Consider the following 56566-nt stretch of genomic DNA (forward strand, 5'->3'; position numbering starts at 1 on the left):
CCCGGCTACCGACCCCCGCCGCCGAGGAACCCACCTCCCGGCCGCATGCCGCCGCCGCGCAGGCCCGACGGCCCGTCCCCGGAGGGCACCCAGATCATCCGACGCGACGGCCGCCCGTCGGCGCCGCGTCCCGGCCCGAGCGGACCACAGGCCTGGTCGCAGGCGCCCGAGCCCGATGCGTTGTCCCGAGGACCCAACCCGACCCGAAGCTACTCACGTAACGATCAGCAGGGCGTGCAGTACGCGCCACGGCAGACCCCGCAGCCGTACGTCGACGAACCCCCGCGCCGCCAGCCACCGCGCCGTGAACCACCCCGTCGTGAGCCCCCTCGTCGCGGAGCACCGCCACCTCCGGCACGGCCGTCGCCGCCGCGTGCGCGCAGGAAACGACACTGGGGTCGACGGTTCGGCGTGACGTTCCTCGTCCTGCTTCTCGCCCTCGGCGGCCTCGTCTACTACGTCGACAGCTCCCTGACGCGCGTAGACGCACTTCCGGAGTACAGCGGCCGCGTCGGCGACACTCCCGGCACCAACTGGCTGCTCGTGGGATCCGACAGTCGCACCGGGCTCACGCCCGAGCAGGAAACGGCGCTTGCGACGGGTGGCGAGGTAGGGCCGAGCCGCACCGACACGATCATCATGATCCACATCCCCGAGGGAGGCGGACCGTCGACGATGGTCAGCCTGCCGCGAGACTCCTACGTGTCGATCCCCGGTTACGGACAGGACAAGCTGAACGCGTCGTTCGCGTTCGGTGGCCCGCCGCTGCTGGTCCAGACGGTCGAGGAAGCCACGGGCGTCCACATCGACCACTACGCCGAGATCGGATTCGGCGGGTTCGCGGGCATCGTCGACGCCATCGGCGGTGTGGACGTGTGCCTGCAGAACGCCATCTCCGACCCGCTCGCCGGCATCGATCTCCCGGCAGGCTGCCAGGAACTCGCCGGGTCGGAGGCGCTCGGTTTCGTGCGGTCGCGTGCGACGGCCCTCGCCGACCTCGACCGGATGAACAACCAGCGACAGTTCATGTCGGCCCTGTTGGCGAAGGCGACGAGCCCGTCGACCTTCCTCAATCCGCTTCGGCTGTGGCCGCTCGTGAAGGACACCGCGTCGTCGATGAGCGTCGCCGAAGGTGACCACATCTGGAATCTCGCCGGTCTCGCGTGGGCGATGCGCGGTGACCTCGTCACGACCACCGTGCCGGTCGGCGGATTCGAGGATTCCGACGTCGGAAACGTGCTGTTGTGGGACGACGATCGTGCGTCGCAGTTCTTCGACGCGCTGGCACAGGACCGTCAGATTCCGGAGGAGCTTCGCACTTCGGGGCCGTAGGAGTAGCGTTACTTCCATGTCCTCCAACGGCTTTCACGAACTCCTGCGGGAGCAGATCGGCCACGAGTTCACGGCGTCGCAGCAGTACGTCGCCATGGCGGTCTGGTTCGACTGCAACGATCTACCGCAGCTGGCGCGACGGTTCTACGCGCAGGCGACCGAGGAGCGTGGCCATGCGTTGATGATGGTTCGGTACCTCATCGACAGAAAAGTCTCGGTCGTCGTGCCGCCCATCGGCGACGTGGCGTCCGAATTCGCCACGGTCGGCGAGGCCGTCGAACTCGCGTTGCGTCAGGAGGAGACCGTCACCGACCAGATCACCGCATTGGCGCAGTCGGCGCGTGAAGGCGGGGATTACCTCGGTGAGCAATTCGTCCACTGGTTCCTGCAGGAGCAGGTCGAGGAGGTAGCGAGCATCCGCAGCCTCGTACGGATCGTGCACCGAGCCGGTACCGACTTCTTCGACGTGGAGCAATACGTGGCGCGCGAAAGCGTCACGCGGAAGAGCCGCGGCACGAACGCTCCGAAACAGGCAGGAACCGTATGACCTGTTTTCGCTGGTAGAGGTAAAGAATTAGGCGGGTCTTATTTAGGGAACGTTGACCTCAATAAGGCCGAGCTTGGATGACAACGCCCTCTGACCAGCATATTCTCGTCGCCATGAGCGCAGACATCAAGGAAACGACCCACTCGAAATTCCACGCACTTCTTCGCGATCAGGTTCGCAACGAATTCAATGCGTCGCATCAGTACATTGCGACCGCCGTGTATTTCGCGAACGTCGACCTGCCGCAGCTGGCAAAGCACTTCTATGCGCAGGCCGTCGAAGAGCGCAACCACGCGATGATGATCATCCAGTACTTCCTGGACCGCGACATCACCGTCGAGCTCACCGGAGTCGACGCCGCGAAGACCGTCTTCACCGACGCACGCGAGCCGATCGCCCTCGCCCTGGCGCAGGAAGAGACCGTCACCGAACAGATCGTCAACCTCGCGAGCACCGCACGCGAAGAGGGCGACTACCTCGGCGAGCAGTTCATGCAGTGGTTCCTCAAGGAGCAGGTCGAAGAGGTCGCCAGCATGAAGACGCTGCTCAACGTCGCAGATCGCGCCGGCCACAACCTGTTCGATCTCGAGCAGTTCGTCGCCCGCGAGTACAGCAACAACGTGCCCTCCGACACCGGCGCACCGAAGGCTGCCGGCGGCGCGATCTGATGTGCCTCCGGCGCTCGTGAGTGGGAATGTACAGCGGGCTGTACATTCCCACTCACATGCGCGAAGCGCCTAACGCAATGTGACCTGACGAGAACGCAATCCGTCACGTGAGCGTCGCTGCTCCGAGGTCAGCGGCGCATCGTCGGCCAGGGCCTCGGACAGCTTCGCGCCGAATTCGATTGTCGGCGTAGCCCATTCGGTCGGATGCATCTCGGGATCCAGATCGAACACCGGCACGAGCAGACCGTGCGTTCGGAACGATCCCGCATAGCGAGACCCCTCACCCAGCGACAGATCGCCTGCCGCGTGCAGCCGAGCCAGCGCGAGCATCAGATCGTCCTCGCTCTCCGGCCGCACCCACCTCAGATGCGCCTTGTCACCCGCGTCGACCCACCACGCCGCCACCAGGCCCTCGCCTTCCAAGCGTGCCGACGGCATGATCGCCTGGTTGGCGCGTTCGACGGTCGCTGCGACATCGGGTGCAGGAGAGGCGCTTTCGGGAATCCACCAGTTGAAGTCCTGGTGCACGGTGATGTCGAGCTCGCCGACGGAACCCAGAACCTCGCCGATCGGCGCCGTGTTCCCGTCGGGATTCGCTGCTTCGAGCGACTCACCCGCCTCGGCACCCGCAGCCCACCGCAACGCGCTCGACAGATCGGCTGCGACGTTCGGCGAATGCGCCTGAACCTGCAGCGCCGCATAGCCTTTCGTCGCACCATCCTCGTCGCGCGTCAACGCCGCGACCGCACCGGGAAGAACCGTCGCGATCGTCACCGTACGGCCGTCGACCTCGACGGGCGCAGTAGCCGACGGCACGAATTCACGTAGCGCGACGAGATCGCACTCGGCAGCGACACCTTGGAACGGGCGTACCGGCGCGGCAGCCGCGTTCCGACGGTCGGCCTCACGCTGCGCCAGCAGCGCGGCTCGGTTGGTGCCCTGCTTCGGACCACTGTTTCTTTTGCTCTTACCCACGCCCGAAACTTACACGCTATGCCTCCACCCAGGTCATTCCGCAGGCTCCACTCCCGCCTCCAGCCATTCGCGAGTCCGGCCCGGATTGTTCGTCGCGATCCACCCCACACCGAGTTGCCTGCACAGTTCGACGTCGTCCTTCTCGTCGACCGTCCAGCAGTACGTCGCACGTCCCGACGCGGCCGCCCGATCGACGATGCTCGGACGCTCGCGCAACGTGGCAATCGACGGGCCGACGGCGGTCGCACCTACGGTCGTCGCCGCGCCGCCACCGAGGTAGTACGACGCGTCGCCCAGCAGAACCGTCGGAAGCAACGGCGCCGAGCGGCGGATTCGCCAGACGGCGGACGGCGCGAACGACATGATGACCGCACGCGAATGATCCGCGGATGCCGGTTGCGCGAGACCGAAACGATGCAGCTCGGCCAGCACCTTCGCCTCGATCAGGCTGCCGAATCGCACAGGATGCTTGGTCTCGATGAACAGCTTGGTGGGCTTGCTGGTCCAGCTGAGCACCAGCTCGATCAGGTCGGACAGGGTCAACAGTTCCGCCGGCTCGCTGTCGTCGCCGTAGTCGAACGTCTTGAGCGTGTCGTACGACAGTTCGCTTACGATGCCGGTGCCGTTGGAGGTGCGGTCGACGCGGCGGTCGTGCACACAGACGATGTGCCCGTCCCGGGTCAACCTGACGTCGCATTCGAGCCCGTCGGCACCTTCGCGCAGCGCGAGATCGTACGCGGCAAGCGTGTGTTCCTTCTTCTCCGCCGACGCGCCGCGATGGGCGACGACGAACGGTCCACGGCGTCCCGACGTCATGACGCGGTCACCTCGTCGCGCGCGGGTTCGGTCTTACGCGAGGTGTCCACGACCCACCGCGTCGGCGCGGGCCTGTCCGCACCACGCAAGCTGCGACTCTCGACGTCGCGCACGAGCCGCAGAGTGAAAAACGCCATGCCTGCGCCGACGAGGGCCAACAGTGCGGAGAACAGCACGCCGTCGGCCTGTGCTTGCAGGGAATCGCGGGTGCGCCACAGCGCCGCGCCGAGAATCAAGACCCAGTTCACGGTCCAGCTCGCCCACCAGAGACGAACCAGCATTCGCAGCCGATGTCGGTCGCTACGGCCTCGGACGTCGACCAGTTCGGTGAGAAAGACGCCCGGCAGAACCAGCGACACAACCGGAACCAGGCACCCGAGAAAAATCGTCCGGCCGCTGCGTGGATCGCGGGATCCCGCCCGCGCATAGAAGTCACGACGGCGTTTCACGAGCCAGCAGGTCGACGCGACAGCAGCCGCGATACCGATGACGATTGCCGAGACCTCGGCGAACAGAACGAGAGCGTCGGACGTGACGAGTACCGTGCGGTCGATCAGACGCGTCCGGTTGTACAGCAGAATTCCGTAGCGGACGAGCTCGGCCACGAACGCGAGCAGCAGCAGCGCCCCGGTCAGAACGAGCAGTCCCGACGCCGACCGAGCCCACCGGTCCAGCCGGGAGACGTGGTCGTCGGGCCGGGAAACCGGGTGGTCCAGCAGTCCCCAGCGCGGCATCTCGTCGTACCGCGGTGTCGTCCTCGGACGGCGGACCGTGCGACGCGGCGGCCTGGCCCCGCTTCTCGGTGTGCGCGCAACCCACTTGAAGTTGCGAATGCCCTGCGCAGGGGCCTGAGCCGACACCGGTGACAGCAGAACTCCATGGCATCGCGGGCACCACACCGCAGGCGCAGTCCCGACGGGCCACCGTGTGGCACAGCGGGCGCAGACCTGGAATGCGGACACTAGAAGATCTTTGCGTCGTCGGCGCCGTCGTCACGCACGAGAGGCCGGCCCGCGACCTGCCAGCCGACCATGCCGTCGTCGACGTTGACCGCGTCGTATCCGATCTGCTGGAGATACTCGACGACGCGCAGCGAACGGCCGCCCTGCCTGCACACGACGTACAGCTCGGCATCGATGTCGATTTCGCCGATCCGCGACGGAACTTCGGTCATCGGGATGTGCACTGCGCCGGGCGCATGCCCTTGCTGCCATTCGTCGTCCTCGCGGACGTCGAGGAGAACCACCGGTTCGGTCAGTTCGAGAGGCAGTTCGGCGGCGGGCACGGAAGGGCGATCCGGAGCAGACACTCCCCGATCTTGTCACGCAGTCGCCGTGACCTGCCACCCCACAGCCGCGTTATCCACAGTTTCCACAGGACATTCCACAGAAACGGGGAATCCGACGGTTTTCATCCACAGGCGTCGAGCGGCCTCTCTTCTAGGATTCGAAGCATGGCCTCATCGAGTATCGAACTTCGCATCTTCACCGAACCACAGCAGGGGGCGACGTACGACGACCTTCTGCGCGTCGCTCGCACCGCCGAGGACCTCGGCTACGGCGCGTTCTTCCGCTCCGACCACTTCCTGGCCATGAACGCCGAAGGACTGCCCGGTCCGACGGACGCGTGGATCACGCTCGCCGGCATCGCCCGCGAGACCTCGGCGATCCGGTTGGGGACGCTGGTGACGTCGGCGACTTTCCGCTACCCGGGACCGCTGGCGATCAGTGTCGCGCAGGTCGACGCGATGAGCGGCGGCCGCGTCGACCTCGGTCTCGGCGCCGGATGGTTCGAAGAAGAGCACACCGCGTACGGCATCCCGTTCCCACCGCTCGGTGAGCGATTCGATCGGTTGGAAGAGCAGCTCGCCGTCATCACCGGGCTGTGGGAGACGCCCGTCGGCGACACGTTCTCGTACGACGGCAAGCACTATCCCGTCGCCGATTCGCCCGCGCTGCCCAAGCCGGTACAGAGTCCGCGACCTCCGATCCTGATCGGTGGTGGCGGCAAGAAGCGCACGCCTGCGTTGGCAGCGAAGTACGCCGACGAGTTCAACATCCCGTTCGCCTCGCTCGACGACACGGACACGCAGTTCGGCCGCGTTCGCGCCGCGTGCACGACGGCCGGCCGTGATCCCGAATCCCTCGCGTATTCGACGGCGCTCGTGCTGTGCTGCGGAAAGACCGAGGAGGACGTTGCCCGACGCGCGGCCGCCATCGGCCGTGAGGTGCCCGAACTGCGCGAGAACGGTGCCGCGGGTTCGCCTGCCGAGCTGGTCGACAAGATCGGCCGCTACGGCGAGATCGGTGCGTCGCGGGTGTATCTACAGATGCTGGACCTGAGCGACCTGGATCATCTCGAGCTGGTGGCGTCGGAGGTCATGCCGCAGCTTCGCTGACTCGTGAGTGGCAATGCATAGCCCTCTATGCATTGCCACTCACGGGGCGGCGTAGCCGCCCGTTCAACCAGCGGGCGGCGGGCGTCTCGACCCATCGGTAGACGGCTTCGGACACCACTGCGGTGACGGCGACGAACGCGACGACGGCCCCGGTGGGCCCGGTGATCGGGACGACGTTCTCGTAGACTCGGTAGAGAATCAGCGTATGGACCAGGTAGATCGCGTAGCTGCGGGTGCCGATCCAGCGTACGACTTCCCACTGGGCGACGCGGCCGTCGTACCGGGCCAGGACCAGAACCAGTCCGGTCACGACGACGATCGTCCACATGTACTTGTCGCCTGCCCAGTAGGCGTGGATGTCCGTCGCGAGGCGCACCACCTCGGCCTGCGCGATGACGGCGACGACGACCCACCGCCAGCCGATGATCCGCGCCCACCCGAGGTAGATGATCTGCCCGAGGAACAGCGTCGGTAGCGTCGCGGCGATCTTGGACAGCATCGGCACCGACCACGGCTGCGGAATGTAGAAGTTGTAGAGCAGCACGACGACGCACAGGGCCGCGCCCATCAGCGGCACAACCACCGGATACCGGCGCAGCACGCCGCGAACAGCCGAGCAGTAGAGGTAGAACAGCAACTGAACGGTCAGCGTCCACGTGACGCCGAGTACCGCGACCTCGGGCTTCAGGAAGAAGCCACCGAGCACGAAGCTCAGCGCTGCCTCGGAATTGCTGATGCCGTTCTGACCGCTGAACATGCCGTTGATCCCGAGCCGAACCAACACGATCGCCGCGGCGACGCTCACCCACAGCGCGGGGAGCAGCCGCGCGAGCCTGCTGACGGCGAAGTCCCGACGCGACTGCCGCATCGCCGAGCGCGTGACGAGCAAGCCCGTCAGCAGCATGAAGATCGCGACGCCGACGAACGACAGGTGTTGGTTGAGACCGGTCTCCTGCACGAGCGTCGCGTAGACGACGTCGATGACCCACCAGCCTTCGCCGCGGTCGTCGATCAGATAGAACGAGATGTGCGAATAGAGGACCGCGAAGACCGCGATGGTCCGAAGCAGGTCAGCGCCCGCGAGTTCGACCCTGGGGGCGACGACCGAGGGTCGCGCGTCGGCACGCTCGCTCGACCTTCCCACCGGACCCACGCGGGCAATACTAGGTTCCTGTTCACTTACCGGACGAATCCTGACGCCGGGCTGTGATCTTGCCGTGACCTTCCCGGGTGCCGAGACGAGCGCCGAGCCGTGCGTCGCGTGGGCGCGTTTTTATTCCGAGAAATGCGTCTCGGTTACAGGTGTTGCACTAGGGGTAGGAATGATATTGGGTTGAACCTGACGAATGATCAACAGAAGGCGTACGCCTGCAGTTTTGCGTCGCGCCGAAAGAGAAGGGAAACACGTGTCCGAGTACACCCTGCCCGACCTTGACTTCGACTACTCCGCCCTCGAGCCCCACATCTCGGGCGAGATCAACGAACTGCACCACTCCAAGCACCACGCAACCTACGTTGCCGGCGCCAACACCGCCCTCGAGAAGCTTGCCGCTGCACGCGACAACGAGGACCACGGCGCCATCTTCCTGCTCGAGAAGAACCTCGCGTTCCACCTCGGCGGACACGTCAACCACTCCATTTGGTGGAAGAACCTCTCCCCGAACGGTGGCGACAAGCCGACCGGCGAACTCGGCGCTGCGATCGACGATCAGTTCGGTTCGTTCGACAAGTTCCGCGCACAGTTCACCGCCGCAGCCAACGGCCTGCAGGGCTCGGGCTGGGCAGTTCTCGGATGGGACTCGCTCGGCAAGAAGCTGCTCACCTTCCAGCTCTACGATCAGCAGGCCAACGTGCCGCTGGGCATCATCCCGCTGCTGCAGGTCGACATGTGGGAGCACGCCTTCTACTTGCAGTACAAGAACGTCAAGGCCGACTATGTCAAGGCATTCTGGAACGTCGTCAACTGGGCCGACGTCCAGGCTCGCTTCGAGGCAGCGACGTCGAAGACCCCGGGCCTGATCTTCCCGTAAGCGTTCTTCCGTAAGCCTTTTCGCATCGATGGGCCGTGGCAGCCGACAGACGGTTGCCACGGCCCATCGATGCGTTCGGGGGTAGGCCCGAAAAACCGTTAGCACTCACACCATCTTGTGTGCCAGAACGGTTTCGGGCCACAGTTGGTCGTACCCAACGTGGCGTACCGGATTTTTCTGGGCTGATCCCGCGCGAGGAGTGCGACATGAACGACCGTGATCTCATCGGCATCTCCCCCTTCCATGCCGCAGGCATCCTGCAGGGCTTCGTCGTCTCGGGCCGCTGGCCCGACACGACGAAGGAGTGGGCACAGTTCCTCGCGTTGGCCGTGCGCGTCGCGTCCATGCCGGGTCTGCTCGTCACGTCCACCGTGTTCGGCGTTCGAGAAGAGCTTCCCGACGACCCGGCGCCCGGAACCGTCGGACTCGTCGTGTCCGAGGGCACCGTCATCGGTGAGACGGCTGTCACACCCGGTCGCTTCGCGGACCATCAGCCGGCGGCCCTTCTGATGCTGCATCCGCCGTCCGAGACCACTCCGAGCCTCCCCGAATGCGCCGGGGCCGCGTCGGGATGCGTTCTGTTGCCGGGCTTGCCGCATCTGGGCCTCGAACACCGTGCTGCCTGGGTCGAAGCGGAATCCGACGGTACCGTCACGTCGATGGTCAGCAGGGTCGGCCTCGACCCGATCAGCGATCCCGACACCGCTGTTTTGGCCATGCTCCTGGCGTCGTGACCTGGGCCCGAACGCGTAAGTTCGGGATCCCAAACTTATTGTGCCGTTGGACTTTTCACGAACCCCCTCCTAATCTGGACCGCAGCGAAGGGGAGTAGCCCCCAATTGCTGTGTCGACATACTGGCAGCGCGGATCGATGCGCAGCCCGGCACAGTGAACCGTCTCGAGACAGGCGGTGGGCGAGACCTTCGGTCAGAGAAGACGACCGAAGGAGTCTCACCCCGTGCTGTCCGCCCTGTTCCTCAGCTTCGCTGTCATCTTCGTCGCCGAGCTCGGCGACAAGTCCCAGTTGATGGCCATGACGTTCGCGTTGCGCTACAAGTGGTACGTCGTCATCGGCGGAATCACGGCTGCTACCGCCGTCACCCACCTGGTCTCGGTCGCCGTCGGCCACTTCCTCGGCCTGTCGATCCCCACCCACATCGTCTCGATCGTCGCGGGCATCGCGTTCGTGATCTTCGGATTGTGGACGCTGCGAGGCGATTCGCTGTCCGACGAGGAAGGCGAGAAGGCGTCGAAGGTCGGACGCTCGGCATTCATCGCGATCGCATCCGCATTCCTCCTCGCCGAGCTCGGCGACAAGACGATGCTGGCGACGGTCACCCTGGCCGCCGACAACAACTGGTTCGGCGTCTGGATCGGCTCGACGGTCGGCATGGTCGCCGCCGATGCGCTGGCCATCGTCGTCGGAGCCGTCCTCGGTAAACACTTGCCCGAGAACTTCATTCGCATCGGTGCGGCGGTTCTGTTCCTCGTCTTCGGTGTCTCCCTGTTCTTCGACGGCGTCATGCCGGAGACCGCGGCTCCGGCGATCGGTGCAGCCGTCGTGTTCGTGGTCTCGGTCATCGCGTGGATCGCGATCGCCGCCACCCGTCGCCGAAAGAACCGCGACGAGGTGTCGTTCGAACAGCAGAACGTGTTGAACGACAAGTAGTCACCGCCGTACACTCGTCCGCCGAGACGAGGGACGGGGATGCATGACGACCGACCGTGACGGCACGGGTGAGCATTCGTCGTCGGATCGACTGCTTCGCACGTTCGCCCGCTTCATCGCAGCCGGCTATCTGATCTACCTCGTGATGCTGTTTCCGGAAATCGTTCGTACAGCATCGTTCACCGCGTCGTGGTGGACACCCACCAGCACCGTCGCCGTCTTCGGCACCGGGCTGGCCATGGCCGCCGCGTCGGTCGCCCCGGACGCGAAGTGGGTTCGAATCGCGGCTGCCACAGCATCTGTCACGTACCTGGCAGCGGCACTGACGTGGTGGTTCGCATGGAACGGCACCCCGGACATGAACGGTATGCCGCTGGCGACCTTCCCCGGTGTCGCAGGACTCGCAGCCGGGTGCGCGTTTCCTGGCCGGCTCGCGTTCGCCTATCTGGCAGCGGCCGTGTCGTCGGTCCAGATCGGTCAGTACGCACTTCGATCGACTCTCGTCGATGCGCCGTTGTTCGCGGAATTGGTCTTCGCACTCGTCCTGTGCTCGGTGTTCCTCGCCGCAACCATCGGTGCTTTCAGGACGGCCCGCATTCTCGACGCGACCATCGACGCCACCCACCGGCAGGTATCCGCGACGGCAGCCGTCAGCGCACGAGCGGTCGAACGCGAGCGCTTCGACGCTCTGATTCACGACGGCGTGTTGTCCACCCTGCTCGCGGTCGCCAGGCAAGGACGCACCGACGGGGTCGTTCAGCAAGCGAAACGCACTCTCGCGCAATTGGATTCGCTACGCGCACACGCGGTCGTCACCGAATTCGACGCGAGCGAAACCGTCGCCCATCTACGTTCTGCCGCAACGACTGTCGACGAACACATCACCGTCACCGTCACCGTCGGGGCGGCCGACAGCGGACGCTTCTCGGCCGACGCCGTGCGCACGCTCGGCGCGGCCGTGTCGGAGGCCGTCCGGAACAGCGTCCGACACGGCGGCGACGACGCCACCCGCGCGGTCGCCATCCGCGTCAACGACGGACTCCTCGACGTCGTGATACGCGACGACGGTTCCGGATTCGATCCGGCGCACGTGCCGCCGCACCGCCTCGGCATCGCCGTCAGCATCCACGGTCGAATGAAGAGCCTGGCCGGTGGTTCCTCACGGCTCGAATCGGCTCCCGGCGCCGGCACGACCGTTCAGCTGTCATGGACGCCGCAATGAACGAGCACGACGGCGAGGACATCCGTGACCTCATCGGCATCCGGTCGCGCGCCGCGTACTGGTTCGTCGGCTTCTACACACTCGCCGCTGTCACGTGCGCCTTGTCGACGCTCGACGGCGTCGACCCGGTCTGGCCGGTCCTGGTGGCCGCGTGTGTCACCGCGGCCGGCGCGCTGGGCGTCGTCATGACTCCGGGCGACCCGCTACCCCGACTGCCCGCCGTGGCGTTGACGGCCGTCGGCCCGATCACCTGCGCGCTGGTCTTCGCTGCCGTCCCCGTGCCGCTGACCAGTGCGCTTCAGACCTGGCCGCTGGGCATGTCGGTCGTGATGTACACGTTCATGTGCGTGCGCGGCCGGACACCGCTGGCATGGCTCGGTCTTCTGATGTCGGTGGGCATCACCGTGCTGTGGGCCGTGGAGACCGGTCAGGGCGCGCACTACGGGTTGTCCTACAGCTTGATCAACGCTGCCCCGCTACTGATGGCGACGTTCTTCGCGTTCACCATCAGACCGCTCGGACGCTCCATCTTCGAGCTGCGGAGGCAGTCGACCGAGCGCATCGCCGCTCAGGCCGCTGCCGCTGCCGTCCTCGACGAACGCGACGCCCAGCTGGAACGCCTCGATGCGCTGGCACGCCCCCTGCTCGAACGTGCCGTCACCGGGCCGGATCTCGACTCCGAGGAGGCGATGGCGTGCGTCGTCCTCGAAGCGGATCTGCGTGATTCGCTGCGTGCGCGTCGTCTCGTCGACCCCGTCCTGCAGGATTCGGTGCGTGCCGCGCGGCGACGCGGCGTCGGCGTCGTGCTTCTCGACGACCATGCCGACGGGGACCTGCCCGACGAGGTGCGCGCGACCATCGTGACGTCGGCCGCCCGGTACCTCGACGACCTCGAGAGCGGCTCGGCCACCATTCGGCTGCTCCCGCCCGGTCGACCGGTGCTCGCGACGATGCTCGTCGATTCGCCGGAGTCGACCTACCGCGTCGAGTACGCGCACGACGGGTCGTCCCGCATCCCGTAGCCGGTGTGACTCGCAGCTGGACCGATTCGGGATGTGCCGGGCGCCGCACCAATGCTTGGACGTCCCAGTTATGGTGCAGGGCGAGAGCATTACCGGGCACGACCAGCGAAGGGGATTCGTCAGTGGAGATTTCGGGAACAGCAGCTCTGGTCACAGGAGGCGCGTCGGGCCTCGGTGCCGCGACGGCCGCACGACTCGCGGGGGCGGGTGCCACCGTGTTCGGCCTCGATCTGGCGCAGTCCATCGAACGCGCAGGTGACAACGTTCCGGACGGGGTCACGCTGATCCCCGCCGACGTCACCAGCGAAGAAGAGGTCGAGGCAGCCCTCGACACGATCACCGGCGCAGGCGTCCCGCTGCGCATCGTCGTCAACTGCGCAGGTGTCGGCTGGGCCGGCCGCATCCTGTCGAAGAAGGGCCCGCACGACCTCGAGCTCTTCCGCACGGTCATCACCATCAACCTGCTGGGCACGTTCAACGTCATGCGCCTGGCCGCGAACCGCATGCAGTCGCTGCCGACGGTCGACGACTCGGGCCAGCGCGGCGTCGTCGTCAACACCGCCTCCGTCGCGGCGTTCGAGGGTCAGATCGGTCAGATCGCCTACACCGCCTCGAAGGGTGGCGTGCACGCGATGACGATCACCGCGGCGCGTGACCTCGCGCAGGTCGGCATCCGCGTCAACACGATCGCACCCGGCATCGTCGACACCCCGATGCTCGCCGGCGTCACCGAGGAGTACCGTAAGGGCCTCGAAGCAAGCGTGCCGTTCCCGTCGCGCCTCGCTCAGCCCGCCGAATACGCGCAGCTGGTGCAGATGATCGCCGAGCACGACTACCTCAACGGCGAGACCATCCGCATGGACGGCGCGATCCGCATGGCGCCGCGGTAGTTTCCCCAACCCGATCGCATCGATGGACCGTGGCAGCCGATAGACGGTTGCCGCGGTCCATCGATGCCGTGGGGGGCGACGGCAATCCCTCACGCCTGCGCGCGCAACGCCTCCAGCGTCGGGATCTCGGCGTCCGCGCGGTCGGTCATCCACTCGCGCAACACCTTCGTGGCCTGTACGTCGTCCTCGTTGTACACCAGCAACCTCTTGCGCTGCGTGAGGTCCGGTTCCGCGTCGTAGCCGACGGCTTCCCGGTACCACCCCATCGACGCCTCGCCGCCCGCTTCGGGGTCACGCCACGTGAATCCGGCGACGGGAGCGATCTTCTTGAGCCCCTTGCCGTTCGGGCAGATGAACTGATCGCTGACCGCCTGGTAGATGTCGACCCACTGCTCGCTGTCGATGAACTCGCGGATCTCCGCCTCCGTCGGCACGCCGGGGACGTCGCCGAAGCGTCGCGCGGAATCGAGCAACCACTTGTCCTCGGCCTGACGCGAATAGCAGTACGCGGCAAAGGTTTTCCCCTGTGCAGCCGCGTCGGCGCGTACGGTCGTCAGCCACGACCAGAACTCGGCGAACGACCTGCCCTCGTCGACGGTGGGCAGCGGATCCCACGTCACGAACCCGCGATAGACGGGCTCGGGGCCACCCCGCTCGGTCAGCAGCGTGCCCCACAGGTACGCGCCGTGTTCCTGGTAGCTCTCCATGTCGACGTCGACCTCGACGTCCGCGCGATGCACGGTGACGTGCTCGGTCCGACGCAGCAGCGGAACGTCGGCCCGCCATGCCGCCGCAGCGGCCACGGCGTCGTCGAAACTGCCGAACGGCCAGTTCTCGGGCTCGGGGCCGTCCCAGCTCGCGAGCTCGTCGACGGTGTACACGTTCTGCTCGCGCAGCGCCTCGGCCCGTCCGCCCGACGCCACCAGACTGACGTCCCGCGTTGCCTCGAGCTGCGGCAGGCAGTCCGACCACCACGGGCACGCGCGGCATTCACTGACCTTCGACGGCACCGTGACGCTCTCACCCCGCGCGACGGCGAGGCGGTCCGCGAAACGCGAATCGTATTCTGCGAACACCGAATTCAGGTCGTGGACGAGGATGCACTCGGCGCGATATCCGATGGCACCGCCGGTGGCCGTCGGACTCGCGAGGCCCTGCGCGTCGAGCATTCGGTACAGGTGCGCGAGCCTGAGCTGGTCGCGCAGTTGACTGCGCACCTTGCGGGTCTCGTCGACGACGGGTGCCCATTCGGTCAGCGGCGACGTCGTGGCACCACGACCGGGGTCGGTGACCTTGTGATTGACGACGATGATCGGGATGTAGCCCTCGCCGGCCGGATCGAGCATCAGCAACTCACTGCGGCCGCGTCGACCTGCGTCTCGATCGAGGGGCAGCACCGCATTCCAGATCCACGGGGCGCCGCGCCGACACGCGTCCATCGTTCGATTCGCCGACGACGCTGCATCGGGCGCGTCGATGTCGACCCATCCGTCGAGTTGCGCCGACAGCGTCGACCGAATGGCCTCGCGATGCGCCTGCGCTGCCTCACGCCGTTGACGCACACCCGGATTCTCGGGTTCGTCACGCAGCAGGGCCGAATAGGCGGTGTCCAGATACAGTCGATGCCTGCACCGAGTGAGGCACCCGGCATCGATGAGTACCGATGCCTCGGTGCGCGTGGCGCGTCGACTGTTCACGGGCACGAGCCTATGTCCATACACCGACACCGGCTCCGGGCGCCACCCCGCAAGCGTTACGGATAGGCTGTCGTTCGTACGGAAATGCTGACGTAAGGGGCCTCGTCGATGGGTTTGTTCGGTAAGCGCAAGGGTCGTGCCACCCGCAGGGCCGAGGCGAAGGCGCTCAAACACAAGGCCGCCTTGGAAGCGAAGCTCGGCGCGAAGAACGAACGCAAGCAGCTGAAGTCCATCGCGAAGGCGCAGCGCAAGCTGAACGCCGTCGAGGCCAAGTCGCAGAAGAACGTCGAAAAGGCGCAGGTCGCGACGCTGAAGGCGCAGCAGAAGGCGGCGGCGCAGGGCTCGTTCAATGCAGCCCAGGTACGCAAGTACATCGGTATCGCACGCGTCCTCGTCCCGGTTCTGACGCCCATCGCCTATCGCGTGGCGTCGGTCGTTCGCGGCCGTCTGGACGATCGCAAGGCCACCAAACTCGGTGTCAGCCCGTCCGAGCTCGGCGAATTCACCGGCTACGGCGCGAAGCTCAGCGCACGCATCGCCGGCGCCGAGAAATCGCTCGCCCAGGTCACCGCGTCGCACTCCGGCGACGCGGAGACGCGCAAGTTCGCCGACGCCATCAGCCAGCGCCTGAGCGACCTCGGCACCGCGGTCCGCACGTCCGAGCAGATGCCTGCTCCGCGTCGCAAGGCTGCACACCACGCTATCTCCGCCGAGCTCGACGGCATCGAAGCCGACCTGCTCGCGCGTCTCGGCGTTCGCTAGTCCCGTCATGACGTCGACGGCCTCCTCCCTCCGTGGCGGAGCCGTCGGCGCACTCGTCGTGACCACCGCCGTCGCGGCGCACGGGCTCGCAGGCGGCGGCTTTCCTGCCGGGTCGTCGTTCGTGTTCCTGGTGATCGTCGGCATCGGCGTCGGGACGCTCGTCGCCGTACCGAGTCCGAGGCACGGCCGAACCCACGCCGCACTGCTACTCGGTGGGCTCGCACTCGGCCAGCTCGCGGCGCACGTCGCGCTGACGGTCGGCAACGTTCACGAGACGGCGCACGCGCACTCGCTGTTGCCGAGACCGCCGATGCTCGCGTTCCACCTCGTCGCAGCCGTCGTCGGCGGAGCGCTCGTCCATGCCGCCGAGCGTCTCTACGGACCCGTCACGTCGATCGTCCGTGCAGTCCTCGATCCCCCACTCCCCCTTCCCGACGCGTCCGCACCCGGCCGGGTCGGGGCTGCGGCGTATCTGCACGTTCCGCAGCGTCCGTTCACGACGACCATCTCGAGGCGTGGTCCGCCGAAGTAAGTGAACCTCCACTTCACTTCACTTACGTCATCGAGAAGGATTCATCATGAACAGCTTCATTCGTCGTGCCTCGATCGTCGCGGGCGCCACATCGGTCGCCCTCGTCGTCGGCGCGGGCGCTGCGTCGGCCCACGTGTCGGTCGTGGCTCCCGGCGCCGAGCAGGGCGGCTACACCGTCCTCACCTTCCGCGTTCCGACCGAATCGGACACGGCCGCGACCACGTCATTGCGCGTCGAACTTCCGGATCTGAATTCGGCTCGCACACAGCCGATTCCGGGGTGGACGGCCACCGTCGACAAGAACGGCGACGGCCTCGCCACTGCCGTCACGTGGACGGCGCAGCCGGGATCCGAGGTCGGCCCAGGCCAGTTCCAGCAGTTCCTACTGTCCGCAGGCCCGCTGCCCGAGGAAGACACCGTGTCGTTCCCCGCCGTCCAGACCTACGACGACGGCCAGGTCGTCGAGTGGACGGAGGAGACGACCGGCAGCGAGGAACCCGAGCACCCGGCGCCGATGCTCTCCCTGGCCGCCGCGAGCGGCTCCGAGCACGGCGGTCACGGTGCCGCCACCACGTCGGAGACCGGTACCGAAGCGTCGTCGACGTCCTCCTCGGACAACACCGCCCGCTGGATCGCAGGCGTCGCGCTCGTCCTCGGCGCGCTCGGTGCCGCACTCGGCCTCGGCGCAGCCATCAGGGGCCGCCGGTCATGAGGTCGCTGACAGTCACGCTGCTCGCGCTGGCGGCACTGATCCTCGGAGCGCCGGCAGCATCCGCGCATTCGATCGTCACCGGTTCGACACCCGAGGACGGTTCGTCCATCGCCGAGGGTCCCGCGCAGATGTCGATCAGCTTCAACGAGGTCCCGCAGTCGCAGTTCGCGACACTCAACGTCGTCGGCCCCGACGGCAACCTGTGGTCCAAGGGCGACCCGCGCATCGAAGGGCAGAGCATCGTCGTCGACGTCGGCGAACTCGGTCCCGTCGGCGACTACACGCTGGCGTACCGGGTCACGTCCGCCGACGGCCATCCGATCAGCGGAACCCGCACGTTCACGCTGACCACGGAAGGATCGGGCACTCCTGGCGCTCCGGCCGACGCGTCGGCCGAGGCCGATTCCGAGGACGGCGGCAGCAGCATTCCGCTGTGGCCGTTCCTGGTCGTCGGCGGGTTGGTGTTCGTCGGCGCGCTGGTGTTCGCGCTGCGCAAGCCGAAGGGGAACGGCTGACCGTGTTCCGCCGGTGGTGGATCCTCGCCGCCGGCTGTGCCGCGATCGTCGGGGTGGGCGCAGCCTGGTTGCTCGCTCACCCCGAGGGGCCCGACCCGTCGTCGGTGCTGCGTGTTCTCGCGGACTGCCTGGGCGCCACCGCGCTCGGCCTGGCACTGCTGCGGACCGACCTGTTTCCGGTCCGCAGCAGGCCGACGGTCTGGCGGTCGGCGGTCCTCGTCGGCGGCCTGTGGACCGCCGCGGAGGTCGCACTGCTGGTCACCGCTGCCGTCGAATCGTTCGGCGGCGGCATCGGCCGTCTGTCGATCGCGTCGTTCGGTACGTTCCTCACCGACATCACCGTCGGCCAGCTCGGTGTCGTCACGGTGCTGTGCACCACCGCTCTGTTCATCTACGCGCTCGTCGGATATCGCGGGGACCGCGACCTGCCGGCCTTGCCCATCGCCGTGCTCGCCGTCGTCGCACTCGTGGCGCGGCCGATCACCGGCCACATGTCCCAGCAGCTCTTCGGTGCCGTGTTCGTCGCCGTCCACACCGTGGCCGCTGCGGTGTGGCTCGGTGTGCTCGCCGCGATGACGCTGACGCTGCGCGCAAGAGGCGCGTGGGCACTCGCGTTGCCCGTGTACTCGCGCCTGGCCTGGTGGTCGGTGTGGATTCTCGCGGCGAGCGGAACCGTCAACGCGGCGGTGAAACTCGGCGGGCTCGGCGGCCTCGTCGACACCGGCTACGGGCGGGTCGTGCTCGCGAAGACCGTGGTTCTCGTGGTCCTCGTCCTTCTTGCGCGACGCCTCCGCGCCACCTGGTTGGTCTCGGTCGCTGCGCATCGCACATCGCAGGACGAGTCGGTGATTCGCGCCGGCCTGCACATCTGCGTGCTGACCGTCGCGTTCGGACTCGCCGCGGCCTTGGCCACGACCGCCTAGCGTTCACGCGGGCGCTACTTCGAGTTCTCCGCGGGGTTGCCTGCGCGCGACAGGATCGACGCTTCACCATCGGTTCTCGTAGGAGTTTTCTTGTCTTCCTTGCGTCGTCCCCTCGTGGGTGTTTTTGCGTCTCTCGCTGTGATCACCACCCTCGCTGCATGTTCCGAGCCCGCCGAACCCACCTCCGACGCGGCGTCGTCGGAATCCGCAAGCGGAACGTTGACGGTCTACACCTCCGAACCGCAGGCGAAGATCGACGCACTGAACGCCGAGTTCATGGCGGAGAACCCCGACATCGACGTCCAGGTCTACCGTGCAGGAACCGGAGATCTCAACGCGCGCATCGCATCCGAGCGTGAGACCGGCAAGATCGGCGCCGACGTCCTGCTCGCCGCCGACGCTCCGACGTTCGAGGGATACAAGACCGACGAACTGCTGATGCAGTACACCCCCGCCGACGTCGCCGCGCTGAATCCCGACGTCGTCGACCCCGACGGCTACTACGTCGGAACCCGCATCATCCCGACGGTCATCGCTTACAACACCGGTGCCGTCACCGCGCCTCCGACGTCGTGGAAAGAACTGGCCGACCCGAAGTACAAGGGCCAGATCACTCTTCCGAACCCGGACGTGTCCGGCGCAGCCGCGTTCAACACCGCCGTCTGGCTGAGCGAAGAGACGTTGGGTCAGCCGTGGCTCGAAGGTCTCGTCGCGAACCAGCCGGTCGTGGCCGAGAGCAACGGTCCCGTCGGCCAGGCCGTCGCCGCAGGCACGCAGCCCATCGGAATCGTCGTCGACTATCTGGTTCGCGAGTTGGCGGCCAAGGGTTCGCCCATCGCGGCCTCGTATCCGACCGACGGTGTTCCGTACATCTCCCAGCCTGCAGGCATTTTCAGCGACTCGGCGAACCCGGAGGCAGCGAAGAAGTACGTCGACTTCCTCGTCGGTAAGCGCGGACAGGAGATTGCCGTCGAGCAGCAGTACCTGCCGGTTCGCGCCGACGTCGGAACACCCGAAGGCGCACCGGCTCTGGGTGACCTGACCCTCCTGAACCCGGACCTGGCCGAGATCAGCGCATTCCAGCCCGAGGCTGTGAAGAGGTTCAACGAGCTTGTCGGTTAGGACTACGTTCTCGGGCGTCACCGGCCTCCGGATCGCCCTGTGGCTCGTCGTCGCGGCGGTAGTGCTGTTCCCGATCGGGGCGGTCGTCTCGATCGGGTTGGGCGGCAATCATATTCAGGAGTTATTCGACGCCGGAATCGTGGATGCGGCGATCAACAGCGCGGTCTCGTCGTCCGTCTCGGCCGCCCTCGCCGTGCTACTCGCCGTCGTCATGGCACTCGCTCTGGACAGGACGGATCTGCCGGGTCGATCGGTTCTGCGACTGATCCTGTTGAGCCCGTTGCTCATTCCGCCGTTCGTCGGCGCCATCGCATGGGCCGGCCTGCTCGGCCCGAGCGGCAGCGTCAACAAGTGGTGGGAATCGATGTTCTCGTCGCCGCTGTGGAACATCTACGGCGGCGACGGCGTGATATTTCTGTTGACGATTCACTCGTATCCCGTTGCCTACCTGATCGTCTCGGCTGCGGTGAAGCGAATCCCCGCGGAACTCGAACAGGCCGCGCGCATCTCGGGAGCGACGCCGTGGGCCGCGATGCGCGGAGTGACGCTACCGCTGCTACGCCCGGCGGCGGTCGCGTCGTTCACGCTCGTCGCGGTGTCGAACCTCGCCGATTTCGGCATTCCCGCCCTGGTCGGTCTACCCGACCGATACGTGACACTGTCGACGATGGTCTACCGCTTCATCCAGTCCGGCACCGTCGCCAAGCCACTCGAAGTGGTGTCGACGATCGGTATCGCGCTGTTGTTCCTCGCTGTCCTCGCCGTTGCCGTCGACCGTCTGTTGGCGGCGCGCAGTGCACACGGCATCGACGGCCCGACCACGTCGCTGCAGCGTCTTCCGCTGGGCCGAAGCAGAGTCGTCGCGGCCGTGGGCGCGTGGGTGATCGCGGCCGCGATCACGGTGCTCCCGATTCTCGCGCTGGCGACGCAGGCGCTTCTCCCTGCGCCCGGAATTCCGCTGACGTGGGACAACCTGACCCTCGACAACATCACCTCCGCCGTCACCGCGCCGGGAACCCTTGTCGGGATCCAGAATTCGGTGATGCTCGCGGTGTCGGCCGCGGTGATCTGCGGCGTCGTCGGCCTCGCCCTCGGTGTGCTGACGACGCGTACCGCATCACGCGACAACGTCGGCCTCGACCTGGTCGCCATGCTTCCCCAAGCCATTCCGGGGTTGGTCATCGCCGTCGGGTGGCTGATCGTCGGACGGTACACCGGCCTGTTCGACACACGCTGGGTCATTCTGTGCGCCTACGTCATGGCGTTCCTCGCGATCGTCGTCCAAGCGGTGCGTGCACCGTTGACGTCGACGCCGATCGCGCTCGAGGAGGCCGCGCGGTCGTCCGGCGCGACACCGGTACGCGCCTTGTACGACGTGCCGTGGAAGATGGCGATTCCCGCTGCCGTCACCGGAAGCGTTCTCGTGGCGCTGACCGCGGTTCGAGAGCTGACGATGTCCGTCCTGCTCGTCGCACCCGGCACGCAGACCCTCGGCGTCTCCATCTTCAACCTCCAGCAGGCGGGTGACTACAACGCCGCCGCCGCACTGTCCCTACTCGTCGCGTTCGTCGGACTCGCAGGTCTCGGTCTGGTCGCGGGAGCAACCGATCGAAAGAAGCGCGCCTGATGTCCTCGATCACGCTGAACGACGTCCGTTTCGACTATCCCGGTGGCACAGCGGGTTTGCGTGACATCGACCTGACGATCGCCGACGGCGAATTCCTCGCACTGGTCGGGCCGTCGGGATCGGGAAAGACGACGCTGTTGCGTACCATCGCAGGCTTTCTGGAGCCGTCGTCGGGCACCGTGACCATCGGCGGTGACGTCGTCGCCGGACACGGTCGACCGGTGCCACCCGAGGACCGCCGACTCGGCATGGTCTTTCAACAGCATGCATTGTGGCCGCACCGCAGCGTCGGCAAGAACGTGTCGTATCCCTTGGAACTGGACGGGGTTTCACGGGCCGACCGCAGGAAACGCGTCGCCGACGCGTTGTCGCTGGTCGGCCTTCCGGGGCTCGAAGCGCGTGATCCGGCGACACTCTCGGGCGGGCAGCGTCAGCGAGTTGCGTTGGCACGCGCGCTCGTTCGCTCCCCACGGGCACTCCTGCTCGACGAGGCCCTGGCCGCACTCGACGAACCGCTGCGTGACCGCCTGCGTCTCGAGCTCCGGTCTCTCACTCGCGCTGCGGGATTGACGGTCGTGCACGTGACGCACGATCGCAACGAGGCACTGGCGCTCGCCGACCGCGTGGCCGTTCTCGACGGCGGACGCGTCGTACAGATCGGGACGCCCGAGGAGCTGGTCCAGACGCCGGCCACGTCGTTCGTCGCACAATTCCTGTCCGACGCCAACCTGATCGACGGCGTCATCGACGACGGTCGCTTCCACGCCGACGGCCACCCGATCGAGATCGGTGCCGACCTCATCGAGGGCAGGGCTCCGGGTCGCGGGACGTTGGCGGTTCTGCCGTCGGACATTTCTCTGAGCGCCGGATCGCCCCACGACTGCTGCGCGGGGGTCGTCACGTCTTCGCTGTTCGGTCGCGACGCCAGCGACGTCGTCGTCGAGTCGCACGGTGTCACCTTTCGCTGCTCGGTGCGTGGGCGTCGGCCCGCGGTGGGTGACGAGGTCACCATGACCGTGCGACGCGGCATCTTCGATCCGGCTACTGCTTGAGGGTTCGCCCCCTTTCGACATCGATGGACCGTGGCAACCGTCTGACCGTTGCCACGTGACATCGATGCGTCGGTCTGTGCGGTCGATGTGACCCACGAGATAGGTAAAATAGTTGTTTACCTCATCTATCCACATATATGGTTGCGGACAGCAAGTAATTGATCGTGACCGTTGGAGCCCTCATGGCAGTACGAACAACCACAGCCGAGGCGTTGGTCGAGGAGGTTTTCCTCTTCGGACGAGCGTTGAAGAACGCCGTGACCACCGGAGATGAGAGCTCACCCCTGCCGCAGGCATTGACCGGAGTACTGGCCATCCTGGCGACCGAGGGTGAGTGCAGACAGACCGACCTGGCCAACAGGCTCTGCGTCAGCCAGTCCGCCCTCAGCCGGCAGATCGCAGACCTCGTCGACCTCGGATACATCGACCGAACACCCGATCCCGACGACAAACGCGCATCCCGCGTCTGCGTCTCCGACGAAGGCCGGCAGAAGTTGGCCGCCATCTGGGACAGACGAGCCAGACGATTACGGGAGATGTTGAGCGACTGGAGCGAAACCGAGGCAGTCGATGCCCTCGAATCCATTCGCAAACTCAACACCACGTTCAACGACAACGCTCACGACGCAGCACACTTGAAACTGATTGCGAGATAAGAATGACCACCACCGAAGCGCCGCCCAATCTTCAGGCGTCCGAACCGGACGCGATGTCCCACCGCGAAATCCTCGAAGCCCTCACCGGCCTGCTGGCAGCACTGTTCACCGCGCTGCTGAGCACCACGATTGTCGCCACCGCGCTGCCGACGATCATCGGCGACCTGCAGGGATCCCAGACCGCATACGCCTGGGTCATCACCACCGCGCTGCTCGCCAACGCGGCGTCGACCCCTATCTGGGGCAAGCTCGCCGACCTGTTCAACAAGAAAGTCCTCGTCCAGACGGCGATCGTCATCTTCGTCATCGGCTCGGTCATGGCCGGATTCGCGCACAACGTCGCAATTCTGCTGGTGGCGCGCGTCATTCAGGGCATCGGCATGGGCGGTCTGACGGCACTGGTCATCGCCATCATCGGCTCGATCGTCTCCCCGCGTGACCGCGGTCGATACTCCGGCTACACCGGTGCCGTCATGGCAGTGTCCATGTCCGGCGGCCCGATCCTCGGTGGCGTCATCGTCGACAGCCCGCTGGGGTGGCGCTGGTGCTTCTTCGTCTGCGTGCCGCTGGCCGTCATCGCCCTCGGTCTGCTGCAGAAGACGCTGCACATGAAGACCGAACGCAAGGACGACGTCTCCATCGACTGGATGGGTGCGCTGCTCCTCACCGCAGGCGTGTCCGTGCTGCTGGTCTGGGTCTCGTTCGCAGGCAAGGCCGACTACTACGCATGGATGTCGCGTGAATCCGCCATCCTCGTCGGCGTCGGTGTGCTGCTGCTCGTCCTGACCGTCATCGTCGAAGCCAAGGTCAAGTCGCCGATCATCCCGCTGAAGATCGTCACCGAACGCACCACCGGGCTCGCCATCATCGCGTCCATCGCAGTCGGCGTCGGCCTGTTCGGTGCGACGACCTTCCTGGGCCAGTACTTCCAGACCGCCCGCGGCTACTCCCCGACCGAAGCAGGCCTGCTGTCGCTGCCGATGGTGGCCGGAATGCTGGTCGCCACAGTCGGATCCGGACAGCTCATCACCAAGTTCGGTAAGTGGAAGCCCTTCATCGTCATCGGTTCCATCCTGCTGATCGTCGGCTTCATGCTGCTCGGCACGATCGACCACGAGACGAGCCTGTGGGTCGTCGGCGGATTCATCACCATCGTCGGACTCGGCACCGGCATGCTGATGCAGAACCTCGTTCTCGCAGTGCAGAACACGGTCAGCGTGCACAACATCGGTGCCGCGTCGTCGACCGTCGCGTTCTTCCGAACCTTCGGTGGCGCGATCGGCGTCTCCGTCCTCGGATCGCTGCTCGCCACCCGCGTCGGAACGTTGTCGCAGAGCGGCCTTGCCGAACTCGGCATTCAGAGTTCGGGCAGCGGCGGTGGATCGCTCGACCTCGGTGCACTTCCGGCCCCGGTCGCGCTGGTCATCCGTACCGCCTACGGTGACGCCACCGGACGCATCTTCCTCATCGCCGGATTCGTCGCGATCATCACGCTGCTCGCGGTCCTGTTTATCCCGAACCGCCCGCTGCGCAAGACGATCGACATCGCTCAGGCACCGGCAGCCGACGAGGAAGTCGCAGAGATCCCGTCGTTCGGCGAGGCTCGTGAGTACCTTGCGCCCGAGCGCGACATCGTAGGACGCCACGAAGCACCAGCAGGATCGGCACCGTTCGAGGGACTCAGCACCGACGCACGTGATCGACTGCTGAACCTTCTCCTGCCGGAGCCCAAGGACACCCTGCAGGCACTCGACGAAGCCGAGGCCATCCGCGCAGAGGTCGTCGCCCTCCAGCAGGAACTCGACGCGAAGATGCTCGACTTCGACGCAGTCTGCGAACGACTCCGGCGCCTGGGCCTCAGCGAGGACCAGATCGCCCGGGTACTCGGCGACGCTCACATTCCGGATCCGCACCACTTCGTGCACTCGGAACTCAACGGCCACCGGGTCAACTAGTTCCACCCACGACGAAGCCCGCACACCCTCGGTGTGCGGGCTTCGTTGGTTTCACCGTCGCCGCCGCCGCTCTGAAGTGACCGAATGTCACATACGGTCACTCGAAGTGACCGAGGGACGCCCTCGCTAGCACCCGGCCCGCCGATTGACCGAATGACCCCCTCGCTCACTCAGAGTGACCGAAGGACGCCCTCGGTGGTATCCGCCCGCGCCCAAGTGTCCGAAGGTGACATTCGGTCACCCGAGCGCCAGCGACAGGACGCCCCGACACCCCGCCCTACCGACCCGGCAGGTACTTGAGCGCCTTGACGAACGGGGGCATGATCTTCGCCCACAGTTTGGGCGAAAGTCCGCGAGGCCCACCGAGGTTGAGCAGACGCGTCGTCGCGATGGTCTGCGATTCCGTGTACTTGAGCAGACCGTCGGCTCCGTGTCGACGCCCCATGCCGGAGACTCCCATGCCGCCCATCGGAGCAGCCGTCGTACCCCATGCGGGCGCGTAGCCTTCGTCGACGTTCACTGTGCCGGAATGCAATCGAGCAGCGATGGCCTCGCCCTGAGCTTTGGTCTTCGCCCAGACACTGGCATTGAGGCCGTACTCGGTATCGTTGGCCTTCGCGATGGCTTCTTCGACGTCGGCGACCGGATAGATCGACACCAGCGGACCGAACGTCTCGTTGGCCGCGCACTCCGCGTCCTCGGGAACATCGGTCAGCACGGTCGGCTCGAAGAACAGCGGTCCGAGGTCGGGGCGCGCATTACCGCCTGCAATGACCTTGGCACCCTTGACCTTTGCGTCGTCGACGTGCGCCGAGACGGTCTTGACCTGATCCTCGGAGATGAGGCTGCCCATTTCGATGCCGAACTCGTAGCCCGGCCCGACCGTCATGTCTCGTACACGCTGCCCGAACTTCGCGGTGAACTCGTCGGCGATGGACCGCTCGACGTAGATGCGTTCGATCGAGATGCACAGCTGGCCGGAGTTTGAGAAGCAGGCACGCACGGCCGCGTCGGACACCTCTCGGAGATTGGCGCCACGGGCGACGATCATCGCATTCTTGCCTCCGAGCTCGGCGGAGAAACCGATGAGGCGACGCCCCGCTTGCTCTGCGAGATGCTGACCGGTGGCGGTGGATCCGGTGAACATGACGTATTCGGTGTTCTCGACGATGGCGCTTCCGACGACCGATCCCGGGCCGGGCACGACGGCGAACAGGTCACGCGGCAACCCGGCCTTGTACAGCAGTTCGACGCACGCCAGCGCGCAGTACGGGGTCTGCGAATCCGGCTTGAGGACGACGGCGTTGCCCGCCAACAGCGCGGCGATCGCGTCGGACACCGCGAGGGTCATCGGGTAGTTCCACGGCGAGATGACGCCGACGACACCCTTCGGCTGGTAGTGCACGGTGGTCTTGGTCAGCACGGGCAACATGCCGGTGACGCGCTTCGGCGCGAGCAGCTTTGCGGCCGTCCGCGCGTAGTGACGCGACGTCATCGCGATGTCGAGCACTTCTTCCTGAGCCGCGGCGCGCGACTTACCGGTCTCGGCCTGCGCCATGTCCATCAGCTCGTCACGGTGAGCGAGCACCAGGTCGCGGTATCGGTGGAAGATCTCGGCGCGCTCGGAGACCGGACGCTTGGCCCACGCCTTCTGTGCGACGCGTGCGCGAGCGATCGCTGCGTGCACGTCCTCGGCGGTGCCGACCGGGATGGTGGCGAGCTCCTTGCCGGTGAACACCTCCGTGATGGACTTCGTCGCCCGTGCGTCGACGTCGGTGATAGCGGACAGTTCGGCGAGCCGCGAGAAGGTCGCAGCGCTCGGAGCTGGCATTTTGCACCCCTACTGGTGAGTAGTTCTTCGAGTTACAGACAAACTACCCCCTCGGTGGCTCGGATCACAGCGTGCATCTCGAACGGGTGGGCGCCGTGTACCGGTTTCGGTCGTCCGGCGGCGGGATCCCGCGCGGAGCGCAACGAGACTGGAACACCACGCCCACGCCGAACCATGTGGCACCATGGGCCACGGTCTTTCCTAGGCGTCGGGGCGCTCGGAACGAACATGGGTGGGGGATTTCAGTGCGTGCAGCACTCGTTCTCGTCGGCGCAGCAGCTCTACTGATCGCGTCGTCACCGTCGGTCCAGGCCGACCCGATCGGGGATCTCGTCACTCCCCCGCGCGACCCGGCCGCGTATCTGCCGACACCGTTGGGCGATCCGTGGTTCACTCCGCCCGCCGGTTTCGAGGCACAGGCCCCGGGAACCGTGTTGAACACCAGAAGCGTTGCCGTACAACCCGGTACGACGTCGACCCAACTGCTGTTCCGTTCCACCGATTCGAAGAACAACCCCATAGCTGCGGCGACGACGGTCATCGTTCCCGACGCCCCGTGGGCCGGCGGCGGACCGCGTCCGGTCGTCGCGTACAACGAGGCGACGGATTCGCTCGGGAACACGTGCGCTCCGTCGTACACGTTGCCGCGGGGCACCAACAAGGAGATCGATAGGGTTCAGGACCTGCTGGGCCGCGGATATTCGGTCGTCGTCACCGATTATCAAGGCCCGCGGCAGGCGTACTCGGCAGGACTCGTCGCGGGTCACACCGTGCTCGACGGCCTCCGCGCCTCGCACAGCGCAGGCGTTGCAGCCGACGCCCCGATCGGTATCACCGGGTACTCCGGTGGCGCGATCGCGTCGGGATGGGCAGCACAGCTCGCACCGTCGTACGCGCCGGAGTTGAACATCGCGGGCGTCGCGTTCGGTGGCCCTCCGACCGACTACAAGATTCTGCAGCGCTCGCTGAACGGCGGAATCGGGTCGGGACTGTTCGCCGCCGCCTCGTCGGGCTTGGCCCGGGAGTATCCCGAGATGCGGGACCTGACCAACGACAACGGTCGACGCGTCGCGCTGCTCCAGAAGGATCAATGCGTCGACGTCCTGTCCTACAGCGGTCTGCTCCTGCTGGACCAGCAGAATCTGTCCGACGTCCCGAACGTGTTCGACCACCCGGTCAGCAAAGCCGTCGTCGAGGAGAACCGGATGGGGCAGGTCAAGCCGGACGCCCCCGTGTACATCTACCAGGGGTTGCAGGACTTCCTGATTCCCAAGGAAGGCGCGGAAGCCGTCCAGGATCAGTGGTGCACGCTGGGTGCGTCGGTACATCTCGAGGAGATTCCCGGTGACCATGCCGGCGCCGAGACCAGCGGCCGTCCCGGTGCATTCGACTGGTTGTCGCAGCGCTTGGCGGGTGCCACTACCGGCGGATGCGACAGGGTGGTTAGCTAGAAGGACTTGACCCTGACGTTGCGGGAGGTACCACGCTTGTCTTCTGTGAGCGATATGAAGGTGGGCGAGGTGGCCCGGCTCGTCGGGATCAGTGTTCGGACGTTGCACCACTACGACGACATCGGTCTTGTGGTGCCGTCGGGTCGCACCTCGAAGGGCTACCGCAGTTATTCGGCGTCGGATGTCGAACGGCTGCACCAGGTGTTGACCTACCGCGAACTGGGGTTCGTGTTGGACGACATCGCCGCCCTCCTCGACGATCCGTCCATCGACACGATGGCGCACCTGAGGCGTCAGCGAGAGTTGTTGGACGCCAGGATCGATCGCTTGCATCGAATGGCTGCGGCCGTGGACAGGATGATGGAGGCGAAGAAGATGGGAATTCAGTTGACCCCCGAAGAGCAGCGCGAAGTGTTCGGCGACGACTGGCTCGGTGAGGAGTACGCGGGCGAAGCCGAGGAGCGGTGGGGCCAGACGGAGGCGTGGAAGCAGTCGCAGGCCCGCACTGCGTCGTTCACCAAGGAGGACTGGACGCGAGTCAAGGCCGAAACCGATGCTCTGGAAGCCGATTTCGCGGCCGCGATGACGGCCGGTGTTCCGGCGGACTCCGAGCAGGCAGCGGAGTTGGCGGAGCGGCACCGCGCAGGCATCGAGCAGTACTACGACTGCGGATACGAGATGCACGTCTGCCTCGGCGAGATGTACGTCTCCGACGAGCGCTTCACCAAGCATTACGACGACGTCGCACCGGGTCTCGCGCAGTATCTGCGTGACGCGATCGTCGCCAATGCGGCTGGTAAGTGACGGATCGGGCCGAACACGTGCCAGGCCTGTCGGCCGCGGGCGATACTCGTCGCATGAACCTGACAGTGCGTTCGGCCCTGTTGTCCGCAGCGATCGGCAAGGCGAGTGGGTTTCGTAGTTCCGTCGGAATCAGCGTCGGTCTGTTGAGCTGGTTCCGCGGATCGCCGTACGAGCGGTTGGCGGTCGGGGGTTCGGCGGTCGTCACGGCAGGCGAGCTCGTCGCGGACAAGCTGCCGTCGACGCCGTCGCGACTCGATCCGGGCCCGCTCGGTGGCCGAATCCTCGCGGGTGCGGGTGGCGCCTATGCCGTCGCCCGCGCTCTGGGGAACGACCCGGTCCCGGCGGCAGTCATCGGTGGCCTGTCCGCGGTTGCCGGTTCCTATGCAGGTCACGCCTACCGCGGATGGGCGTCGACGACGGTTCCGCCGCTGGCTGCGGCCGTCGCCGAGGATGTTGTTGCGTTGGGGATCGGCGCGGCTGTCCTCGCGCAGGTTCGGGCGTAGAGTTCACCGTGTGAGACCGAACTTCCGGCAGTACGTGGGCTATCAGTTCGGCCGTGTCCTGCCGCCGTCGATGCAGGATTGGGTCCGCGAGGATCTCGTCGGCAACGGCGCGCAGGCTCGCTACATGATCCGGTTCACGTTGCCCGTGATCCCGCTTCTCTGCCTGTTCCTGCTCGTTCCCGGTCCGCTGTGGATCGGGTTGGCGATGATGGCGTTGCTGTTCATTCCGCTCGTCTACTTCGCGATCGCGCTGATGAACGTGTACCGCCGTCACCGCCTGTTGGTGCACGGTCTCGACCCGGAACTGCTCAATGCGGGCACGCAGGCCAGACTGGACCGGACGCGTGAGGAGTACGAGAGGCGGCACGGGCGTCTCGACTAGGCTCCCGTGCATGACTTCCGTCGAATTCAAGGCAACTGCAGACCTGGCCGACGAGATCGGTCCCGAAATCCGTAGCTGCGACACGCAATTCATCCAGTTCGGCAAGCACACCGAGTTCGCCGGTCCGATCACGACGATCAAGTGCTTCCAGGACAACCTGCTGGTCAAGCAGACTCTCGGTGAGCCCGGCAACGGTGGCGTTCTGGTCATCGACGGCGATGCGAGCATTCACACCGCCCTGGTCGGCGACATCATCGCAGGCAAGGGCGTCGCGAACGGGTGGGCGGGCGTGATCGTCAACGGCGCCATCCGCGATTCCGCGATCCTGCGCACCCTGGAGATCGGCGTCAAGGCACTCGGCACCAACCCGCGCAAGAGCACGCAGACCGGCTCGGGCGAGAAGAACGTCCCCGTCGAGATCGGCGGCATCACCTTCAACCCGGGCGAGATCGTCTACAGCGATTCCGACGGGGTCGTCGTCGTCTGATCGTCCGCTACCTGCGAAATTTACCCTCCTGTTGTGCGCTTTCGACTCCGCGAACCGCACAACAGGAGGGTAAATTTGGTTGGGCGGTAGCGTCATACGCGGGGATCGCGGACCCGCGGGACGTCGCGCCACTCGTCGAACAGAAACAGCGCCAACGCAATCACGAGCATCCCGGCGGCGACCCACGCGGCTCGAACATCCAACAGCCGCACCGCGAGTGCGCCGACGATCGCCCCGCCGAGGAACCCGGCGATGACGGTCCCGAAGTTGGCCGCCCGCACCCCGGCGTCCTTGTGACCTGCGACGACGCGTCGAAACACGGCCTGCGAGAAGCTCCGTAGATTGCCCGTCGTCATCGTCGTGCTGAACGCCTGATCCACCAGCACGCGAAAGGTGGTGACCTGCAGGGCTGCGACGAACGAAATCGAAATGGTGACAACGGCATTCGGCGCCGACGCCGGGACGAAACCGACGGCCGCGATCACCAGGATCTCGATGACGAGAACCGCGCGAACCGGTCGTCGCACGATGCGCGCGACGGCCGGCCTCGTCACGGCTTCGGCGGTAAAGACACCGAGAACGAACGCGATCAGCGGCGGGAGATAACCGCGCGCCGAGGCCCAATGACCCGACGCCGCATCGATCCCCAACAGAACGACGTTGGCGGTCTGTGCATTGGCGAACACACCGTCGCGCGTCATGAACGTGTAGACGTCGACGAACCCGCCGACCGCCGCGAGCAACACTCCGAGCCGTACGGACTCGGAGGTCGCCACGGTCGGTCGCGGGCCGTCGGTCATTCGTTCATGCTTGCACAGCTCTTACTTCACGAATGCCAGAAGCGCGTCGTTGACCTCGGCGGCGTGCGTCCACAGCAGACCGTGCGGAGCGCCCTCGACCTCGACGTACTTCGCTTCAGGGAACGCCTTGGTGAACTCGCGTCCGGTGGAGTCGATCGGCAGGATGTTGTCCTTGGTGCCGTGGAGGATGAGCGTCGGCTTTCCGGATTCGCGGACCTTCTGCACGTCGGCGCGGAAGTCCTCGATCCATGACGAGACCACTGCATATGCGGCGACGGGTGCGCTGGAGGCAGCCGTGGCCGTGTTGGCGCGGACGGTCGCTTCGCTGATGCGGCTGCCGAGGTTCTCGTCGAGGTTGTAGAAGTCCTTGTAGAAGTTGTCGAACCACGCGAAACGGTCCTCGCGCGCGGCAGCCTCGATGCCGTCGAACACGGATTGCGGGACGCCTGCCGGGTTGTCGTCGGCCTGCACCAGGTACGGCTCGAGCGACGCGAGGAAGGCGAACTTCGCGACGCGATCGGTGCCGTACTTCGCCGCGTAGCGTGCGAGCTCACCCGTTCCCATCGAGAACCCGACGAGGATGACGTCGCTGAGATCCAGTGTGGTCAGGACTGCGTTCAGGTCGGCCGCGAACGTGTCGTAGTCGTAGCCGACGGTCGGCTTGCTCGACTTGCCGAACCCACGACGGTCGTACGTGATGACGCGATAGCCGGCCGCCAACAGCTCGCGCGACTGACGCTCCCAGGAGTTGCCGTCGAGCGGGTAGCCGTGGATCAGCACGACGGGCTGACCGGTGCCGTGATCCTCGTAGTAGACGTCGATCGGGGTGCTGTTCTCGGTACCTACGTTGATGAAAGCCATCATGCAACACTTCCTCGTGGGTCAGGGTTCCCGCAGGAGAACGGTCGTTCTCTCGCCGTGGACTACACTAGAGAACGTTGGTTCTCTGCGCAAGGAGTTGGTGACGATGGAGACGGACGCCTCACGAGCATCGGTGCTGGCGGCGGCCGACGAGTTGTTCTACGCCCGCGGTGTTCAGGCCGTCGGAATGGACGAACTGCGCGCCGCGGCGGGCATTTCTCTGAAGCGGATGTACACGTTGTTCCCGTCCAAATCCGACATCGTCGCGCGCGTCCTCGAAGGCCGCACCGAGCTGTGGAACGAGCGCATCCTCGCGCAGGCCGCCGAGTACAGCGATCCGCGTGAGAAGTTGCTGTCCATCTTCGACTTTCTCGACACCTGGTTCCGCGAGGACAATTTTCGTGGCTGCGCGTTCATCAACTCGTTCGGCGAGTTGGGTGCCACCATGCCCGCGGTGGCCGACGCGGCACATCGTCACAAGCGCGAATTCGTCTCCTACGTAACCGAATTGGCCGTCGAGGCAGGGTGCCCGGAAAAGCTCGGGTTGCAGATTGCACTGTTGGCCGAGGGGGCGCAGACGACCGCGGCGATTTCCGAATCGCCCGAATCCGCGCTCGCCGCAAAGGAAGCCGCGACGGTTCTGCTCGACGCAGGCACGCGCTGAGGGGCTCGGTGCGGCGGTGCTATCGACGCCGTCCCCGACCGGCACCGGTCTCGGGCTACACCCAGGACACGCATCTCTTCTCCCGAACTTGTCGGACCGCGGTGATAGGAATGGGGCTACAGGGAAAGGAGTCCTCATGCACGACATCGCAGACGTCTGCGAAGGCACGCTCGTCATTCACGCAGTCGGCGACGCGGAATGCACCGACCCAGGCTGCGTGGATCTCGAGTACGTTCGGCACTACCTCGTTCTCGACTGCGCCGAGATCACCGGCGGATGCCAGTGCGTCGGCGAAATCGAGCTGACGCGCGCCTCCTGAACCGGGCGATACGCGTCGAACAGGTGGTCAGGACCAGTTCACGCGTTCTGCGAGCTCGAGCAATTTCCGACGCCTCGTAGCGCTCGTCTCGCCGATGCGTGCGATGCGGCCGTAGAGATGGGCTCGAAAGTCGCCGTGCCCAGAACGGTTCTGCGCCTCCGGGCCCGTCCGTGCGCAGTTGTGCAGTATCGCTCGGAGCTCGTCGTACTCGGATCGCGGCACCGCAGGCCACTCGTTCACGACGAGGCCCGTCAACTGCTGTCGCTTGTGCGAGCGTCGTACGCGGGTTTTGTTCGGATGCAGCATGAATCCCTCGTCACGCACGATGTGTCTGACCACCCAGAGCACCCTGTCGACGTCGCACGTTCCGGAGAACGCCAGGTCGTCGGCATATCTCGTGTACCGCAGGCCCATGGAACGGGCGAGACCGGTGAGCCGGATGTCGAGCATCCGGGCCGCCAGGTTGGCCAGAGCGGGTGACGTCGGGGCGCCCTGCGGCAGGTGACGGGTTCGCAGCAAGGACGCTGTCTCGTACGGAACGCCGGCCAGTTCGCCCGCCGGAGCGCTCGTCGTGCACAGGTACGCAAGATTCCACGCGACCGTCCGCGGGTAGCCGAGGGCGTCGAAAATCGCGACGACTCTCCCGATTCCGATCGACGGGAAGAAGTCCTTCAGATCGGCGGCGAGGACGACGTCCCGGCCGGCGTGCGGGATCCCGAACGTGCGAGGGCTTCGGCCGGTGACGAAGCCGTGTGCCGCACCGTGCGCAGGAACCTGATCGAGTATGCGACGCAAGACTTTTCGCTGAATCTCACGAAGGCGAGGCTTCGGAATTTCGAGCACCCGAGCGCCGGACCGTTTCGAAATCGACGTGGCCCGGTAGTGCCGGAGCGTCGACGACGCCGTCTTCAGTCGTTGTTGCGCGTCGGCGAACCATTCGATCTCGTCGATCGTCAGGTTCAACGATTCCGCGAGGTCGCCCGTCGAGAAGTAGCGGGGAACGTCGAAGCGCCAGGGCTTCGGGCCGGACGTTCTGCGTTCGGGCTCCTCCGACTTCTTGTCGGGCAACCGGGGAAGATCAGCAATGAGCCGGTACAGGGATTCCTCGTCGAACGGCGGTGACGGGTACAGGTCGATCAACCGGTCCGCGAGTCGCAACGCCTTCACCCCCAACACCGGCATGAACGCCTCCTCGAGACGGTCACGCGTCCACGGAACGTCGGATGCGAGCTCGGCCAGAAACGCAGCCATCGGCGTGGTGAACTCGCGTGGGTTCATCCGTGCGGTCCCGGGTGCAGCGGCGACGGGCGACCTGAAACTTTCGTACTCGGCGCCGTCTGGCACGCGGAGCGTGCGGAGCGGCGTCGGACGCAGTGACCGGTTGTTCTCTCACACCCAGGGGTTACCCCTGAGGATGGTCGCGCGGACCAACTCTCGCCCGTGCGCCGCTGCATGGTGTCCAATATGCCATGTGCGCGCGAATGTATAGCGGGCTATACATTCGCGCGCACGGGTGCCGCAGGCGCACACCCCGGATTCAGGATTCCCGTGGGGTCGAGCGCAGCCTTGACCGCCCGCTGCACCTGCATCGACGTCTCGTCGTGCTCGACGGCCAGCCAGCCGGACTTCAGTCTGCCGACACCGTGTTCGCCGGTGATGGTTCCGCCGAGATCGAGCGCGCGCCGAGTGATCGCGTCGAACGCCGACAGTGCCGCGGCTTTGCTCGAGGCGTCGGACTCGTCGTAGATGATCGTCGGATGCAGGTTGCCGTCGCCTGCGTGACCGAACACTCCGATCGTCAGACCCAACTCTGCGGCGAGTCCTTCGATGTAGCCGATGAGATCGGTGATGCGCGAGCACGGGACGGCGACGTCGTCGAGCAACCAGTCACCGAGGCTTTCCAGCGCCGGCAGCGCGAGACGACGCGCTTCGAGCAGCATCGCGGCCTCGGCCTGATCCGAGCTGACGACGACGTCGGACGCACCAAGCCGGTCGCACGTCGATTCGATTGCAGCGAGGACGGATTCGGCGTCGACGTCGTCGCTCTGCACCAGCAGGAGTGCGGCGGTGTCCTCGCCCATACCCATCTTCGTCATCCGGTCGACCGCCTGAACCGTTGTGCGGTCGAGGATTTCGAGCATCGACGGCGTCGAACCGGACGACGCTATCTCGGCCACCGCCAGACCAGCTTTTTCGAGCGTGGGGAACGACGCGACGAGCGTACGGGCCTCGCGAGGCGCAGGCAGCAGCTTGACCGTGATCTCGGTGATGACGCCCAGCGTGCCCTCCGAGCCGACGAGCAGATGCGTCAGGTCGTACCCCGCGACGCCCTTGACCGTGCGCCTTCCGGTGCGCAGAATTCGGCCGTCCGCGAGAACGACCTCGAGCGCGAGCACGAAATCGCCTGTCACACCGTATTTCACGCAGCACATTCCGCCCGCGTTGGTGGCGACGTTGCCGCCGATCGTGCTGAACGCGACGCTGCCCGGGTCCGGCGGATAGAACAGTCCGGCATCGGCTGCCCGCGCACGCAGATCCGCCGTCACGACGCCCGGCTCGACGACGGCCAGTCGGTCGACGGTGTCGATCTCGCGGATTGCGGTCATACGGTGCAGACTCAACACGACGGCACCTGCGGTCGCATTGGCTGCGCCGCTCAGTCCACTTCCTGCACCACGCGGAATCACGGCCACCGAATTACTGTGTGCCGCTGCCAGACACGCGGACACCTCCGCCGTCGTTCGGGGAACCAGAACCGCCGCGGGCGGTGCGCTGTCGGTGAATCGCGACTGATCGTGCGCGTACGACGCCACGATGTCGGGATCGGAGATGACGATCTCCCGCGGCAATGAATCGATGAGGGCTTCTACCGCAGTCATTCCAGCTATCGTAGTCACAGCGCTCGCACCGCCAATCCCCCGTCGACGGGAAGGCAGACCCCGTTGACGTATGCGGCCTCGTCCGACGCCAGGAAGACCGCCGCAGCAGCCACGTCCCACGGCGAACCCATGCGACCCGTCGGGCTCGCGGCGTGACGGGCTTCGATCGTCGCCGGATCCGCCCCACCGAGCTGACCTGCGACGAGCGGGGTGTCGATCAGGCCGGGAAGCACTGCGTTGACGCGTATTCCGCGCGCTGCGTACTCGAGTGCGAGCGAGACCGTCAGCTGGTTGACCGCCGCCTTCGTCGCCGAATAGCTCGGGTACGTGAAGCCGGTGTACCGGATACTCGCGGTCGACGACACGTTGACGATCGAGCCACCGCCCGCGGACAGCATCAGCGGAATCGTGTGCTTGCACGTCAGGAAGACCCCGGTCAGGTTGACCGCGAGCGCTGCATCCCACGTCGCCCGGTCCATGTCGGTGATGTCCCCGACGGTGGTGACACCGACGTTGTTGTGCAACACCGTCGGTGCACCGAATTCGTCGGCGGCCGCAGCGATACACTCCGCCACCTCGGCCTCCTGCGTCACATCCGCACCGAACGCTGCTGCGGTGCAGCCTTCGTCGCGAATCATCTTCGCCGTCAGCTCGGCCTCCTCGGCGCTGCGATCGACGGCGACCACGGTCGCACCCTCGCGAGCGAACGACACCGCAGCGGCACGGCCGTTTCCGACGCCCGATCCGCTCGACCCGGCGCCGAAGACCAGTGCAACCTTGCCCGCCAGACGGCCCGTCACGACCCGATCTCCTCGACCAGAAGCTCGAACGTCACCGCGACGAGGTTCCCGCGCTCGGCGAGTTCTCCGACGTGGACGGCGCCGTGCCGATCCATCACCAGCACCGACAGATGAGTGTCGTCCGGTCCCATGTGGCCCGCGATGGCCACTTCGGTGGCCGGGCCGTCGACGGACACCGGATCGCCGTCGCGCAGAAGTGTTGCGCCGACCAGGCTTCCGAGGCTTCCACGAACCGATGCCCGACGCATGTCCGCGTTCCCCATCACCTCACGCACCGCATCGTGGATCTCGACGCCCGGACGCACCCGGGTCATGACGGCCCGTCGCGTGCCTGCCACCGAGCCGATACGCGACGCCGACGGCGTGAAGACCGGCATCAGCGTCTCGGAATCCTCGCCGCTGGTCAGTGCGACCGAGTCGAATACGTGCAGCACGATCTCCACCGGCGTGGCCCCGACGACGGTGTCGGGCCACAGGTGTCCGCCGCGCAGCTGCCCGTATGCGTCGAACCACGCTGCGTGGCAATGCATGAACCGCTCACCGTCACGACGTCCGACGGATGCGCTACCGCCGATGATCGTCGCAGGCGTCACGGCCTCGTGCGTCTCGCTGTACCACGCCGCACGCGATCCGTCGTGGCACAGATCCGGAATGCAGTACGAGACGCGCGCCAACGGGCCGCCGAGCAGCTCGACCTGCGCGGAATCCGCACCCAGACGCGCTAATTCGTCGTCGATCGCGTCGACCAACCGACGGCCGGGCTCGAGCGAGATTCGTTCGACGGCCGTCGCGCACGACACGGATTCGAGGCGCTGGGGAGCCCGAGGGCCGGGATGCACCAGCGGAGCGAGGAACGTCGAGGTCACGACGCCCCCTCCAGAACCGGTGCGTACGGCCCCCATTCGCGAGCCGCCAGTTCGTCGCGAATGGTGCGCTTGACGATCTTGCCGTACCCCGACTTGGGCAGCGCATCCCAGAACAGCACGTGCCGCGGCAGTTTGTATCGCGCCATCTTCGCTCCGAGCCATGTCGTCAGCTCCTCCGCGGTGACCGACTTGCCCTCGGCGAGAACGCAGATCGCGACGCCGACCTCACCCCACTTCGGGTCGGGGACGCCGAGAACCGCGACCTCGTCGATCGCGCCATGGGTGAGGATCTTCTCCTCGATGTCGCGCGGGTGGATGTTGGAACCGCCCGAGATGTACATGTCCGACGACCGCCCCGTCACGTAGACATAGCCGTCGGCATCCACGACGCCGAGGTCACCGGTGCGAAACCATCCGTCGCGGAACGCATCCGCGTTGGCCTTCGGATTGTTCAGGTACCCGGCGAACACGGCGGGTCCGGCGACGCAGAGCTCACCGATCTCCCCGGAGGGCACTTCGGCACCCGACTCGTCCTGGACGCTCACGAGCATTCCCGTGCGGGGGAATCCGCACGTGCCGGCCGAAAGTCCCTCGGGCACAGGCCGACCGTGCTCTCGACTCGGCAGCACCGTGATGTTGCCCGTGACCTCGGCGAGCCCGTAGTACTGGACCAGCACCTCGCCGAGGATCCGACGCGCACGCTCCTGATCGGCCGTGTACATCGGCGCGCCCGCGTAGATGACGTACTGCAGCGACGAATGGTCGTGCTCCTCGACGGCCCGATGGTCGACCAGAACCTTCAGGATCGTCGGGACGGTGAACATGTTGGTCACCCGTTCACGTTCGACGAGGGACCACACCTCCGCCGGATCAAGACTGACCGAGGACGGCAGAACCGTCGTCGCACCACGCGCGACCTGCGGCAGCATGTGCATGCCCGCCCCGTGCGACAGTGGAGCGACGACGAGGGACGCGTGGTCGGAATCGGTCGTCGGCATGAGATCGGCGAGGTGGTTGTTGATGACGAACCCGAGTTGGTCGTGGGTGAGAATCGCCGCCTTGGGGGTTCCGCTCGTGCCGGACGTGAAGAAGTACCACGCCGGGTCGCCCTCCCACGTCGACACCGCAGCCGGAATGCCCGACGGCACAGCCGATATCGCGTCGTCGCTGCTGCTCTCGATCCACAGCACTCCGCCCGAGAGCTCGTGCGCCGCGCGAATCGCGTCGACGTGCGACCGCGTCGACGAGTGCCCGATCACGACGACGGGACGGCACACTCCGGCGATCACGACGACGTCGTCGTCGTGCAGCCGCGAATTGACCGGTGCGAGAACAGCTCCGACGCGCCAGGTCGCGAACATCGCGGTAATGAACTCGGGGTGGTTGGGGCTGTCGATCAGCACGACGTCGCCCTTGGACACACCACGGCGTTCCAGTTCGGCGGCGAGCGAGTCCACCTGCGAGTTCAGTTCCCGCCAGCTCCAACGTGTTTCACCGTGTACGACGGCAGTACCGCCCGCGACCCTGCGCGCGGTCTGGCTCAGAATCTCGGCCAGGTTGACCGCTCTGCGCGTCGTCGTCATCGTGTTGCCTCCAGAACAGTTGCGTAGTTGGCGACTGCCGCGCCGCCCATGTTGAAGACCGCAGCGCGATCGGCCGTCGGCAATTGCATGTCCCCTGCCTCGCCCGTCAACTGCAGTGCGGCCATGACGTGTTGGGACACACCCGTCGCACCGAGGGGGTGGCCCTTCGCCTTCAGTCCCCCGGAACGGTTCACCGGCAGGATGCCGTCACGCTCGGTGCGTCCCTCGGCGAGTACCTCGGCTCCCTTGCCCGGCGCCGCGAGCCCGAATGCTTCGTACTGCAGCAACTCGGCGATGGTGAAGCAGTCGTGCGTCTCGAGAAGATCGAGATCGTCGAGGGTCGTACCCGCGTCGGTCAACGCGCCACGGAACGCCCGGGCGGCACCGTCGAACGCCAACGCATCGGCGCGACGGGCGATCGCCAGATGGTCGTTCGCCTGTGCACGGCCGGCGATGCGGACGGAGCGTCGGGCGGTGGCGGCAACGTCGGGCAATGCGACGACCATCGCCGCCGCGCCGTCGGACACGAGAGAGCAGTCGGTGCGCAGCAGTCGGCCGACGACGGTCGGGTTCTTCTCCGACGGTGTTCTGCAGAAGTCGAACCCGAGGTCGCGGCGCAGGTGCGCATACGGGTTGTCGACGCCGTTGCGGTGGTTCTTCGCGGCGATGCGTGCCATCGCGTCGTGGGGATCGTCGTACCGTGCCGCGTACTGATCGGCCAGGTCGGCGAACACTCCGGCGAAACTGCCCATGTGCGACTCCGACGCGCGGTGGCAGCCGGCGAGCAGGATGTCGTTGATCTTGTCGTTCCGCGTGGCGGTCATCTTCTCGGCGCCGACGACGAGGGCGATGCGGCTTCGACCTGCCTGCAGGTTGTCGAGGGCGGTGAACAGCGCGGCACTACCCGTCGAACATGCATTTTCGACGTGGATCGAGGGAACCAGCGCGAGGTCGGGTTGTCCGGCGCCGACCAGGGCGCCTTCGAAACCCTGCTGGGAGAAGCCGTTGTTGAACACGCCGACGGTGACGAGGTCGACGTCCTTCGCGTCGACGCCCGCGTCGGCGATCGCCGCCAACGAGACCTCGGCGATCAGGGCTTCGACGTCGGGACTCTCGCTCTTGCCGAACTTGGTGTGCGCCCAGCCGATGATGTGCGGTGCGGTCACGTGGCTTCCTCTCCTCGTCGTGCGTGAGGCAGGTCACTTCCCCACAGTCAGTCATGGTGGTCCGCGAGGGCACGCGGGAGAACCGCCCTCCGACGAGGACCCGAACCGTCATTTCCTCTTTTTGTCGAACGACGTCCGGATGCGACAGAAAGAGGAAAGCCCGTCCTGTTTCCTCACTCCCGGCCCGATGCCGGTGATCGGCGTCACGCACACACTGGGCGGACCCACACCGCGGAACGAGAGGCCTCACAACGTGCGCGCAGTGCTCAAGACCGAGCCCAAGCCGGGATTCGACCTGGTGAACGACCTGCCCGATCGGCCTCTCGGCCCGGACCAGGTGCGCATCGACGTCGGCGCGGTGTCCGTCTGCGGAACCGACCGCGAGACGTACGAGTACGGGCCTGCCGTGCGCGACCTCGGTCTGCGTCTACCGGTCGTCACCGGGCACGAGTGCGCGGGCGTCGTCGTCGAGATCGGACGGGATGTGTCCGCTCTGCACGTGGGTGACCGCGTCGCCGTCGAAACGCACGTCGCCTGCCTGGACTGCTATCAGTGTCGACGCGGCAACGCACACAACTGCCTGCGGATGGATCTGCTCGGACTGACGATCGACGGCGCGTTCGCGGAGCGTCTCGTCGTTCCTGCGTCGACCTGCTTTCGACTTCCCGACGAGCTGTCCCTCGAAGCCGCCGCGTTACTCGAGCCGGCGGGCAGTGCGATGCACGCGGTCCAGCGCAGCGGTCTCGACCTGAGTGGTGCGCACGTCCTGGTCAGTGGTGCGGGACCCATCGGTTTGGCTGCACTGCAGATTGCGCTGGCACGCGGGGCGAACGTCCTGGTCGTCGAACCGAATCCGCATCGTGCCGCGATGGCGGCCGAGCTCGGGGGAACCGTGGTCCCTGCCGGGGACGGACTGATCGACCGCATTCGCGACCTGACCGGCCCGGCGGAAGGCGTCGACCTGGTGCTCGAATGCTCGGGCGCGCTTCCCGCACTGGAAGCAGGACTGGACGCGGCGCGGCGTGAGGGGACTGTCGTCAGTGTCGGCCTGACGGCTCGACCCGTCGAACTCAGCGCGACGCGTCACCTCATCAGCCGAGGTCTCACACTGAAGGGCAGCTTCGGCCGTCGGATCTGGGATTCGTGGACCGAGCTTTCGGCGCTGGTGGCGTCGGGGCGCGTCGACCTGTCGCGTCTGGTGTCGCACCGGATGGAGCTCGAGGACGTGGAAAGCGCGATCGAGCTGCTGACCGGCGACGCCTGCAAGGTCGTCCTGTATCCACAGGGTGTTCCGCAGGAACTGCGCTCGAAGGAGCTCACGGCGAGCTGACGTGTCAGAACGGTTCGATCCCCTCGGCCCGCATGAGATCGGCGACGCGTAAGCCCAGATGCAGGTTCAGCCGGACGGTTCCGTCGTCGAGGTCGACGCCGATCGCGTCGCGAATTCGGTCGAGCCGGTAGTACAGCGTCGTCCGATGGATGAACAGCGCCTCGGCCGCGGCAGGTCCGGAGCCTGCATGATCGAGGAAGGCACGCAGCGTCTCGAGCAGTCTGCCGGATCGGTCGGCCTCGGCGAGGCGACGTAGCTCGTCGGGGACGGCGGTCCTGTCCCACTGCGCCGTCGGCACCCGGGCCAGCACGCCCAACACCCCCGCGTTCTCCCAGGCGACGACGGGGTCCTGGCCGACGCGTCGCGCGATCGACGCCGCGAGGCCCGCCTGACGTGCCGACAGCCACGCGTCGGCGAATCCTGCGGCTTCGGCTCCGACGCCTGCGGTGATCGACGCTCCCCGACCGGCCACGTCGGCGGCGTCCCGTGCCATCGCGCGGGCTTCGGCGACGATCGTGTCGAGGTCACGCATCGCCGTCGCGAGATAGACGAGATGGCCGGACGACCCGTCGACCGCGAGCAAGGCGTCACCTCGACTGCGTGACCGGGCGGCCACGAGCGCATGCCGCAACGCGATCGACGTCAGATCCGTGTCGGTGCCGTGGTGCAGCATCAGGGTGACGACGCGTACCGCGCCCGGCTGCACGACGAGTTCCGCCAGTGCCGATTCGCGCCGACCGTCGTCGAGTCCGAGCGCGGCGGCGACGAGCGCCTCCGACTGGGCCGAGTCCTGCGGCGCACGATCGACGACCATGAGGGGTGCGATCTCCGCGGCGACCTCGCCGATCCGTGTGAGCTCGCCGTCGGTGATGCCGCCGTCGGCGTCGATGACGAGGATCTGCCCGAGCACCTCTCCACGCCAGCGAATGGGCACGCCCGCGCGCGAGTGCAACCCGATAGCGTCGGAACCGGCGATCCGTCCCGGCTTCGTCCACTGGTTGATGCCACTGGCAAGCAAGTGACCGATGGCTTCGCTGCCCGCGTCGCGGTTGAGCATGGCCCTGATGCGCACCGGGTCCTCGTCGCCGAAATGCCTGCTGGCGAACAACATTCTGACGTACGGATCGTTGACCACGACGGACCGACCGAGCTCGTCACCGAACCGATCCACGATGGCCTGCACACTGTCCCTGGACATGCGCTGAGCGTACTCATCGCCTTTTCGACAAAAAGAGGAAACCCGTGGCCGAGCCTTCGTCAACCGACTGTCGTGACTCAGGTCACTATGGATGCAAGGTATGTGAGCCCGCCACGAAATCGACGGGTTCAGACCTCGAGACTGGAGCGCGATGACGTCACGAACACACTCCCCCGCCGAACCGGCGTCGGACGATCAGATGGCAAGCCGGGTGATGCGCAAAGTCGCCCTGCGGCTGATTCCGTTCCTCGGCCTCGCGTACTTCCTGAACTACATCGACCGCACGAACATCGCGTTCGCGAAGCTGACGATGAGCGAGGACCTCGGCCTGACCGAGACCGCGTACGGCCTGGCGAGTGGCTTGTTCTTCGTCGGCTACATTCTTCTCGAGGTCCCCAGCAACCTCGCGCTGCACAAGTTCGGCGCACGACGCTGGATCGCTCGAATCCTCGTGTCCTGGGGGCTGATTGCCGCTCTCATGGCGTTCGTTCCCAACGCCACGTGGCTGAACATCGCTCGCGTCGCACTCGGAATCGCCGAGGCCGGCTTCTTCCCCGGCATCATGCTGTACCTGACGTTCTGGTTCCCCCGCGCGGTCCGCGTGCGATTGGTCGGCGTGTTCATGGTGGCCCTGCCGCTGTCGAGCGCACTGGGCGCACCGATCTCGTCGGCGATCATCCAGTACTGGCACGGACTGTTCGGCCTCGAAGGCTGGCGCGTCATGTTCCTCGTCGAGGGCATCCCGACCGTTCTTCTCGGCATCGCCGCGTGGTTCTACCTCACCGACCGCCCGCGTCAGGCGAAGTGGCTCAGCACCGAGGAGCGCACGTGGCTCGACCGACGCATGGAAACCGAGCACTCGGAAACCGCCGACACCGGCCACGTCTCGGCCCGTAGCTCGCTGCGCAACCCGAACGTCTGGCTGCTCGGCGTCACCTACTTCGGCATCGGCTACGGCTTGTTCGCCATCAGCTTCTTCCTGCCGACGATCGTCGCCGGCTTCGCGAAGCAGTTCGACACGACGTTCTCGATCGCGCAGAACGGCCTGATCGTCGCGGTTCCGTTCCTGATCTCGTCCGTCGCGATGATCCTGTGGTCGCGACGCTCGGACCGGCTGAAGGAACGCATGTGGCACGTCATCGTGCCGACCGCGTTGGCCACCGTGAGCGTCCCGGTCGCGATGTACATGAGCTCGCCCCTCATGACGATGGTGGTCATCACGCTCACCGCCGTCGGAATCTTCTCGGCGCTGCCGGTCTTCTGGTACCTGCCGACGACGTTCCTCACCGGTGCCGGCGCCGCCGCCGGAATCGCCCTGGTCAACACCATCGGCGCCTCGGCAGGGCTCGTCGCGCCGTACATGACGGGATGGCTGCTCGACGCCACCGGCAGCTCCAAGACTGGCCTCTGGGTCGTCGGCGGGTTCATGGCAATGGCCGTCGTGCTGCTGCTCGTGCTGCGTGGGCGGTTGGCGGCTTCGCCCGTGCGCGCGAATGTATAGCGGGCTATACATTCGCACGCACGAGGGGCACTGCATAATGCCCGCATGGCACCCACCGGAATTCTGCGCCGCACCGATACCGGCGTCGACCTCGAGTTGACCCGAACCATCTCCGCGCCGCGCGAGGACGTGTGGGCGACGCTCACCGACTCCGACCGCACCGCGGGATGGTACGGACCATGGGAACGTTTGTCCGAGAACAGCATTCGCGTCCAGATGCTGTTCGAGGACGGCGCACCCTGGATGGACATGAACATCGACGTGTGCGAAAGCCCTTCTCGCCTGGCCGTCTCGACGACAGGTGGCTGGCAGCTCGACGTCCGGCTCACCGGCGCGACCACACTGACGCTGATCCACCACCTGTCGAGCACCGAGGGCGTCGGCGAAATCGGGCCTGGGTGGGAGTACTACCTCGACATGATGCTCGCCTCGCGCGACGGCACCCCGCTGCCGAGTTTCGACGACTACTACCCGTCGCAGAAGGAGTACTACTCGACGCTGGGAGTGGAGCGATAGCGACGGGACGCGGCGACGATCCTCGCGATCGACTCGCGGGTTCGTTTCAGCTCGTCGAGACCGACCTCCTTGCCGACGGCGTCGGCCCAGGCGTGCTGGTCTTCTCTCAGCCTCCCGAGGGTATCCCGCCCGTTCTGCGTGGGCCGTAACAGCTTGGCGCGTCGGTGTTTCGGATTGTCGACGTACTCCGCCCAGCCCTTGTCGACGAGGATGTCCGCCGTCCGCTGCACGGATTGGCGAGCGAGACCGAGGCCGACGCGTCGGGCGATCTCGGCGACGGCCAACGGCTCGTCGAGCGTGGCGCCCAGTACCTGCCACCATGCGGGCGTCAGACCGGCCGGCTCGGCGATGTCTTTCGCCGCGGCCAGGAATTCGCCGTTGAGCTCGAACGCCGGCAACACCAGGCTCGTCAGCGCATCCCCGGCGGCAGAGCGGTCGCTCACGCGCCGCCGCCGGCGAGTACGTCGTAGTACTTCTTCTCTCCCGTGCTGTAGAGGCCGTACCAGGCGTCGACGATCGACTGGGGGAACAGCTGCAGCAGTTCGAAGATCGCCTTCGAGAACTCGAGTGGTGCAGTTCCCGGTGCCGTGACGAGTGTGCCGTCGACGACCACCCGTGCGTCTTCGTAGTAGAGGCTGCCGCTGTATTCGGTGGCGCTGGTGAGGAATTCGAGCGCGTTGCTGGTGTGCTTCTTCGCATTCAGCAGGCCGGTTCGCGCCAGCCCGAGCGTCGCGCCGCAGATTCCGCCGACGGGCGTGCCCTTCTCGACCAGCGCCGACGCGAGTCCGAGAACCTTCTCGTGCCCCTCGTTCCACGTGTTCCCGCCCGGAAGAACAAGCGCCGCAACGGATTCGGTGTCGAGGTCGGAGAGGTCGCCGTCGGGCCGGACATGCAGTCCGCCGAGCGTCGTGACTTCCTGCCCGTCTTCGGACAACACCCGCAGCTCGTACCGGTCGTCACCCTGTTCCCGAGCCATGGCAACCCCGGCAACCAGGTAGCTGTACTCCCAGTCCGCCATGGTGTCGGTTGCGTACAGAACGATCGTCGACATCGCTACCTCCGTATTTGACAGTGTGCTGTCAACTATAACGCAGCGAACCCCGCACGCCCACCCCCACCGCGCACCTTCCAGCACACGCGCACGTTGCAACCCGCGCAGTCGCTGCAACCTGCGCGGAACCCGCCTACCCTGTTGATCATGGTGTCGCTCGAAGCGCTACGCAGCCGCTGGCCGAAGAAGATCCCCCTGCAACCGCTTCCGACCGAGTCGTGGGCGAAGCAGGAGCCCACCTGGAAGGGCGCGAACCCGCAGGTCATCGAGTCTGCGCTCAAGCGCGCGAAGACCAGGCCGACGGGCAACTGGTTCGTCTTCGCCGCGAGCCGCGACATCGGCACGAAGGAACCGTTCGGCCGCGACATCGCCGGCATCGAACTCGTTGCCTGGCGGGACGACACGGGCGGCATCCACATCGCACCCGGATCGTGCCCGCACCTCGGCGCGCCGCTCGACAAGGCCAAGATCGAGTGCGACACCCTCATCTGCCTGTGGCACGGCATGCCGCTCGGCCCCAAGGGTCGCCCCGGCTGGCGACCGTTTCCCGCGTTCGACGACGGCGTTCTCGTGTGGGTCCGCCTCGACGACCTGGGCGGCGAGGAGCCGACGGACGTCCCCATTGTCCCGATCCGCCCCGCCGCGTCGACGAGCATCGACGCCGTCATCACCCTGACGGGTATCTGCGAAACCGACGACGTCATCGCCAACCGTCTCGATCCGTGGCACGGCGCCTGGTTCCACCCGTACTCGTTCGCGCGACTGAAGGTCGTCGACGCGCCCCGCGACATCGACGTCCCCGAGGAGGACGACCGATTCCTCGTCGACGTCACCTTTCGCGTCAGCCGGGGCATCGGCGTCCCGGTGCGGGCGGAGTTCGTCTGCCCGGGTCCACGCACGATCATCATGCGCATCCTCGAAGGCGAGGGCGTGGGAAGCGTCGTCGAAACCCATGCGACGCCACTCGGCCCCGGCCCGGACGGTAAGCCGCGCACGGCGGTCATCGAGGCCACCATCGCGAGCTCGGACCGCAAGGGCTTCAAGATTGCCCGACGCGTCTCGCCCGTGTTGCGTCCGGCGATGAACTTCACCGCCGCCCGGTTGTGGAAGGACGACCTCGACTACGCCGAGCGTCGGTACCACCTCAGGTCGAAGGGGTGCTGACCCAGCCGAACCCTCAGAGCTGACGCAAGGACGCCAAGGCGTCGAACACCCGGTAGCGCCCCCGCACCGGGACGGTCAGGATGTCGTGCCCCGCGATACCCCAGCCGGACAACAGTGTGTTCGCCGCCGAAAGACCCGTCGTCGCTGCACGTTCCATCAGCGCGACGGGCAGGTCGATGCGAATCCCGTCGCCCGCCAACACGAGTCCCGGCTCCGGCGTGCGCACGGTGGGTCTGCCAGCAAAAGCTCCCAGACCGAAGAGCGGGCAATCATCTCGCCATTCCGTGCGCGAGTCCACCACCGTCGCCAAGGCCGTTTCCGGATAGATCTCATGCATCCGCGCCATCAGCTGCTCACGCGTGACGTCCTCGGATTCCGTTGCGGCATAGGCGTGCAACTCGACGACCGAACCGCCCGTGCGCCCAGCCCATTCGGCAGCCTCGTCCTCGAACCTCTCGAGCACACTGATGTTGTCGATCGGCGGCATTCCGCCGGTGCCGATGAACGCGGGTCGGTCCGCGTTCACGGGCTTGTCCAGCCACACGCGGTGCACCAGGAACGGCGGCGTGTTCTGCAGCCCTGCCACCTGCGAGCGCCACGCGGCAGTCCCCAGAGAACCGGTCAACTTCTGCAGGCCACCGATATCCGTCGCCAACACCACCGCGTCGAACTTCTCACCGTCGACGTCGAAGCCCCGCGAGATCTCCTTCACCGCCGCACCCAATCGGATGTCGACGCCGAGGCCGGTCAGATACTCGCCCAACGGTTCCCACAGCGACTGTGGGTATGGCCCGACCGGCACGTCGAACACCAACCCCTCGGACGAGCCGAGGAAGTACAGGTGGAACATCATCGCCAGTTCTGCCGCCGACATCTCTTCCGGGTCGGCGAAGAAGCTGCGCGAGAACACCCCGAACGCAAGGTGACGGGCCGGCTCGGGAAAGTTGATGCGCCGCAGGAACTCCGCGGCGGGCACCTCGTCGAGCTGCTCGTAGATTCCGGGGACACTGACCGTCATCAACGGAAGCGCCGCAACAGCGTTGAGCGAGAACAGGTCTCGCAACCGGAAAGTCGGACTCCGACCGACGAACGCGAACGCATTCAACCCCGGTGTCGACGGCAATCCCTTGAATCCGTCCACGCGGCCGGAGCCGTCGATCAGCGGGTAATCCTCCACCTCGTGCAACCGGGACAGGTCAGGATCGGTTCGCCGCAACAGGTTCCGGAGGTTGTAGTACTGGCGGAAGAACGCGTGGAACCCGCGGCTCATCGTCGCAGGCGACCCGTCGTCCAGAACAGTCGACCAACCGCCGACCCGGCCACCCAGGTACGACTCCTTCTCGAACACCGTGACGGAGACGCCGCGTTCCGCCAGCGCTGTTGCCGCCGACAACCCGGCGATACCGCCGCCGATCACCGCGACGCGCGGCACCGACGCCAACGACGCAGCAGACGGATATCCGTCCGGCCCTTCGTGTACGACGCGTCTGCGGTCGTTCATACGATCTCCGACGGCCGTGCCCCGAGGAACGTGTGTACGATGCCGTTCTGCCATCCGGTCATCGTCTCGGTGCCGAGGCCGGTGAACCCGGCGCGCTGCATGCGCCGCGTGAATTCGGTTGCGCCGTCGAACGTCACGACACTGCGCCACAGATGCTTGTACAGCGTGGCATCCCTAGTCGCGAGATACCCCAGCGGAATGATCACCGCCCAGCACACCAGCGACCACAACGCCTGCGCACGACGGGAATCGCGCACCGAGTACTCGTGGAACGCGATCGATGCACCCGGTTTCAGCAAGGACCACAACGACTTCAGTTCCGTGTCCGGGTCGTCGACGTTCCGGATCAGGTACGCGGCGAGGATACCGTCGAACGGCCCGTCGACCCCGTTCTCGTGCAGGTCCTCCACCCGCGAGTGCACGAACGTGACGTTGGGTGGCCACTGCTTGCTCCGCGCGACTTCGAGCATCTCCGACGACGCATCGGCCGCGATGATCGTGGCGTGCGGCGCAGCTTTCAACAGCGCAGCCGTGGATGCGCCTGTGCCACAGCCTATGTCGAGCAAGGTAAGCCCGTCGCCCAGCCCGGGCAGCCGTAGTCGCTCGGCGGACTTGGCGAGGTGCTCGTGATAGCCGGGGTTGGCGCCGACGAGCCTGTCGTACGCCCGCGCGCCGACGTCGAACGCGCCTGGAACTTGCTCTCTGGGTAGACCGCGCTCGCCGACGCTCACCAGCCGCCACCGTTCACGACGCGGGCGGAAGGCCCACCGTCGATGGAGACGACGTCTCCTTGATGAAGCTGCCTGCCGCGTCGCACATCGACTTCCCCGTTGACGCTGACCAGGCCGTCGGCGATGATTTCCTTCGCCTCGGACCCGGACTCGATGAGATTCGCGAGCTTCAGGAATTGCCCGAGCCGGATCGACTCGTCACGGATAGGGACATCTACTGCGTCGGCCATTCCTCCATCTTGTACTACGAGGCAGAAAATCTCCGCAAACGCAGACTGTTACTGACCACGAACACCGAAGAGAAGGCCATCGCCGCCCCCGCGAGCATCGGATTCAGCAGGCCCGCTGCCGCGAGCGGAATCGCTGCGACGTTGTACGCGAACGCCCAGAACAGGTTGCCCTTGATGGTCGTCAACGTGCGCCGCGACAACCGAATGGCGTCGCCGACGGCCCGTAGATCCCCACGCACGAGCGTCAAGTCGCTCGCTTCGATCGCGACGTCGGTGCCCGTCCCCATCGACAAGCCGAGATCGGCCGTGGCCAAGGCGGCCGCGTCGTTGACGCCGTCGCCCACCATCGCGACGACCTTGCCCTCGGACTGAAGCCGAGCAACCGCGTCGACCTTTCCTTCCGGCATGACGCCCGCGATGACGTGGTCGATTCCGACCTCGGCGGCGATCTTCTTCGCCGCCGCTTCGTTGTCGCCGGTCAGCATGACGGGCGTCAGGCCGAGTTCACGTAGTTCGGCGACGGCCTGTGTCGACGTGGGTTTGATCGCGTCGGCGACGACGAGAACGCCGCGTGCCGTGCCGTCCCACCCGATCGCGACCGCGGTACGGCCGTCGTGTTCGGCGTCGGCCATCGCCATCTCGAGCTCCGGTGGGAGCGGCTGAGCCCACTCCGTCAGCAGCGCAGCACGTCCCAGCACGACGGCTCGGCCGTCGACGATTCCGGTGACCCCCGCGCCCGCCACGTTCGAGAACTCGTCGACGGGCCACTTGTTCTCGGCCGCACCGGCTATCGCACGCGCGATCGGATGCTCGGAGCCCGCCTCGATCGAACCGGCAACGCGCAGAACCTCGTCGGCATCCTCGCCGGGCGCGGCATGGACGGCGAGCAGCGTCATGACGCCGGTGGTGACGGTTCCGGTCTTGTCGAGCACGACGGTGTCGATGCGACGCGTCGACTCGAGCATCTCGGGGCCCTTGATCAGAATGCCGAGCTGCGCGGCCCGTCCGGTGCCGACCATCAAGGCTGTCGGCGTCGCCAACCCCAGTGCGCACGGGCACGCGATGATGAGCACCGCCACCGCGGCCGTGAAGGCAGCGGCGACGGAACCGCCTGTGCCGAGCCAGAACCCGAGCGTTCCCACCGAGATGGCGATGACGATCGGCACGAAGACACCGGAAATCCGGTCGGCGAGCTTCTGCGCCTGCGCTTTTCCGGTCTGTGCGTCCTCGACGAGCTTGGCCATCTGCGCGAGCTGGGTGTCCGTTCCGATCCGCGTCGCCCGGACGACGAGCTTGCCGCCGACGTTGACCGTCGCACCGACCACGGTGTCGCCCACGGCTACCTCGACGGGCACGGATTCACCGGTGAGCATCGACGCGTCGACCGCGGACGCACCGGAATCGACGACGCCGTCCGTCGCGATCTTCTCTCCTGGTCGCACGAGGAACAGGTCTCCGACGGCGAGATCGGCCACGGGAACCTGATGTTCGACGCCGTCGCGCAGCACCGTCACGTCCTTGGCACCGAGATCGAGCAACGCCCGCAGCGCCGCCCCGGCCCGACGCTTGGACCGCGACTCGAAGTAGCGACCCGCCAGGATGAACGTCGTGACGCCTGCCGCGGCCTCGAAGTAGATGTTCGACGACCCGTCCATTCGCGCGATCGTCAGCTCGAACGGGTGCTTCATGCCCGGCGTGCCCGCGGTTCCGAAGAACAGCGCGTACACCGACCAGCCGAGCGCGGCGAGCGTGCCCATCGAGACGAGCGTGTCCATCGTCGACGTGCCGTGCCGCAGATTGGTCCACGCAGCCTTGTGGAACGGCCACGCACCCCACACGACGACGGGTGCAGCCAACGTCAGCGACAACCACTGCCAGTTCGTGAACTGCAGCGCAGGCACCATCGCCATGGCGATCACCGGGACCGACAGAACCGCCGAGACCAGCAATCGCTGTTTCAGCGGATCCGTTTCCGGAGCCTCCTCGGGTTCCGCGGCCGGGAGCGTCGCGGTGTACCCCGCGGCCTCGACGGCCTTGATCAGGTCCTCGGCGGGGACGCCGTCACTCGTGACGCGCGCCTTCTCGGTGGCGTAGTTGACCGTCGCGGTGACGCCGTCGAGTTTGTTGAGTTTGCGTTCGATCCGATTGGCGCACGACGCACACGTCATGCCGCCCAGAACCAACTCGACCTGGGTCATTCCTCCCGCCATTCTTTCACTGGCCATCGACTACCTGCGCATGTTCGTGCTGAGCCGGAGCTTCTCCGACCGGTCCGACGGCGGTACCGAGTGCGTAAGTTGCGAAGAACACCAATGTAATTCCGACTACGTACCCCGCGAGCTTCACCGTCATGTTCATCACTCCGTTCTACCATACCCCCCTAGGGTATGGGTCCACGAAGTTCCCGACGCCCTGTAACGCGAATGACAGGAGAGACGAATTCCGTGTAGCCCGCCCGCGCCGCACGCCCCTCGGATGCAGCGCGACGAACTGATTGGGATGGAACATGGGTATTCGCTCGCCTCGCAAGACCCGACGGCTGATCACCAGCGCCGTCGCCTTCGTGTCCCTGGGAGCCCTGGCCGTCGGTGCAGCGGTTCTCACCACCGACACGCTGTCGTCGTCCGATGCCGAGGTAGAACTCGCGTCGACCGCGACCTGCTACGACATGGTCAGCATCGCGATCGGTGGACGCGGCGACACTCCGAGCAACAGCGCGACGAAATTTCTGACGACGCCCGACGGCACCGCCCTCCCGGCCGCGCTCGCAGGCGATTTCGAGAGCGATTGGATCGACCAGATGGTCGGCGCTCCGAACGACGCCGTGAAGCAGGGTTCGTACGCAGCCGTGTACATCGATTACCCGGCTAACCTCGCCACCTACGAGACCGCCGTCGACACCGGTGTCCAGAACGCCCAGACCGTCATGAAGGCCATCGTCGCCTCCTGCCCGAAGACGCGCTTCGCGATCGTCGGCTACAGCGAGGGCGCCGACGTCACCCGTCGTACCGCGATGGAGATCGGCAACCAGGTCGCCGACGACAACGGCAAGTACGGCATCGTGGACCCGTCGCAGGTCGTCGGCGTCGTGATTCTGGCCGACGCGGGGCGCGAGGACGGCGACAATCCGTTCCCCGGCTCGAAGACCGGCACCAACCCGGACAACTTCGACACCAAGTACCAGAACAACGCATCGGGCCCCGCAGGCGCGGGCGCGCTGCCCGGCACGGCAGGCAGCTTCGGAGCGCTCGACGGCAAGGTCGCGTCGTTCTGCTCGCAGAAGGACCTGACCTGCGCGATGCCGCAGAACACGTCGCTGCTGCACCTGGCCGCCAACGTCGGCCGCCAACTCGACGTCGACGCCATCCAGCGCGACAACACGGTCACCCCTGCCACCGGCGCCGACATGGCCATGGTCATCGGACGCATCGCCGGGCTGGCCTTCATGGACATCGCGTCGCAGGACAACTGGCTCGCCGGTGACGAGACCTTCCTCCAGGTTCTGATCAAGGTCTCCGAGCCCGGGTACACACCTCCGGACCCGACCACCAAGGTATCCGCGAAGACGGACACCGAGGAAGGAACGGACCCGACCGAGGAGCCGTTGCCCGCAGACAAGGCCGTCAACCTGGCCTACCTGCCGTCGAAGATCGTCAAGGAGATCGTCGGCCTCATCGGATCGAACACCGACACCGTCCCCGTTCTGATGAACGACCCGTACGGTCAGACGCTCGGCCCGGGCTCGGGAGCGCACTTCGACTACTGGCGTGACGCGGACGCGTCGAACGGGCGCCCGCTGACGTCGGCACAGTACGCCGCGGCGTGGCTGACCCAGCTCGCCAAGGATGCCGAGGCGGGCAAGCCGATCAAGTCGGCCGAGGTTCAGCAGAAGGCTCTCCTGGTCGCGCAGTCGGCAACCCCGGCTCCGACGACGACATCCGCTGCACCGGTCGCGTCCGGCGCCTCGGTTCAGCCTGTCGCACCGGCCGCGCCTGCCCCTCTCGCAGCAGTTCCTGCTGCTCCCGCCGAGGTCGCTCCCGCCGCCCCGGTCGAGGGTGCCCCGGCTCCTGGTCTCCCCGTCGAGAGCGCTCCGGCCGTTGTCACGGAGACCCCGGCCGCCCCGTCGACGACGGAAGCACCGGTCACCACATCGGTCGCACCGACCACGACGGCGACGCCGACACCCTGACGGTCGCACCCCTCGGCCCCCAATCCGTACTCGGGTTGGGGGCCGATCTGCGCTCCGGGCGTGGAACGATGCGGGGGTGACACCGGAACGTGCGGAAGAACAGCGCTTGCGCGACATCACCGCCATGCGACGCGTTCGCGACCGGATCGACCGCGAGTACGCGAAACCTCTCGACGTCGACGCACTCGCGCGCGGTGCGCACATGTCCGCCGGTCATCTGAGTCGCGAATTCCGCCGCGTCTACGGCGAATCCCCGTACTCGTACCTGATGACGCGACGGATCGAGCGGGCGATGACGCTGCTGAGGCGCGGGGACATGAGTGTCACCGAGATCTGCTTCGCCGTCGGCTCGTCGTCGCTCGGCACGTTCAGTACCCGGTTCACGGAGCTGGTCGGCGTGCCGCCGAGCGTCTATCGACGCGACCACTCACAGCACGGCGAGGGCATTCCGCCGTGCCTGGCCAAACAGGTGACGAGACCGGTCAGGAATCGAGAAGCGCGGCAGCAGTAGCCCCTTTAGCGTGATGGACATGAACATCACCATTCACTACGCGTTCCTCCCGCACACCGATGCCGACGCGGCACTGGGCTTCTACCGCGACACACTGGGTTTCGAGGTCCGCAAGGACGTCGGCTACGAAGACATGCGGTGGATCACCGTCGGGCCCGTCGGACAGCCGGGCACCTCGATCGTGCTTCACCCGCCTGCCGTCGACCCCGGAATCACCGACGACGAGCGTCGCACCATTCTCGACCTCATCGCCAAGGGTTCGTACGGCGCCGTGACGCTGGCCACCGACGACCTGGACGGTCTTTTCGAGCGTCTGCAGGCGGCGGGGGCGGACGTACTGCAGGAACCGATCGATCAGGACTACGGCGTGCGCGACTGCGCCTTCCGCGATCCCGCGGGCAACCTGATTCGCGTCAACCAGCTCTGATGCGTTGACAGGCAAGTCATCGCTTGCCTATGGTGAGGGCGTGACCGAACAGCCGGACGACTCCGAACTGTTCAAGGCGCTCGCAGACCCGACTCGCCGAATCATCCTCGACGAGCTGGTGGAGCGCGACGGTCAGACATTGTTCGAACTGTGCACGAGATTGATCATGAATCACGGCAATTCGTCGTCGCGGCAAGCAGTTTCGCAGCATCTCGACGTCCTGGCCTCGGCGCAGCTGGTCCGCGCCGAGCGTCAGGGCCGCTACAAGTTCCTCTATGTCGACACACGCCCACTCGCCCGGATCCAGCAACGCTGGCCCATCGCTCAGGAGTTCACGTGAAGATCTACATCTCGTCCCTGTTCGTCCCCGACCAGGACAAGGCACTCGAGTTCTACACCACGACACTGGGTTTCGTCGTCAAGCACGAGATCCCGCTCGGTGAGCACAAATGGCTCACCATCGTCAGCGCCGAGAATCCGGACGGGCCGGAAGTGTCCCTCGAGCCCGACGTGCACCCGGCCGTGAAGCCGTTCAAGACCGCGTTGATGGAAGACGGCATTCCGGCGACGTCGTTCATGGTCGACGACGTGAACGCCGAGTACGAGCGGCTCACGAAGCTCGGCGTCGTGTTCACGCAGCAGCCCACCGAGATGGGCTCGATGACCCTCGCGACGTTCGACGACACCTGCGGCAATCTGATCCAGATCGTCAGCGGCGCAGAGTAGGCGCGAGGGCATCGGCGGTCAGGATCGGACGCGTCGCTCCGACGACAGATCCAAGGCGATGTCGGCGATCAGATCCTCCTGACCTCCCACGAGTCCCCGCTCACCGACAGCGAGCAGAATCGAGCGCGTGTCCAATCCGTACTGCGCGGCAGCGGATTCGGCGTGCCGGAGGAAGCTCGAGTAGACGCCCGCATAGCCCAGGGTGAGCGTCTCGCGATCGACCTGCACCGGTCGATCCTGAAGAGGACGCACGATGTCGTCGGCCGCATCCTGCAACCCGAACAGGTCGCAGCTGTGCTTCCACCCGTACAGATCTGCGACGGCCACGAACGGCTCGAGCGGGCAGTTACCGGCGCCTGCGCCGTGCCCGGCCAGCGACGCGTCGACACGCGTCACGCCTTCCTCCACGGCCACAACGGAATTGGCCACGGACAACGACAGGTTCTGGTGAGCGTGAATTCCGATCTGCGTCTCGGGATCGAGCACGTCCCGATAGGCGCGCACGCGGTCGCGCACCCCATCCATGGTCAGACGCCCACCCGAGTCGGTGACGTAGACGCACTGGGCGCCGTAGGACTCCATCTTCTTCGCCTGCTCCGCGAGAAGAGCCGGCTCCGCGAGATGGGACATCATCAGGAACCCGGAGACGTCCATGCCGAGTTCTCGTGCCGTCGAAATATGCTGCGCGGACACGTCCGCCTCGGTGCAATGGGTCGCGACGCGGACCGACGTCACTCCCATCTCGAACGCCCGCTTCAGCTCCTTGACCGTCCCGACACCGGGAAGCAACAGCGTCGTGAGCCGGGCCCGATGAACCTGTGCCGCAGCAGCTTCGATCCATTCCCAGTCGGTGTTGCTGCCGGGGCCGTACGTGAGGCTGTGGCCTGCAAGGCCGTCCCCGTGCGTCACCTCGATGGCGTCGACGCCTGCACGGTCCAGCGCGCCCGCGATTCGCCCCACGTTCTCGGGGCTG

General features: G+C 66.3%; 59 protein-coding genes (1 of these 59 cut by a window edge). 36 read left to right on the plus strand and 23 right to left on the minus strand.

The features are described from left to right. Positions 1–93 precede the first annotated feature (93 nt). The 3 genes from HQ354_RS10385 to HQ354_RS10395 all read left to right on the plus strand — a co-directional run bounded on the left by HQ354_RS10385 (position 94) and on the right by HQ354_RS10395 (position 2547). The gene (locus tag HQ354_RS10385; RefSeq protein ID WP_222644076.1) at positions 94–1332 is read left to right on the plus strand and encodes an LCP family protein; all 1239 of its coding nucleotides are present in this window, start codon (positions 94–96) and stop codon (positions 1330–1332) included. Between the two features lie 16 nt (positions 1333–1348). Further along, the gene (locus HQ354_RS10390; RefSeq protein WP_068429904.1) at positions 1349–1879 is read left to right on the plus strand and encodes a ferritin; all 531 of its coding nucleotides are present in this window, start codon (positions 1349–1351) and stop codon (positions 1877–1879) included. Positions 1880–1992: 113 nt separating this feature from the next. Beyond that, positions 1993–2547 carry a ferritin gene (locus tag HQ354_RS10395; RefSeq protein WP_068429902.1) on the plus strand — a complete coding sequence of 185 codons (555 nt, stop codon included), beginning with the start codon at positions 1993–1995 and terminating at the stop codon, positions 2545–2547. Positions 2548–2616: 69 nt separating this feature from the next. Here the strand turns inward: HQ354_RS10395 and HQ354_RS10400 are convergent, their stop codons facing one another. The 4 genes from HQ354_RS10400 to HQ354_RS10415 form a co-directional block, all read right to left on the minus strand. Continuing rightward, on the minus strand, positions 2617–3522 hold the full coding sequence (locus HQ354_RS10400; protein WP_222634450.1) for a DUF5926 family protein: 906 nt from the start codon (positions 3520–3522) through the stop codon (positions 2617–2619). A gap of 33 nt (positions 3523–3555) precedes the next feature. Next, on the minus strand, positions 3556–4338 hold the full coding sequence (locus HQ354_RS10405) for a glycerophosphodiester phosphodiesterase (protein ID WP_068429898.1): 783 nt from the start codon (positions 4336–4338) through the stop codon (positions 3556–3558). Continuing rightward, complete coding sequence (locus HQ354_RS10410; protein ID WP_217266277.1) at positions 4335–5198, minus strand: DUF4328 domain-containing protein; 864 nt, start codon at positions 5196–5198, stop codon at positions 4335–4337. The genes HQ354_RS10405 and HQ354_RS10410 overlap by 4 nt, the downstream gene beginning before the upstream one ends. A gap of 101 nt (positions 5199–5299) precedes the next feature. Next, positions 5300–5647, minus strand: a complete 348-nt coding sequence (locus tag HQ354_RS10415; RefSeq protein ID WP_068429894.1) for a rhodanese-like domain-containing protein — start codon at positions 5645–5647, stop codon at positions 5300–5302. A 159-nt stretch (positions 5648–5806) separates the two neighbouring features. Here HQ354_RS10415 and HQ354_RS10420 point away from each other — a divergent pair, with 159 nt between their 5' ends. Then, positions 5807–6736, plus strand: coding sequence for an LLM class F420-dependent oxidoreductase (locus HQ354_RS10420; RefSeq protein WP_068430120.1), 930 nt, complete (start codon positions 5807–5809; stop codon positions 6734–6736). A 25-nt stretch (positions 6737–6761) separates the two neighbouring features. On the opposite strand, the gene HQ354_RS10425 is transcribed toward HQ354_RS10420, so the two are convergent. Further along, positions 6762–7880 carry an acyltransferase family protein gene (locus HQ354_RS10425; RefSeq protein ID WP_371828819.1) on the minus strand — a complete coding sequence of 373 codons (1119 nt, stop codon included), beginning with the start codon at positions 7878–7880 and terminating at the stop codon, positions 6762–6764. 262 nt (positions 7881–8142) lie between these two features. On the opposite strand from HQ354_RS10425, the gene HQ354_RS10430 reads away from it, so the two are divergent. The 6 genes from HQ354_RS10430 to HQ354_RS10455 all read left to right on the plus strand — a co-directional run bounded on the left by HQ354_RS10430 (position 8143) and on the right by HQ354_RS10455 (position 13569). Beyond that, entirely contained in the window at positions 8143–8766 is a 624-nt protein-coding gene (locus HQ354_RS10430) for a superoxide dismutase (RefSeq protein WP_068429890.1), read from the plus strand. Positions 8767–8972: 206 nt separating this feature from the next. Further along, complete coding sequence (locus HQ354_RS10435) at positions 8973–9500, plus strand: peptidase (RefSeq protein ID WP_068429889.1); 528 nt, start codon at positions 8973–8975, stop codon at positions 9498–9500. 224 nt (positions 9501–9724) lie between these two features. Continuing rightward, positions 9725–10435, plus strand: coding sequence for a TMEM165/GDT1 family protein (locus HQ354_RS10440; RefSeq protein WP_222634451.1), 711 nt, complete (start codon positions 9725–9727; stop codon positions 10433–10435). 43 nt (positions 10436–10478) lie between these two features. Beyond that, entirely contained in the window at positions 10479–11657 is a 1179-nt protein-coding gene (locus HQ354_RS10445) for a sensor histidine kinase (RefSeq protein ID WP_222634452.1), read from the plus strand. Beyond that, positions 11654–12679, plus strand: coding sequence for a hypothetical protein (locus HQ354_RS10450; protein WP_240931411.1), 1026 nt, complete (start codon positions 11654–11656; stop codon positions 12677–12679). Before HQ354_RS10445 ends, HQ354_RS10450 begins: the two co-directional genes overlap by 4 nt. A gap of 122 nt (positions 12680–12801) precedes the next feature. Next, positions 12802–13569, plus strand: a complete 768-nt coding sequence (locus HQ354_RS10455; RefSeq protein WP_068429885.1) for an SDR family NAD(P)-dependent oxidoreductase — start codon at positions 12802–12804, stop codon at positions 13567–13569. 89 nt (positions 13570–13658) lie between these two features. Here the strand turns inward: HQ354_RS10455 and HQ354_RS10460 are convergent, their stop codons facing one another. Next, the gene (locus HQ354_RS10460; protein WP_068429881.1) at positions 13659–15272 is read right to left on the minus strand and encodes a TM0106 family RecB-like putative nuclease; all 1614 of its coding nucleotides are present in this window, start codon (positions 15270–15272) and stop codon (positions 13659–13661) included. Between the two features lie 102 nt (positions 15273–15374). Here HQ354_RS10460 and HQ354_RS10465 point away from each other — a divergent pair, with 102 nt between their 5' ends. The 10 genes from HQ354_RS10465 to HQ354_RS10510 all read left to right on the plus strand — a co-directional run bounded on the left by HQ354_RS10465 (position 15375) and on the right by HQ354_RS10510 (position 25122). Further along, entirely contained in the window at positions 15375–16028 is a 654-nt protein-coding gene (locus HQ354_RS10465) for a DUF6474 family protein (protein ID WP_068429880.1), read from the plus strand. A 7-nt stretch (positions 16029–16035) separates the two neighbouring features. Beyond that, positions 16036–16560, plus strand: coding sequence for a hypothetical protein (locus HQ354_RS10470; RefSeq protein WP_222634453.1), 525 nt, complete (start codon positions 16036–16038; stop codon positions 16558–16560). Between the two features lie 46 nt (positions 16561–16606). Beyond that, a complete protein-coding gene (locus HQ354_RS10475; RefSeq protein ID WP_222634454.1) occupies positions 16607–17272 on the plus strand; it encodes a YcnI family protein in 666 nt (221 codons plus the stop codon). Further along, the gene (locus HQ354_RS10480) at positions 17269–17787 is read left to right on the plus strand and encodes a copper resistance CopC family protein (protein WP_068429877.1); all 519 of its coding nucleotides are present in this window, start codon (positions 17269–17271) and stop codon (positions 17785–17787) included. Before HQ354_RS10475 ends, HQ354_RS10480 begins: the two co-directional genes overlap by 4 nt. Positions 17788–17789: 2 nt before the next feature. Next, complete coding sequence (locus HQ354_RS10485) at positions 17790–18710, plus strand: CopD family protein (protein WP_308115163.1); 921 nt, start codon at positions 17790–17792, stop codon at positions 18708–18710. Between the two features lie 90 nt (positions 18711–18800). Continuing rightward, entirely contained in the window at positions 18801–19832 is a 1032-nt protein-coding gene (locus HQ354_RS10490) for an ABC transporter substrate-binding protein (RefSeq protein ID WP_374107311.1), read from the plus strand. Beyond that, positions 19822–21459: an iron ABC transporter permease gene (locus HQ354_RS10495; protein ID WP_222634455.1), complete on the plus strand. Its 1638-nt coding sequence runs from the start codon at positions 19822–19824 to the stop codon at positions 21457–21459. The genes HQ354_RS10490 and HQ354_RS10495 overlap by 11 nt, the downstream gene beginning before the upstream one ends. Beyond that, positions 21459–22511 carry an ABC transporter ATP-binding protein gene (locus HQ354_RS10500; RefSeq protein ID WP_222634456.1) on the plus strand — a complete coding sequence of 351 codons (1053 nt, stop codon included), beginning with the start codon at positions 21459–21461 and terminating at the stop codon, positions 22509–22511. The genes HQ354_RS10495 and HQ354_RS10500 overlap by 1 nt, the downstream gene beginning before the upstream one ends. Positions 22512–22693: 182 nt before the next feature. Then, complete coding sequence (locus HQ354_RS10505; RefSeq protein ID WP_114331078.1) at positions 22694–23167, plus strand: MarR family winged helix-turn-helix transcriptional regulator; 474 nt, start codon at positions 22694–22696, stop codon at positions 23165–23167. 2 nt (positions 23168–23169) lie between these two features. Continuing rightward, positions 23170–25122, plus strand: coding sequence for an MDR family MFS transporter (locus HQ354_RS10510; RefSeq protein ID WP_261768671.1), 1953 nt, complete (start codon positions 23170–23172; stop codon positions 25120–25122). Between the two features lie 277 nt (positions 25123–25399). Here the strand turns inward: HQ354_RS10510 and HQ354_RS10515 are convergent, their stop codons facing one another. Continuing rightward, complete coding sequence (locus tag HQ354_RS10515; RefSeq protein ID WP_222634457.1) at positions 25400–26953, minus strand: succinic semialdehyde dehydrogenase; 1554 nt, start codon at positions 26951–26953, stop codon at positions 25400–25402. A gap of 245 nt (positions 26954–27198) precedes the next feature. Here HQ354_RS10515 and HQ354_RS10520 point away from each other — a divergent pair, with 245 nt between their 5' ends. The 5 genes from HQ354_RS10520 to rraA are packed head-to-tail and all read left to right on the plus strand — an operon-like array spanning position 27199 to position 30580. Then, complete coding sequence (locus HQ354_RS10520) at positions 27199–28404, plus strand: lipase family protein (RefSeq protein WP_308115164.1); 1206 nt, start codon at positions 27199–27201, stop codon at positions 28402–28404. Between the two features lie 54 nt (positions 28405–28458). Next, entirely contained in the window at positions 28459–29208 is a 750-nt protein-coding gene (locus tag HQ354_RS10525; RefSeq protein WP_222634532.1) for a MerR family transcriptional regulator, read from the plus strand. 53 nt (positions 29209–29261) lie between these two features. Beyond that, positions 29262–29711: a hypothetical protein gene (locus HQ354_RS10530; RefSeq protein ID WP_068430113.1), complete on the plus strand. Its 450-nt coding sequence runs from the start codon at positions 29262–29264 to the stop codon at positions 29709–29711. Between the two features lie 10 nt (positions 29712–29721). Further along, positions 29722–30093 carry a DUF5313 family protein gene (locus tag HQ354_RS10535; protein WP_068429858.1) on the plus strand — a complete coding sequence of 124 codons (372 nt, stop codon included), beginning with the start codon at positions 29722–29724 and terminating at the stop codon, positions 30091–30093. Positions 30094–30103: 10 nt separating this feature from the next. Next, positions 30104–30580, plus strand: a complete 477-nt coding sequence (rraA, locus tag HQ354_RS10540) for a ribonuclease E activity regulator RraA (RefSeq protein WP_068429855.1) — start codon at positions 30104–30106, stop codon at positions 30578–30580. A 92-nt stretch (positions 30581–30672) separates the two neighbouring features. Here the strand turns inward: rraA and HQ354_RS10545 are convergent, their stop codons facing one another. Together HQ354_RS10545 and HQ354_RS10550 are read right to left on the minus strand one after the other, a co-directional pair. Continuing rightward, positions 30673–31380 carry a YoaK family protein gene (locus tag HQ354_RS10545; protein WP_068429853.1) on the minus strand — a complete coding sequence of 236 codons (708 nt, stop codon included), beginning with the start codon at positions 31378–31380 and terminating at the stop codon, positions 30673–30675. 21 nt (positions 31381–31401) lie between these two features. Next, complete coding sequence (locus HQ354_RS10550; protein ID WP_068429849.1) at positions 31402–32241, minus strand: alpha/beta fold hydrolase; 840 nt, start codon at positions 32239–32241, stop codon at positions 31402–31404. A gap of 106 nt (positions 32242–32347) precedes the next feature. On the opposite strand from HQ354_RS10550, the gene HQ354_RS10555 reads away from it, so the two are divergent. Both HQ354_RS10555 and HQ354_RS10560 read left to right on the plus strand, forming a co-directional pair. Further along, a complete protein-coding gene (locus HQ354_RS10555) occupies positions 32348–32905 on the plus strand; it encodes a TetR/AcrR family transcriptional regulator (protein WP_174551477.1) in 558 nt (185 codons plus the stop codon). Positions 32906–33041: 136 nt separating this feature from the next. Beyond that, a complete protein-coding gene (locus HQ354_RS10560) occupies positions 33042–33224 on the plus strand; it encodes a hypothetical protein (protein ID WP_068429847.1) in 183 nt (60 codons plus the stop codon). 27 nt (positions 33225–33251) lie between these two features. Here the strand turns inward: HQ354_RS10560 and HQ354_RS10565 are convergent, their stop codons facing one another. From HQ354_RS10565 to HQ354_RS10590, 6 genes are all read right to left on the minus strand, one after another. After that, on the minus strand, positions 33252–34502 hold the full coding sequence (locus tag HQ354_RS10565) for a reverse transcriptase family protein (RefSeq protein WP_240931412.1): 1251 nt from the start codon (positions 34500–34502) through the stop codon (positions 33252–33254). Positions 34503–34717: 215 nt separating this feature from the next. Further along, positions 34718–36103 carry an FAD-binding oxidoreductase gene (locus tag HQ354_RS10570; protein WP_167678775.1) on the minus strand — a complete coding sequence of 462 codons (1386 nt, stop codon included), beginning with the start codon at positions 36101–36103 and terminating at the stop codon, positions 34718–34720. A 14-nt stretch (positions 36104–36117) separates the two neighbouring features. Beyond that, a complete protein-coding gene (locus tag HQ354_RS10575; RefSeq protein ID WP_068429842.1) occupies positions 36118–36903 on the minus strand; it encodes an SDR family NAD(P)-dependent oxidoreductase in 786 nt (261 codons plus the stop codon). After that, positions 36900–37769: a PCC domain-containing protein gene (locus HQ354_RS10580; protein WP_254303600.1), complete on the minus strand. Its 870-nt coding sequence runs from the start codon at positions 37767–37769 to the stop codon at positions 36900–36902. Before HQ354_RS10580 ends, HQ354_RS10575 begins: the two co-directional genes overlap by 4 nt. Further along, the gene (locus tag HQ354_RS10585) at positions 37766–39352 is read right to left on the minus strand and encodes an AMP-binding protein (protein WP_084423911.1); all 1587 of its coding nucleotides are present in this window, start codon (positions 39350–39352) and stop codon (positions 37766–37768) included. The genes HQ354_RS10580 and HQ354_RS10585 overlap by 4 nt, the downstream gene beginning before the upstream one ends. Then, positions 39349–40518, minus strand: a complete 1170-nt coding sequence (locus HQ354_RS10590; RefSeq protein WP_068429833.1) for a thiolase domain-containing protein — start codon at positions 40516–40518, stop codon at positions 39349–39351. The genes HQ354_RS10585 and HQ354_RS10590 overlap by 4 nt, the downstream gene beginning before the upstream one ends. A 139-nt stretch (positions 40519–40657) precedes the next feature. Here HQ354_RS10590 and HQ354_RS10595 point away from each other — a divergent pair, with 139 nt between their 5' ends. Next, entirely contained in the window at positions 40658–41848 is a 1191-nt protein-coding gene (locus tag HQ354_RS10595; RefSeq protein ID WP_240931413.1) for a zinc-binding dehydrogenase, read from the plus strand. A gap of 4 nt (positions 41849–41852) precedes the next feature. Here the strand turns inward: HQ354_RS10595 and HQ354_RS10600 are convergent, their stop codons facing one another. Further along, entirely contained in the window at positions 41853–43046 is a 1194-nt protein-coding gene (locus tag HQ354_RS10600; protein ID WP_068429831.1) for a CdaR family transcriptional regulator, read from the minus strand. 151 nt (positions 43047–43197) lie between these two features. Here HQ354_RS10600 and HQ354_RS10605 point away from each other — a divergent pair, with 151 nt between their 5' ends. Both HQ354_RS10605 and HQ354_RS10610 read left to right on the plus strand, forming a co-directional pair. Then, positions 43198–44547 (plus strand): MFS transporter, encoded by a 1350-nt coding sequence (locus tag HQ354_RS10605; RefSeq protein ID WP_068429828.1) that lies wholly within the window; start codon positions 43198–43200, stop codon positions 44545–44547. A 45-nt stretch (positions 44548–44592) separates the two neighbouring features. Further along, positions 44593–45063 (plus strand): ATPase, encoded by a 471-nt coding sequence (locus HQ354_RS10610; RefSeq protein ID WP_068429821.1) that lies wholly within the window; start codon positions 44593–44595, stop codon positions 45061–45063. Here the strand turns inward: HQ354_RS10610 and HQ354_RS10615 are convergent. Together HQ354_RS10615 and HQ354_RS10620 are read right to left on the minus strand one after the other, a co-directional pair. Continuing rightward, positions 45036–45506, minus strand: coding sequence for a MarR family winged helix-turn-helix transcriptional regulator (locus tag HQ354_RS10615; protein WP_068429818.1), 471 nt, complete (start codon positions 45504–45506; stop codon positions 45036–45038). The genes HQ354_RS10610 and HQ354_RS10615 overlap by 28 nt on opposite strands. Continuing rightward, positions 45503–46114 carry a DJ-1/PfpI family protein gene (locus HQ354_RS10620; protein ID WP_068429816.1) on the minus strand — a complete coding sequence of 204 codons (612 nt, stop codon included), beginning with the start codon at positions 46112–46114 and terminating at the stop codon, positions 45503–45505. The genes HQ354_RS10615 and HQ354_RS10620 overlap by 4 nt, the downstream gene beginning before the upstream one ends. A gap of 147 nt (positions 46115–46261) precedes the next feature. Between HQ354_RS10620 and HQ354_RS10625 the strand changes: the two genes are divergently transcribed. Continuing rightward, entirely contained in the window at positions 46262–47278 is a 1017-nt protein-coding gene (locus HQ354_RS10625) for a DUF5914 domain-containing protein (RefSeq protein WP_222634458.1), read from the plus strand. 13 nt (positions 47279–47291) lie between these two features. Here the strand turns inward: HQ354_RS10625 and HQ354_RS10630 are convergent, their stop codons facing one another. The 4 genes from HQ354_RS10630 to HQ354_RS10645 are packed head-to-tail and all read right to left on the minus strand — an operon-like array spanning position 47292 to position 51938. After that, on the minus strand, positions 47292–48779 hold the full coding sequence (locus HQ354_RS10630) for an FAD-dependent oxidoreductase (RefSeq protein WP_222634459.1): 1488 nt from the start codon (positions 48777–48779) through the stop codon (positions 47292–47294). Continuing rightward, the gene (locus HQ354_RS10635; RefSeq protein ID WP_222634460.1) at positions 48776–49510 is read right to left on the minus strand and encodes a class I SAM-dependent methyltransferase; all 735 of its coding nucleotides are present in this window, start codon (positions 49508–49510) and stop codon (positions 48776–48778) included. The genes HQ354_RS10630 and HQ354_RS10635 overlap by 4 nt, the downstream gene beginning before the upstream one ends. Beyond that, positions 49507–49740 carry an RNA-binding S4 domain-containing protein gene (locus tag HQ354_RS10640; RefSeq protein ID WP_068429806.1) on the minus strand — a complete coding sequence of 78 codons (234 nt, stop codon included), beginning with the start codon at positions 49738–49740 and terminating at the stop codon, positions 49507–49509. The genes HQ354_RS10635 and HQ354_RS10640 overlap by 4 nt, the downstream gene beginning before the upstream one ends. A 14-nt stretch (positions 49741–49754) precedes the next feature. After that, complete coding sequence (locus tag HQ354_RS10645) at positions 49755–51938, minus strand: cation-translocating P-type ATPase (protein WP_222634461.1); 2184 nt, start codon at positions 51936–51938, stop codon at positions 49755–49757. 308 nt (positions 51939–52246) lie between these two features. Here HQ354_RS10645 and HQ354_RS10650 point away from each other — a divergent pair, with 308 nt between their 5' ends. The 5 genes from HQ354_RS10650 to HQ354_RS10670 all read left to right on the plus strand — a co-directional run bounded on the left by HQ354_RS10650 (position 52247) and on the right by HQ354_RS10670 (position 55593). Then, positions 52247–53929 (plus strand): cutinase family protein, encoded by a 1683-nt coding sequence (locus tag HQ354_RS10650; RefSeq protein ID WP_222634462.1) that lies wholly within the window; start codon positions 52247–52249, stop codon positions 53927–53929. A 124-nt stretch (positions 53930–54053) separates the two neighbouring features. Continuing rightward, complete coding sequence (locus HQ354_RS10655) at positions 54054–54440, plus strand: helix-turn-helix transcriptional regulator (RefSeq protein ID WP_068430095.1); 387 nt, start codon at positions 54054–54056, stop codon at positions 54438–54440. 19 nt (positions 54441–54459) lie between these two features. Beyond that, complete coding sequence (locus HQ354_RS10660) at positions 54460–54867, plus strand: VOC family protein (protein ID WP_068430092.1); 408 nt, start codon at positions 54460–54462, stop codon at positions 54865–54867. 40 nt (positions 54868–54907) lie between these two features. After that, positions 54908–55207 carry a helix-turn-helix transcriptional regulator gene (locus HQ354_RS10665; RefSeq protein ID WP_068429801.1) on the plus strand — a complete coding sequence of 100 codons (300 nt, stop codon included), beginning with the start codon at positions 54908–54910 and terminating at the stop codon, positions 55205–55207. Next, complete coding sequence (locus HQ354_RS10670) at positions 55204–55593, plus strand: VOC family protein (RefSeq protein WP_222634463.1); 390 nt, start codon at positions 55204–55206, stop codon at positions 55591–55593. The genes HQ354_RS10665 and HQ354_RS10670 overlap by 4 nt, the downstream gene beginning before the upstream one ends. Before the next feature lie 18 nt (positions 55594–55611). On the opposite strand, the gene dmpG is transcribed toward HQ354_RS10670, so the two are convergent. Beyond that, positions 55612–56566 carry the 3' portion of a 4-hydroxy-2-oxovalerate aldolase gene (gene dmpG, locus HQ354_RS10675; protein ID WP_068429798.1) on the minus strand. Its footprint extends 104 nt past the window's final position, so the window shows 955 of its 1059 coding nt (coding positions 105–1059); its start codon lies off the right edge, out of view; the stop codon is at positions 55612–55614.

This window comes from Rhodococcus sp. BP-261, assembly GCF_019835205.1.
Taxonomy (GTDB): domain Bacteria; phylum Actinomycetota; class Actinomycetes; order Mycobacteriales; family Mycobacteriaceae; genus Rhodococcoides; species Rhodococcoides kyotonensis_B.

Excerpts from the sequence above, each read along its gene's own strand:
- HQ354_RS10530 (WP_068430113.1), top strand. The coding sequence starts at position 29,262 with ATGAACCTGACAGTGCGTTCGGCCCTGTTGTCCGCAGCGATCGGCAAG.
- HQ354_RS10475 (WP_222634454.1), top strand. The coding sequence starts at position 16,607 with ATGAACAGCTTCATTCGTCGTGCCTCGATCGTCGCGGGCGCCACATCG.
- HQ354_RS10545 (WP_068429853.1), bottom strand. The coding sequence starts at position 31,380 with ATGACCGACGGCCCGCGACCGACCGTGGCGACCTCCGAGTCCGTACGG.
- HQ354_RS10565 (WP_240931412.1), bottom strand. The coding sequence starts at position 34,502 with ATGAACCCACGCGAGTTCACCACGCCGATGGCTGCGTTTCTGGCCGAG.
- HQ354_RS10570 (WP_167678775.1), bottom strand. The coding sequence starts at position 36,103 with ATGACTGCGGTAGAAGCCCTCATCGATTCATTGCCGCGGGAGATCGTC.
- HQ354_RS10405 (WP_068429898.1), bottom strand. The coding sequence starts at position 4,338 with ATGACGTCGGGACGCCGTGGACCGTTCGTCGTCGCCCATCGCGGCGCG.
- HQ354_RS10660 (WP_068430092.1), top strand. The coding sequence starts at position 54,460 with ATGAACATCACCATTCACTACGCGTTCCTCCCGCACACCGATGCCGAC.
- HQ354_RS10510 (WP_261768671.1), top strand. The coding sequence starts at position 23,170 with ATGACCACCACCGAAGCGCCGCCCAATCTTCAGGCGTCCGAACCGGAC.
- HQ354_RS10640 (WP_068429806.1), bottom strand. The coding sequence starts at position 49,740 with ATGGCCGACGCAGTAGATGTCCCTATCCGTGACGAGTCGATCCGGCTC.
- rraA (WP_068429855.1), top strand. The coding sequence starts at position 30,104 with ATGACTTCCGTCGAATTCAAGGCAACTGCAGACCTGGCCGACGAGATC.
- HQ354_RS10560 (WP_068429847.1), top strand. The coding sequence starts at position 33,042 with ATGCACGACATCGCAGACGTCTGCGAAGGCACGCTCGTCATTCACGCA.
- HQ354_RS10600 (WP_068429831.1), bottom strand. The coding sequence starts at position 43,046 with ATGTCCAGGGACAGTGTGCAGGCCATCGTGGATCGGTTCGGTGACGAG.
- HQ354_RS10445 (WP_222634452.1), top strand. The coding sequence starts at position 10,479 with ATGACGACCGACCGTGACGGCACGGGTGAGCATTCGTCGTCGGATCGA.
- HQ354_RS10390 (WP_068429904.1), top strand. The coding sequence starts at position 1,349 with ATGTCCTCCAACGGCTTTCACGAACTCCTGCGGGAGCAGATCGGCCAC.
- HQ354_RS10525 (WP_222634532.1), top strand. The coding sequence starts at position 28,459 with ATGAAGGTGGGCGAGGTGGCCCGGCTCGTCGGGATCAGTGTTCGGACG.
- HQ354_RS10480 (WP_068429877.1), top strand. The coding sequence starts at position 17,269 with ATGAGGTCGCTGACAGTCACGCTGCTCGCGCTGGCGGCACTGATCCTC.
- HQ354_RS10465 (WP_068429880.1), top strand. The coding sequence starts at position 15,375 with ATGGGTTTGTTCGGTAAGCGCAAGGGTCGTGCCACCCGCAGGGCCGAG.
- HQ354_RS10515 (WP_222634457.1), bottom strand. The coding sequence starts at position 26,953 with ATGCCAGCTCCGAGCGCTGCGACCTTCTCGCGGCTCGCCGAACTGTCC.
- HQ354_RS10435 (WP_068429889.1), top strand. The coding sequence starts at position 8,973 with ATGAACGACCGTGATCTCATCGGCATCTCCCCCTTCCATGCCGCAGGC.
- HQ354_RS10505 (WP_114331078.1), top strand. The coding sequence starts at position 22,694 with ATGGCAGTACGAACAACCACAGCCGAGGCGTTGGTCGAGGAGGTTTTC.
- HQ354_RS10470 (WP_222634453.1), top strand. The coding sequence starts at position 16,036 with ATGACGTCGACGGCCTCCTCCCTCCGTGGCGGAGCCGTCGGCGCACTC.
- HQ354_RS10655 (WP_068430095.1), top strand. The coding sequence starts at position 54,054 with ATGCGACGCGTTCGCGACCGGATCGACCGCGAGTACGCGAAACCTCTC.
- HQ354_RS10550 (WP_068429849.1), bottom strand. The coding sequence starts at position 32,241 with ATGGCTTTCATCAACGTAGGTACCGAGAACAGCACCCCGATCGACGTC.
- HQ354_RS10555 (WP_174551477.1), top strand. The coding sequence starts at position 32,348 with ATGGAGACGGACGCCTCACGAGCATCGGTGCTGGCGGCGGCCGACGAG.
- HQ354_RS10630 (WP_222634459.1), bottom strand. The coding sequence starts at position 48,779 with ATGAACGACCGCAGACGCGTCGTACACGAAGGGCCGGACGGATATCCG.
- HQ354_RS10585 (WP_084423911.1), bottom strand. The coding sequence starts at position 39,352 with ATGACGACGACGCGCAGAGCGGTCAACCTGGCCGAGATTCTGAGCCAG.
- HQ354_RS10620 (WP_068429816.1), bottom strand. The coding sequence starts at position 46,114 with ATGTCGACGATCGTTCTGTACGCAACCGACACCATGGCGGACTGGGAG.
- HQ354_RS10605 (WP_068429828.1), top strand. The coding sequence starts at position 43,198 with ATGACGTCACGAACACACTCCCCCGCCGAACCGGCGTCGGACGATCAG.
- HQ354_RS10595 (WP_240931413.1), top strand. The coding sequence starts at position 40,658 with ATGCGACAGAAAGAGGAAAGCCCGTCCTGTTTCCTCACTCCCGGCCCG.
- HQ354_RS10500 (WP_222634456.1), top strand. The coding sequence starts at position 21,459 with ATGTCCTCGATCACGCTGAACGACGTCCGTTTCGACTATCCCGGTGGC.
- HQ354_RS10610 (WP_068429821.1), top strand. The coding sequence starts at position 44,593 with ATGGCACCCACCGGAATTCTGCGCCGCACCGATACCGGCGTCGACCTC.
- HQ354_RS10395 (WP_068429902.1), top strand. The coding sequence starts at position 1,993 with ATGAGCGCAGACATCAAGGAAACGACCCACTCGAAATTCCACGCACTT.
- HQ354_RS10450 (WP_240931411.1), top strand. The coding sequence starts at position 11,654 with ATGAACGAGCACGACGGCGAGGACATCCGTGACCTCATCGGCATCCGG.
- HQ354_RS10645 (WP_222634461.1), bottom strand. The coding sequence starts at position 51,938 with ATGACCCAGGTCGAGTTGGTTCTGGGCGGCATGACGTGTGCGTCGTGC.
- HQ354_RS10650 (WP_222634462.1), top strand. The coding sequence starts at position 52,247 with ATGGGTATTCGCTCGCCTCGCAAGACCCGACGGCTGATCACCAGCGCC.
- HQ354_RS10625 (WP_222634458.1), top strand. The coding sequence starts at position 46,262 with ATGGTGTCGCTCGAAGCGCTACGCAGCCGCTGGCCGAAGAAGATCCCC.